The 55712-nt window shown below is 63.5% G+C and carries 55 protein-coding genes (1 of these 55 only partly in view); 41 read left to right on the top strand and 14 right to left on the bottom strand.

Annotated elements, in window-relative coordinates:
* The first annotated feature begins 2 nt into the window (after positions 1–2).
* The 23 genes from rpsB to ispD all read left to right on the top strand — a co-directional run bounded on the left by rpsB (position 3) and on the right by ispD (position 25683).
* The gene (rpsB, locus tag ACIPK7_RS09085) at positions 3–743 is read left to right on the top strand and encodes a 30S ribosomal protein S2 (RefSeq protein WP_045210003.1); all 741 of its coding nucleotides are present in this window, start codon (positions 3–5) and stop codon (positions 741–743) included.
* A gap of 125 nt (positions 744–868) precedes the next feature.
* Positions 869–1738, top strand: a complete 870-nt coding sequence (gene tsf, locus ACIPK7_RS09080) for a translation elongation factor Ts (RefSeq protein ID WP_192431845.1) — start codon at positions 869–871, stop codon at positions 1736–1738.
* Between the two features lie 206 nt (positions 1739–1944).
* The gene (pyrH, locus tag ACIPK7_RS09075; protein ID WP_017521181.1) at positions 1945–2682 is read left to right on the top strand and encodes a UMP kinase; all 738 of its coding nucleotides are present in this window, start codon (positions 1945–1947) and stop codon (positions 2680–2682) included.
* 1 nt (position 2683) lies between these two features.
* Positions 2684–3241: a ribosome recycling factor gene (gene frr / locus ACIPK7_RS09070; protein ID WP_045210004.1), complete on the top strand. Its 558-nt coding sequence runs from the start codon at positions 2684–2686 to the stop codon at positions 3239–3241.
* A 16-nt stretch (positions 3242–3257) separates the two neighbouring features.
* Complete coding sequence (gene uppS, locus ACIPK7_RS09065) at positions 3258–4013, top strand: polyprenyl diphosphate synthase (RefSeq protein ID WP_192431846.1); 756 nt, start codon at positions 3258–3260, stop codon at positions 4011–4013.
* Entirely contained in the window at positions 4007–4822 is an 816-nt protein-coding gene (locus tag ACIPK7_RS09060) for a phosphatidate cytidylyltransferase (RefSeq protein WP_192431847.1), read from the top strand. The genes uppS and ACIPK7_RS09060 overlap by 7 nt, the downstream gene beginning before the upstream one ends.
* Positions 4819–6009 (top strand): 1-deoxy-D-xylulose-5-phosphate reductoisomerase, encoded by a 1191-nt coding sequence (gene ispC, locus ACIPK7_RS09055; protein WP_192431848.1) that lies wholly within the window; start codon positions 4819–4821, stop codon positions 6007–6009. Before ACIPK7_RS09060 ends, ispC begins: the two co-directional genes overlap by 4 nt.
* A 16-nt stretch (positions 6010–6025) precedes the next feature.
* The gene (gene rseP / locus ACIPK7_RS09050) at positions 6026–7378 is read left to right on the top strand and encodes a sigma E protease regulator RseP (protein ID WP_401087247.1); all 1353 of its coding nucleotides are present in this window, start codon (positions 6026–6028) and stop codon (positions 7376–7378) included.
* A 73-nt stretch (positions 7379–7451) separates the two neighbouring features.
* A complete protein-coding gene (gene bamA / locus ACIPK7_RS09045; protein ID WP_192431850.1) occupies positions 7452–9827 on the top strand; it encodes an outer membrane protein assembly factor BamA in 2376 nt (791 codons plus the stop codon).
* A 48-nt stretch (positions 9828–9875) separates the two neighbouring features.
* Entirely contained in the window at positions 9876–10379 is a 504-nt protein-coding gene (locus tag ACIPK7_RS09040; RefSeq protein WP_045210010.1) for an OmpH family outer membrane protein, read from the top strand.
* Positions 10379–11440, top strand: a complete 1062-nt coding sequence (lpxD, locus tag ACIPK7_RS09035) for a UDP-3-O-(3-hydroxymyristoyl)glucosamine N-acyltransferase (protein ID WP_401087244.1) — start codon at positions 10379–10381, stop codon at positions 11438–11440. The genes ACIPK7_RS09040 and lpxD overlap by 1 nt, the downstream gene beginning before the upstream one ends.
* A 48-nt stretch (positions 11441–11488) precedes the next feature.
* Positions 11489–11929 carry a 3-hydroxyacyl-ACP dehydratase FabZ gene (gene fabZ, locus ACIPK7_RS09030; RefSeq protein ID WP_081517895.1) on the top strand — a complete coding sequence of 147 codons (441 nt, stop codon included), beginning with the start codon at positions 11489–11491 and terminating at the stop codon, positions 11927–11929.
* Positions 11926–12702, top strand: coding sequence for an acyl-ACP--UDP-N-acetylglucosamine O-acyltransferase (lpxA, locus tag ACIPK7_RS09025; RefSeq protein ID WP_192431852.1), 777 nt, complete (start codon positions 11926–11928; stop codon positions 12700–12702). The genes fabZ and lpxA overlap by 4 nt, the downstream gene beginning before the upstream one ends.
* 2 nt (positions 12703–12704) lie before the next feature.
* Positions 12705–13847: a lipid-A-disaccharide synthase gene (gene lpxB / locus ACIPK7_RS09020; RefSeq protein ID WP_401087242.1), complete on the top strand. Its 1143-nt coding sequence runs from the start codon at positions 12705–12707 to the stop codon at positions 13845–13847.
* Positions 13847–14458, top strand: coding sequence for a ribonuclease HII (gene rnhB, locus ACIPK7_RS09015; RefSeq protein ID WP_192431854.1), 612 nt, complete (start codon positions 13847–13849; stop codon positions 14456–14458). Before lpxB ends, rnhB begins: the two co-directional genes overlap by 1 nt.
* A gap of 154 nt (positions 14459–14612) precedes the next feature.
* A complete protein-coding gene (gene dnaE / locus ACIPK7_RS09010; RefSeq protein WP_401087241.1) occupies positions 14613–18143 on the top strand; it encodes a DNA polymerase III subunit alpha in 3531 nt (1176 codons plus the stop codon).
* Between the two features lie 114 nt (positions 18144–18257).
* Positions 18258–19208, top strand: coding sequence for an acetyl-CoA carboxylase carboxyl transferase subunit alpha (gene accA / locus ACIPK7_RS09005; RefSeq protein WP_401087240.1), 951 nt, complete (start codon positions 18258–18260; stop codon positions 19206–19208).
* A 69-nt stretch (positions 19209–19277) separates the two neighbouring features.
* Positions 19278–20597: a tRNA lysidine(34) synthetase TilS gene (tilS, locus tag ACIPK7_RS09000; protein WP_401087238.1), complete on the top strand. Its 1320-nt coding sequence runs from the start codon at positions 19278–19280 to the stop codon at positions 20595–20597.
* Positions 20598–20768: 171 nt separating this feature from the next.
* Positions 20769–22397, top strand: coding sequence for a CTP synthase (locus ACIPK7_RS08995; protein WP_192431858.1), 1629 nt, complete (start codon positions 20769–20771; stop codon positions 22395–22397).
* Between the two features lie 2 nt (positions 22398–22399).
* A complete protein-coding gene (kdsA, locus tag ACIPK7_RS08990; RefSeq protein WP_401087236.1) occupies positions 22400–23245 on the top strand; it encodes a 3-deoxy-8-phosphooctulonate synthase in 846 nt (281 codons plus the stop codon).
* A 107-nt stretch (positions 23246–23352) separates the two neighbouring features.
* Positions 23353–24642 carry a phosphopyruvate hydratase gene (eno, locus tag ACIPK7_RS08985; RefSeq protein ID WP_151186278.1) on the top strand — a complete coding sequence of 430 codons (1290 nt, stop codon included), beginning with the start codon at positions 23353–23355 and terminating at the stop codon, positions 24640–24642.
* 61 nt (positions 24643–24703) lie between these two features.
* The gene (ftsB, locus tag ACIPK7_RS08980; RefSeq protein ID WP_041711814.1) at positions 24704–24988 is read left to right on the top strand and encodes a cell division protein FtsB; all 285 of its coding nucleotides are present in this window, start codon (positions 24704–24706) and stop codon (positions 24986–24988) included.
* Positions 24985–25683: a 2-C-methyl-D-erythritol 4-phosphate cytidylyltransferase gene (gene ispD / locus ACIPK7_RS08975; protein WP_401087233.1), complete on the top strand. Its 699-nt coding sequence runs from the start codon at positions 24985–24987 to the stop codon at positions 25681–25683. Before ftsB ends, ispD begins: the two co-directional genes overlap by 4 nt.
* Positions 25684–25878: 195 nt before the next feature.
* On the opposite strand, the gene yedF is transcribed toward ispD, so the two are convergent.
* The 3 genes from yedF to ACIPK7_RS08960 form a co-directional block, all read right to left on the bottom strand.
* Positions 25879–26127 carry a sulfurtransferase-like selenium metabolism protein YedF gene (gene yedF, locus ACIPK7_RS08970; protein ID WP_081517905.1) on the bottom strand — a complete coding sequence of 83 codons (249 nt, stop codon included), beginning with the start codon at positions 26125–26127 and terminating at the stop codon, positions 25879–25881.
* Positions 26093–27319, bottom strand: coding sequence for a selenium metabolism membrane protein YedE/FdhT (gene yedE / locus ACIPK7_RS08965; protein WP_401087231.1), 1227 nt, complete (start codon positions 27317–27319; stop codon positions 26093–26095). The genes yedF and yedE overlap by 35 nt, the downstream gene beginning before the upstream one ends.
* 68 nt (positions 27320–27387) lie before the next feature.
* Positions 27388–28281: a LysR substrate-binding domain-containing protein gene (locus ACIPK7_RS08960; RefSeq protein ID WP_401087229.1), complete on the bottom strand. Its 894-nt coding sequence runs from the start codon at positions 28279–28281 to the stop codon at positions 27388–27390.
* 216 nt (positions 28282–28497) lie between these two features.
* Here ACIPK7_RS08960 and ACIPK7_RS08955 point away from each other — a divergent pair, with 216 nt between their 5' ends.
* From ACIPK7_RS08955 to rpoS, 8 genes are all read left to right on the top strand, one after another.
* Positions 28498–29610, top strand: coding sequence for an S-(hydroxymethyl)glutathione dehydrogenase/class III alcohol dehydrogenase (locus ACIPK7_RS08955; protein ID WP_138522672.1), 1113 nt, complete (start codon positions 28498–28500; stop codon positions 29608–29610).
* Between the two features lie 45 nt (positions 29611–29655).
* The gene (gene fghA, locus ACIPK7_RS08950) at positions 29656–30507 is read left to right on the top strand and encodes an S-formylglutathione hydrolase (RefSeq protein ID WP_401087227.1); all 852 of its coding nucleotides are present in this window, start codon (positions 29656–29658) and stop codon (positions 30505–30507) included.
* A gap of 59 nt (positions 30508–30566) precedes the next feature.
* A complete protein-coding gene (gene ispF / locus ACIPK7_RS08945) occupies positions 30567–31040 on the top strand; it encodes a 2-C-methyl-D-erythritol 2,4-cyclodiphosphate synthase (RefSeq protein WP_401087225.1) in 474 nt (157 codons plus the stop codon).
* A complete protein-coding gene (truD, locus tag ACIPK7_RS08940; protein WP_192431867.1) occupies positions 31037–32095 on the top strand; it encodes a tRNA pseudouridine(13) synthase TruD in 1059 nt (352 codons plus the stop codon). The genes ispF and truD overlap by 4 nt, the downstream gene beginning before the upstream one ends.
* The gene (gene surE, locus ACIPK7_RS08935) at positions 32083–32841 is read left to right on the top strand and encodes a 5'/3'-nucleotidase SurE (protein WP_192431868.1); all 759 of its coding nucleotides are present in this window, start codon (positions 32083–32085) and stop codon (positions 32839–32841) included. The genes truD and surE overlap by 13 nt, the downstream gene beginning before the upstream one ends.
* A 25-nt stretch (positions 32842–32866) precedes the next feature.
* Positions 32867–33502 carry a protein-L-isoaspartate(D-aspartate) O-methyltransferase gene (locus tag ACIPK7_RS08930; RefSeq protein WP_139791561.1) on the top strand — a complete coding sequence of 212 codons (636 nt, stop codon included), beginning with the start codon at positions 32867–32869 and terminating at the stop codon, positions 33500–33502.
* Between the two features lie 73 nt (positions 33503–33575).
* The gene (locus tag ACIPK7_RS08925) at positions 33576–34424 is read left to right on the top strand and encodes a peptidoglycan DD-metalloendopeptidase family protein (protein WP_401087222.1); all 849 of its coding nucleotides are present in this window, start codon (positions 33576–33578) and stop codon (positions 34422–34424) included.
* A gap of 95 nt (positions 34425–34519) precedes the next feature.
* The gene (gene rpoS / locus ACIPK7_RS08920) at positions 34520–35524 is read left to right on the top strand and encodes an RNA polymerase sigma factor RpoS (protein WP_045210031.1); all 1005 of its coding nucleotides are present in this window, start codon (positions 34520–34522) and stop codon (positions 35522–35524) included.
* A gap of 434 nt (positions 35525–35958) precedes the next feature.
* On the opposite strand, the gene fdxA is transcribed toward rpoS, so the two are convergent.
* Together fdxA and mutS are read right to left on the bottom strand one after the other, a co-directional pair.
* Positions 35959–36282 carry a ferredoxin FdxA gene (gene fdxA / locus ACIPK7_RS08915; RefSeq protein WP_192431870.1) on the bottom strand — a complete coding sequence of 108 codons (324 nt, stop codon included), beginning with the start codon at positions 36280–36282 and terminating at the stop codon, positions 35959–35961.
* Positions 36283–36347: 65 nt separating this feature from the next.
* Positions 36348–38921, bottom strand: coding sequence for a DNA mismatch repair protein MutS (mutS, locus tag ACIPK7_RS08910; RefSeq protein ID WP_401087220.1), 2574 nt, complete (start codon positions 38919–38921; stop codon positions 36348–36350).
* Between the two features lie 82 nt (positions 38922–39003).
* Here mutS and ACIPK7_RS08905 point away from each other — a divergent pair, with 82 nt between their 5' ends.
* The 3 genes from ACIPK7_RS08905 (at position 39004) to recX (ending at position 41127) form a co-directional block, all read left to right on the top strand.
* Positions 39004–39516 (top strand): CinA family protein, encoded by a 513-nt coding sequence (locus ACIPK7_RS08905; RefSeq protein ID WP_192431872.1) that lies wholly within the window; start codon positions 39004–39006, stop codon positions 39514–39516.
* Positions 39517–39601: 85 nt separating this feature from the next.
* Positions 39602–40657 (top strand): recombinase RecA, encoded by a 1056-nt coding sequence (recA, locus tag ACIPK7_RS08900; protein ID WP_401087218.1) that lies wholly within the window; start codon positions 39602–39604, stop codon positions 40655–40657.
* Positions 40658–40662: 5 nt separating this feature from the next.
* A complete protein-coding gene (gene recX, locus ACIPK7_RS08895) occupies positions 40663–41127 on the top strand; it encodes a recombination regulator RecX (protein ID WP_401087216.1) in 465 nt (154 codons plus the stop codon).
* A 61-nt stretch (positions 41128–41188) separates the two neighbouring features.
* Here the strand turns inward: recX and ACIPK7_RS08890 are convergent, their stop codons facing one another.
* Both ACIPK7_RS08890 and ACIPK7_RS08885 read right to left on the bottom strand, forming a co-directional pair.
* Positions 41189–42262, bottom strand: coding sequence for an LOG family protein (locus ACIPK7_RS08890; protein ID WP_401087214.1), 1074 nt, complete (start codon positions 42260–42262; stop codon positions 41189–41191).
* Between the two features lie 166 nt (positions 42263–42428).
* Entirely contained in the window at positions 42429–43850 is a 1422-nt protein-coding gene (locus ACIPK7_RS08885; RefSeq protein WP_401087212.1) for an MBL fold metallo-hydrolase RNA specificity domain-containing protein, read from the bottom strand.
* A 125-nt stretch (positions 43851–43975) separates the two neighbouring features.
* Between ACIPK7_RS08885 and ACIPK7_RS08880 the strand changes: the two genes are divergently transcribed.
* A complete protein-coding gene (locus tag ACIPK7_RS08880) occupies positions 43976–46381 on the top strand; it encodes a xylulose 5-phosphate 3-epimerase (RefSeq protein ID WP_401087210.1) in 2406 nt (801 codons plus the stop codon).
* A gap of 40 nt (positions 46382–46421) precedes the next feature.
* Here ACIPK7_RS08880 and ACIPK7_RS08875 read toward each other — a convergent pair whose 3' ends face one another.
* Positions 46422–46637, bottom strand: a complete 216-nt coding sequence (locus tag ACIPK7_RS08875) for a DUF3820 family protein (RefSeq protein ID WP_017518005.1) — start codon at positions 46635–46637, stop codon at positions 46422–46424.
* A 9-nt stretch (positions 46638–46646) separates the two neighbouring features.
* The gene (locus tag ACIPK7_RS08870; RefSeq protein WP_017518004.1) at positions 46647–47054 is read right to left on the bottom strand and encodes a quorum-sensing-regulated virulence factor family protein; all 408 of its coding nucleotides are present in this window, start codon (positions 47052–47054) and stop codon (positions 46647–46649) included.
* A 364-nt stretch (positions 47055–47418) separates the two neighbouring features.
* On the opposite strand from ACIPK7_RS08870, the gene ACIPK7_RS08865 reads away from it, so the two are divergent.
* Complete coding sequence (locus tag ACIPK7_RS08865) at positions 47419–48135, top strand: tRNA-uridine aminocarboxypropyltransferase (protein ID WP_401087207.1); 717 nt, start codon at positions 47419–47421, stop codon at positions 48133–48135.
* A 65-nt stretch (positions 48136–48200) separates the two neighbouring features.
* Here the strand turns inward: ACIPK7_RS08865 and ACIPK7_RS08860 are convergent, their stop codons facing one another.
* The gene (locus ACIPK7_RS08860; protein WP_192431879.1) at positions 48201–49085 is read right to left on the bottom strand and encodes a DMT family transporter; all 885 of its coding nucleotides are present in this window, start codon (positions 49083–49085) and stop codon (positions 48201–48203) included.
* Between the two features lie 265 nt (positions 49086–49350).
* On the opposite strand from ACIPK7_RS08860, the gene erdR reads away from it, so the two are divergent.
* Positions 49351–50001 (top strand): response regulator transcription factor ErdR, encoded by a 651-nt coding sequence (gene erdR, locus ACIPK7_RS08855; protein WP_024765291.1) that lies wholly within the window; start codon positions 49351–49353, stop codon positions 49999–50001.
* 108 nt (positions 50002–50109) lie between these two features.
* Positions 50110–50481: a diacylglycerol kinase gene (locus tag ACIPK7_RS08850; protein ID WP_017518000.1), complete on the top strand. Its 372-nt coding sequence runs from the start codon at positions 50110–50112 to the stop codon at positions 50479–50481.
* 111 nt (positions 50482–50592) lie between these two features.
* On the opposite strand, the gene ACIPK7_RS08845 is transcribed toward ACIPK7_RS08850, so the two are convergent.
* Positions 50593–51519 (bottom strand): LysR family transcriptional regulator, encoded by a 927-nt coding sequence (locus ACIPK7_RS08845; RefSeq protein WP_401087204.1) that lies wholly within the window; start codon positions 51517–51519, stop codon positions 50593–50595.
* 222 nt (positions 51520–51741) lie between these two features.
* On the opposite strand from ACIPK7_RS08845, the gene fpr reads away from it, so the two are divergent.
* Positions 51742–52518 carry a ferredoxin-NADP reductase gene (gene fpr / locus ACIPK7_RS08840; RefSeq protein WP_045210043.1) on the top strand — a complete coding sequence of 259 codons (777 nt, stop codon included), beginning with the start codon at positions 51742–51744 and terminating at the stop codon, positions 52516–52518.
* Positions 52519–52745: 227 nt separating this feature from the next.
* Here fpr and ACIPK7_RS08835 read toward each other — a convergent pair whose 3' ends face one another.
* Positions 52746–53159 carry a VOC family protein gene (locus ACIPK7_RS08835; protein WP_259756531.1) on the bottom strand — a complete coding sequence of 138 codons (414 nt, stop codon included), beginning with the start codon at positions 53157–53159 and terminating at the stop codon, positions 52746–52748.
* Between the two features lie 60 nt (positions 53160–53219).
* On the opposite strand from ACIPK7_RS08835, the gene ACIPK7_RS08830 reads away from it, so the two are divergent.
* Entirely contained in the window at positions 53220–53522 is a 303-nt protein-coding gene (locus tag ACIPK7_RS08830; protein ID WP_081517928.1) for a putative quinol monooxygenase, read from the top strand.
* A gap of 8 nt (positions 53523–53530) precedes the next feature.
* On the opposite strand, the gene tsaA is transcribed toward ACIPK7_RS08830, so the two are convergent.
* Positions 53531–54229: a tRNA (N6-threonylcarbamoyladenosine(37)-N6)-methyltransferase TrmO gene (tsaA, locus tag ACIPK7_RS08825; protein ID WP_401087397.1), complete on the bottom strand. Its 699-nt coding sequence runs from the start codon at positions 54227–54229 to the stop codon at positions 53531–53533.
* Between the two features lie 57 nt (positions 54230–54286).
* Positions 54287–55060: an SDR family oxidoreductase gene (locus tag ACIPK7_RS08820; protein WP_401087201.1), complete on the bottom strand. Its 774-nt coding sequence runs from the start codon at positions 55058–55060 to the stop codon at positions 54287–54289.
* 173 nt (positions 55061–55233) lie between these two features.
* Between ACIPK7_RS08820 and ACIPK7_RS08815 the strand changes: the two genes are divergently transcribed.
* On the top strand, positions 55234–55712 hold the 5' end (the start) of the coding sequence (locus tag ACIPK7_RS08815; protein WP_401087199.1) for an ArnT family glycosyltransferase. The gene runs 1105 nt beyond the window's last position; only the first 479 of its 1584 coding nucleotides appear in the window; the start codon lies at positions 55234–55236; its stop codon lies beyond the right edge, outside the window.

Below are 55712 nucleotides of genomic sequence, written 5' to 3'. Positions count from 1 at the left end.
TCATGTCCCAAGTCAATATGCGCGATATGCTGAAGGCCGGTGTGCACTTCGGCCACCAGACCCGTTACTGGAACCCGAAAATGGGCAAGTTCATTTTCGGCGCGCGTAACAAGATCCACATCATCAACCTCGAAAAAACCCTGCCGATGTTCAACGAGGCCCTGACCTTCGTTGAGCGCCTGGCCCAGGGCAAGAACAAGATCCTGTTCGTCGGCACCAAGCGTTCTGCCGGCAAGATCGTTCGCGAAGAAGCTGCCCGTTGCGGCATGCCGTACGTCGACCACCGTTGGCTGGGCGGCATGCTCACCAACTACAAGACCATCCGTCAGTCGATCAAGCGTCTGCGCGAGCTGGAAGTGCAGTCCCAGGACGGCACCTTCGCCAAACTGACCAAGAAAGAAGCTCTGATGCGCTCCCGCGATCTGGAAAAACTGGATCGCAGCCTGGGTGGCATCAAGGACATGGGCGGCCTGCCGGACGCTCTGTTCGTGATCGACGTTGACCACGAGCGCATTGCTATTACCGAAGCCAACAAGCTGGGCATCCCGGTTATCGGCATCGTCGATACCAACAGCAGCCCGGAAGGCGTTGACTATGTTATCCCGGGTAACGACGACGCCATCCGCGCCGTGCAGCTGTACCTGGGCTCGATGGCTGAAGCCGTCCTGCGCGGCAAGAATGCCGGCGGCGTGACTGCTGACGAGTTCGTCGAAGAAGCACCGGCCGAATCCGCCGAAGGCTGATTCCAGGACGTCCAGACGTCCTACGGTGAGCAGGAAGGGGGCTAGGCCCCCTTTTTGCCACCCTGAGAATTCCGCCCGGGTATCCGGGCGATCTGGTTTTGAGAACAACTCAAGAGGATTTCGAAATGGCAGAAATTACTGCAGCATTGGTCAAGGAACTGCGTGAGCGTACCGGCCAGGGCATGATGGAGTGCAAGAAGGCACTGGTAGCCGCCGAAGGCGATATCGAGAAGGCCATCGACGACATGCGCGCGTCGGGCGCCATCAAGGCTGCCAAGAAGGCTGGCAACATCGCCGCCGAAGGCGCCATCGCCGCCAAAGTGGCTGACGACGGCAAATCGGCCACCATCATCGAAGTCAACTCGCAGACCGACTTCCTGGCTCTGCAGGACGACTTCAAGAACTTCGTCGCTGCCAGCCTGGACAAGGCTGTTACCCAGAAGCTGACCGATGCTGCTCCGCTGATCGCGGAACAAGAGCCGGCCCGTGAAGCCCTGGTTGCCAAGTGCGGCGAGAACGTCAACATCCGTCGCCTGGCTCGCACCGAAGGCGAAGTGGTTGGCGCCTACCTGCACGGCCACCGCATCGGCGTTCTGGTCACCCTGAAGGGCGGCAACGCTGAGCTGGCTCGCGACATCGCCATGCACGTTGCTGCCAGCAACCCGCAGTTCCTCGATCCGTCGCAGGTTTCCGAAGAAGCCGTCGCCAAAGAGAAGGAAATCTTCCTCGCTCTGAACGCCGACAAAATCGCTGGCAAGCCGGAAAACATCGTCGAGAATATGGTCAAAGGCCGTATCTCGAAGTTCCTGGCCGAAGCCAGCCTGGTCGAGCAAGCGTTCGTCAAGGATCCGGAAGTCAAGGTCGGTGACCTGGCCAAGAAAGCCGGCGCTGAAATCGTTTCCTTCGTTCGCTTCGAAGTAGGCGAAGGCATCGAGAAAGTCGAAGCTGACTTTGCTGCTGAGGTTGCTGCTCAAGTAGCCGCTTCCAAGCAGTAATAGACAGTCTCACGACTGTCGCCCCGCAAGAGGCTGCCCGCTAACGCGCGCGGCCTCTTTGCCAAACTGGGGAAACCAAAAGGGGCGGTTTCCACGGCGCGGGCCCGCAAGGCGGGTTTAAGAGCGCCGTAAGGCTGGCTGGTCCAAGCTTTCCGCCAAGCGCCCGCAAGGCGCACAGCATTCAATCGCCGCAGGAGAAAAAGGTCATGGCTCAGCAGCTGAGCGCTCGTCAACCTCGCTATAAACGCATTCTTCTAAAACTGAGCGGCGAAGCCCTGATGGGCTCCGAGGAGTTCGGCATCGATCCAAAGGTGCTGGACCGCATGGCGCTGGAAATCGGCCAGCTCGTCGGTATCGGCGTGCAGGTCGGCCTGGTGATCGGTGGTGGCAACCTGTTCCGTGGTGCGGCGCTGTCCGCGGCCGGCATGGATCGCGTCACCGGCGACCACATGGGCATGCTCGCCACCGTGATGAACGGCCTGGCCATGCGTGACGCCCTGGAGCGCTCCAACATCACCGCCATCGTCATGTCGGCCATTTCCATGGTCGGCGTGACCGATCACTACGACCGCCGCAAGGCCATGCGCCACCTGAAGAGTGGCGAAGTGGTGATCTTCTCTGCCGGTACCGGCAATCCGTTCTTCACCACCGATTCCGCCGCCTGCCTGCGCGCCATCGAAATAGATGCTGACGTAGTACTCAAGGCGACCAAGGTGGACGGCGTGTACACTGCCGACCCGTTCAAGGACCCGAATGCCGAGAAATTCGAACGTCTGACGTACGATGAAGTGCTCGATCGCAAGCTGGGTGTGATGGACCTCACCGCCATCTGCCTGTGCCGGGACCAGAAAATGCCGCTGCGCGTGTTCAACATGAACAAGCCCGGCGCGCTGCTGAATATTGTTGTAGGTGGTGCTGAAGGCACCCTGATCGAGGAGGATTGAGATGATCAACGAGATCAAGAAGGAAGCGCAGGATCGTATGGGCAAAACCCTGGAAGCCCTGGGCCATGCCTTCGCCAAGATTCGTACCGGCCGTGCGCACCCGAGCATCCTGGATAGCGTAATGGTGTCCTACTACGGTTCCGACACTCCGCTGCGCCAAGTGGCCAACGTCACCGTGGAAGACTCCCGCACTCTGGCCCTCAGCGTGTTCGACAAGAGCATGATCCAGGCGGTCGAGAAGGCCATCATGACCTCCGACCTGGGCCTGAACCCGGCGACTGCCGGTACCACCATTCGTGTACCGATGCCGGCCCTGACCGAGGAAACCCGCAAGGGCTTTACCAAGCAGGCTCGCGCCGAGGCCGAGCAAGCCCGCGTTTCCGTGCGTAATATCCGTCGCGACGCCCTGGCTCAGCTGAAGGACCTGCAGAAAGAGAAAGAAATCAGCGAAGACGAAGAGCGTCGCGCTGGTGACGATGTGCAGAAGATCACCGACAAGTTCGTCGCCGAGATCGAAAAGGCCCTCGAGGCCAAGGAAGCGGACCTGATGGCCGTCTGACGGCCGGGCTCTCGTCATGGAAAAGACCAAGCAGGTGACGCCCGTGCCCCGGCACGTGGCGATCATCATGGACGGCAACAATCGCTGGGCGAAAAAGCGTCTGATGCCCGGTGTGGCCGGGCACAAGGCTGGCGTGGATGCCGTTCGTGCGGTGATCAAGACCTGCGCCGAGGCAGGCGTCGAAGTGCTGACGCTGTTCGCATTCTCCAGTGAGAACTGGCAGCGCCCGGCAGATGAGGTTGGTGCGCTGATGGAGCTGTTCCTCATGGCCTTGCGCCGTGAGGTGCGCAAGCTCAGTGCCAACGGCATCCGCTTGCGCATCATTGGTGACCGCAGCCGCTTCGCTCCCGAATTGCAGGCGGCGATGCGCGAGGCAGAGGCACTGACCGCCAAAGGCGGCAGCATGCTGTTGCAGGTGGCAGCGAACTACGGCGGCCAGTGGGATATCACCCAGGCTGCCCAGCGTCTCGCCCGTGAAGTACAGGCCGGCCATCTGGCGGCAGAGGAAATCACCCCGGAGCTGATCCAGGGCTGCCTCTCCACCGGTGACCAGCCGCTGCCCGACCTGTGCATCCGCACCGGTGGCGAGCACCGCATCAGCAACTTCCTTCTCTGGCAGCTGGCCTATGCCGAGCTGTATTTCTCCGATCTCTACTGGCCCGACTTCAAGCACGAAGCCATGCAGGCTGCGTTGCAGGACTATGCCTCTCGTCAGCGCCGCTTCGGCAAGACCAGCGAGCAGGTCGAGGCCGAGGCACCCCCGTCATGTTGAAACAACGAATCATCACGGCGCTGATCCTGTTGCCGATCGCGCTGGGTGGTTTCTTCCTGCTCGATGGTGCGGCGTTCTCGCTGTTCATCGGTCTGGTAGTCAGCCTCGGTGCCTGGGAATGGGCACGTCTGGCCGGTTACAACGAACAGTCCGCCCGCGTTGGTTACGCCGCCGTCGTCGCTGCGCTGATGCTGGTACTGGCCTGGCTGCCGCAACTGGCAGGTGCGGTGCTCGTGCTGGCTCTGCTCTGGTGGGTCCTTGCCATCGTCATGGTGCTGACCTATCCGGATAGCGCGTCGAGCTGGGGTGGGCGCTGGCGCCGCCTGCTGATCGGCCTGTTGATCCTGCTGCCGGCCTGGCAGGGGCTGGTCCTGCTCAAGCAGTGGCCGCTGTCCAACTGGCTGATCGTTGCCGTGATGGTGCTGGTCTGGGCTGCCGACATCGGCGCCTACTTCTCCGGCAAGGCCTTCGGCAAGCGCAAGCTCGCCCCGCGCGTCAGCCCGGGCAAGAGCTGGGAAGGCTTCTTCGGCGGCATGGCGCTGTGCCTGGCGATCACCGTCGCCGTCTCCATCTACCGCGATTGGACTGTCCGTGAGCTGCTCCTGGCGTTGCCATGCGCGGCCATCGTGGTGGCCCTGTCGGTCATTGGTGACCTGACCGAAAGCATGTTCAAGCGCCAGTCCGGCCTCAAGGACAGCAGCAACCTGCTGCCGGGGCATGGTGGCGTGCTGGACCGCATCGACAGCCTGACTGCAGCCATCCCGGTGTTCACCGCGTTGCTTTGGGCCGTGGGTTGGGGGACGCCGTGAGTCATCCGCAGTGGATCACCGTGCTGGGGGCGACCGGTTCGATCGGCCTCAGCACCCTCGACGTCATCGCGCGTCACCCTGATCGATATCGCGCCTTTGCGCTCAGCGGCTTTTCCCGGCTGGCTGAGCTTGAGTCGCTTTGCCTGCGTCATCGACCGCGGTTTGTCGTAGTGCCGGAGACAGAGCAGGCGCGTGCGCTGCAGGATCGCCTGAGTTCCGCGGGCCTCGAAGCCTGGGTGCTGGTCGGCGAGGCTGGCCTTTGCGAGATTTCCGCCCATCCCGAAGTGGACGCGGTGATGGCGGCCATTGTCGGTGCTGCTGGTCTGAAGCCTACTCTGGCAGCCGTAGAGACTGGCAAACGAGTCTTGCTTGCCAATAAAGAGGCGCTGGTGATGTCCGGCGCACTGTTCATGAATGCCGTGCGAGCCAGCGGCGCCGTGCTGCTGCCCATCGACAGTGAGCACAATGCGATCTTCCAGTGCATGCCGGCGGACTACGCCCGGGGCCTGGGGGAGGTCGGCGTTCGGCGCATCCTCCTGACCGCCTCGGGCGGCCCGTTCCGTGAAACCCCGCTGGAGCAACTGGCCCAGGTTTCGCCGGAGCAGGCCTGCGCACACCCTAATTGGTCGATGGGGCGAAAGATTTCCGTCGATTCGGCCAGCATGATGAATAAAGGTCTGGAGCTGATCGAGGCCTGCTGGCTGTTCGACGCGGCGCCGTCAAAGGTCGAGGTGGTGATTCACCCGCAAAGCGTTATCCACTCCCTGGTGGACTACGTCGACGGCTCGGTACTGGCGCAGTTGGGAAATCCGGATATGCGGACCCCTATTGCCCATGCCCTTGCCTGGCCGCAGCGGATCGATTCCGGCGTTTCGCCGCTTGACCTGTTCTCCATCGCCCGGCTGGACTTCAGTGCGCCCGATGAGCGGCGTTTCCCCTGCTTGCGCCTGGCGCGCCAGGCAGCCGAAGCGGGCGGCAGCGTGCCAGCGATGCTCAATGCAGCGAACGAGGTGGCCGTCGCGGCGTTCCTCGAGCAGCGCATCCGCTTCACGGATATCCCGGTTATCATCGACGAAGTGCTGAACCGCGAGGCACGCACGCCGGTCGAATCGCTCGATGCGGTGCTGGCGGCCGATCAGCGCGCACGCGGCGCTGCACAGGCGTGGTTGCAGGAACGCGGGCATTGAGCCCGAGGAGGTAGCGATGAGTGCCCTTTATATGGTGGTGGGACTGATTGTCGCCCTGGGCGTACTGGTCACCTTCCACGAGTTCGGACACTTCTGGGTTGCCCGCCGCTGCGGGGTCAAGGTCCTGCGTTTCTCCGTTGGCTTCGGCACGCCTCTGGTGCGCTGGCACGACCGCCACGGCACCGAGTTTGTCGTCGCTGCCATTCCCCTGGGCGGCTACGTGAAGATGCTCGATGAGCGGGAAGGTGATGTTCCCGCCGAGCTGCTCGACCGCGCCTTCAATCGCAAAACCGTATTCCAGCGCATCGCCATCGTGGCGGCGGGGCCGATCGCCAACTTCCTGCTGGCCATCCTGTTCTTCTGGGTCCTGGCCATGTTGGGCAGCCAGCAGATCAAGCCGATCATCGGCTCCGTGGTAGCGAACAGTCCCGCGGCGACCGCCGGCCTGGCGTCCGGTCAGGAGGTCGTGGCGGTGGATGGGGAGGCCGTTGACGGCTGGAGCGGCGTCAACCTGCAGTTGGTGCGCCGTCTCGGTGAAACCGGCGAGGTGAGCGTTTCGGTGCTGGAGCAAGGTTCGAGCGCTCCGGCCGTGCACCAGGTGCACATCAGCTCCTGGCTGAAGAGCGAAGATAATCCCGATCCCATCGGTGGTCTGGGCATTCAGCCATGGCGACCCGCTGTCGCACCGGTAATCGCCGAACTGGACGAAAAAGGACCTGCCAAGGCTGCCGGTCTGCAGATTGGTGACCGGCTCGTCAGTCTGGATGGCCAGTCGGTCACGGATTGGCAGGAAGTGGTCTCGCGTGTCCGCGCCATGCCTGAAGGTAAGGTGACGCTGGGCATCGAGCGCGCAGGCCAGCGCGAGGAGCTTGCCCTGACCTTGGCGGCCAAAGGCGAGGGTAAGGCCCGTACCGGCTACTTGGGCGCGGGTGTTGCGGGTGGCCAGTGGCCTCCGGAAATGCTCCGCGAAGTGAGCTATGGGCCGGTGGCAGCGGTGGGGCAGGCGCTCTCCCGAACCTGGTCCATGAGCCTGCTAACTCTGGATTCTCTAAAGAAAATGGTGCTCGGGCAGCTCTCGGTAAAAAACTTGAGCGGGCCGATAACCATTGCTAAAGTGGCGGGCGCTTCAGCCCAGTCCGGCGTAGGGGATTTTCTGCATTTCCTCGCCTATCTGAGCATCAGCTTGGGGGTTCTCAACCTGTTGCCGATTCCCGTCCTCGATGGCGGGCATCTGCTGTTCTACATGGTCGAGTGGGTGCGAGGTCGCCCACTGTCGGAGCGGGTCCAGGCTTGGGGGATGCAGATTGGCATCAGCCTGGTAGTCGGGGTCATGTTGTTGGCCCTGGTCAACGATCTGAGTCGACTGTAACCGCCCGTTGGTTTTCGGATCTGCCGCCCTTTGCGGCAGATTCTCTATTTGTCAGTTGGAATAAAAGGACTCCATGAAACGCTTTCTGCTTCCCGCGGCCCTTTCCGCGCTGATGATCGCCCAGGTTCACGCCGAGTCCTTCACTGTTTCCGATATCCGGGTCAACGGCCTGCAGCGCGTGTCTGCCGGCAGCGTGTTCGCGGCGTTGCCGCTGAACGTGGGCGAGCAGATCGACGATCGCCGCCTGGTCGAAGCGACCCGCTCGCTGTTCAAGACCGGCTTCTTCCAGGATATCCAGCTCAGCCGTGATGGCAATGTGCTGATCGTCAACGTGGTCGAGCGTCCGTCCATCTCCAGCATCGAGATCGAGGGCAACAAGGCCATCACCACCGAAGATCTGATGAAAGGTCTGAAGCAGTCCGGCCTCTCTGAGGGCGAAATCTTCCAGCGTGCGACCCTCGAAGGCGTTCGCAACGAGTTGCAGCGCCAGTACGTGGCGCAGGGCCGCTACTCCGCCGAGATCGAGACCGAAGTGGTGCCGCAGCCGCGCAACCGCGTCGCGCTGAAGATCAACATCAACGAAGGCACCGTGGCGGCCATTGCCCATGTCAACGTGGTGGGCAACACCGTCTTCTCCGAAGAAGACCTGACTGACCTGTTCGAGCTGAAGACCACCAATTGGCTGTCCTTCTTCAAGAACGACGACAAGTACTCCCGCGAGAAGCTCTCCGGCGACTTGGAACGTCTGCGTTCCTACTACCTGGACCGCGGCTACATCCACATGGATATCGCCTCCACCCAGGTGTCCATCACTCCGGACAAGAAGCACGTCTACATCACCGTCAACGTCAACGAAGGCGAAAAGTACACCGTCAGCGACGTGAAACTCTCCGGCGACCTGAAGGTGCCGGAAGATGAAGTGAAGAAACTGCTGCTGGTGAAGAAAGGCCAGGTGTTCTCCCGCAAGGTGATGACAACCACTTCGGACCTTATCACTCGTCGCCTGGGTAACGAGGGTTATACCTTCGCCAACGTCAACGGTGTTCCCGAGCCGAACGACGAGAACAAGACCGTATCGATCACCTACGTGGTCGATCCGGGCAAGCGTGCCTACGTCAACCGCATCAACTTCCGTGGTAACACCAAGACTGAGGACGAAGTACTCCGTCGCGAGATGCGCCAGATGGAAGGCGGCTGGGCTTCGACCTACCTTATCGACCAATCCAAGCAGCGCCTCGAGCGCCTGGGTTACTTCAAGGAAGTCAACGTTGAGACCCCGGCAGTTCCGGGCACCGACGACCAGGTCGACGTCAACTACAGCGTGGAAGAGCAGCCGTCCGGGTCGATCACCGCGAGTGTGGGCTTCGCTCAGAGCGCCGGTCTGATCCTTGGCGGCTCGATCAGCCAGAACAACTTCCTGGGTACCGGTAACAAGGTCAGCATCGGCCTGACCAAGTCCGACTACCAGACCCGCTATAACTTCGGCTTCGTCGACCCCTACTGGACCGTCGACGGCGTGAGCCTGGGCTACAACGCCTTCTACCGCAAGACTGACTACGACAAGCTCGATGTCGACGTATCCAGCTACTCGGTGAACAGCCTGGGGGCTGGGGTCAGCATCGGCTACCCGATCAGCGAGACATCGCGCCTGACATACGGCCTGACCGTACAACGCGACGAAATCGACACCGGTGCATATACCGTCGACGAGATCTTCGACTTCATCGAGAAGGAAGGCGACAGCTTCACCAACTTCAAGGCGTCCATCGGCTGGTCCGAGTCGACCCTGAACAAGGGCGTGCTGGCGAACCGTGGTCACTCCCAGAGCCTGGTGCTGGAATCCACCATTCCGGGCAGCGACCTGTCGTTCTACAAGCTCGACTACCGTGGCCAGATCTTCGCCCCGCTCACCGAGACCTACACCATGCGCTTCCATACCGAGCTCGGTTACGGCGGCGCCTACGGCGACACTGATCGTCTGCCGTTCTACGAGAACTACTACGCGGGTGGCTTCAACTCGGTGCGCGGCTTCAAGGACAGTACCCTGGGGCCGCGCAGTACGCCGAGCAAGGCGCGCAGCAACGGCGACGGTCCTGATGCGGACGGCCGCTACACCGACCCGGATCAGGATCCGCAGGCCTTCGGTGGTAACATTCTGATCACCGGCGGCGCCGAACTTCTGTTCCCGCTGCCCTTCGTGAAGGACCAGCGTCAACTGCGTACCGTGCTGTTCTACGACATCGGTAACGTGTTCGACACTGATTGCCCGATCTCCACTACCCAAGGTTGTGACGGCGTCAAGTTCCAGGACATGGCCATGTCCGCGGGTGTAGGTCTGACCTGGATCACCGCACTGGGCCCGCTGAGTTTCAGCCTGGCTACTCCGATCAAGAAACCGGATAACGCCGAAACCCAGATCTTCCAGTTCTCCCTGGGACAGACCTTCTAATTGGCCGTATCGTTGTAATGACAACCATGCTTTGTGCAGGAGTGCATTGTGCGTAAGTTGACCCAGTTCGTCCTGATCACCGCCGCCCTGGCAGCGAGCCCCGCGTTCGCCGACATGAAGATCGCGGTGCTCAACTATCAGATGGCACTCCTCGAGTCCGATTCGGCCAAGCAGTACGCCGTCGACGCCGAGAAGAAGTTCGGTCCCCAACTGACCAAGCTCAAGGCCCTTGAAACCGACGCCAAGGCCCTACAGGACAAGCTGGTCAACGGTGGTAGCAAGATGTCCAACGCCGAGCGTGAAAAGGCCGAGGGCGACTTCAAGCAGAAGGCTCGTGACTTCCAGTTCCAGTCCAAGGAGCTGAACGAAGCCAAGGCCGTTGCTGACCGCGATATGCTGAAGAAGCTGAAGCCGAAGCTGGACCAGGCTGTCGAGGAAACCATCAAGAAAGGTGGTTATGACCTCGTGGTCGAGCGTGGTGCCGTGGTCGACGTCAAGCCGCAGTACGACATCACCCGCCAAGTCATCGAGCGCATGAACCAACTGCGCTGATGATGACTGAGCTGTCCTTTACCCTCGCCGAACTGGCTGCGCAACTCGATGCCGAGTTGCGCGGCGATCCCGCTCAGGTGATCAGCGGGCTGGCTACCCTGCAGGATGCAGGCGCCGGTCAGTTGAGCTTCCTGGCCAATCCGCAGTACCGCAAGTTCCTCGAAGGCAGCAAAGCCAGCGCAATCCTGCTGACTGCCGCTGATGCCGAAGGCTTTACCGGCAATGCGCTGATCGTCCCCAATCCCTACCTGGCCTACGCCGGACTGTCCCACCAGTTCGACCGCAAGCCCAAGGCGCCGGTCGGCATTCATCCCACCGCGGTGGTCGATGAAGGCGCGCAGGTCGACGCGAGCGCCAGTGTCGGGCCTTATGCCGTGATCGAGGCCGGTGCGCAGATCGGTGCCAACGTCACCATCGGTGCCCACTGCTTCGTCGGTGCGCGCAGCGTGGTTGGCGACGGTGGTTGGCTTGCGCCGCGCGTGACGCTCTACCACGACGTGCGCATTGGCAAGCGCGTGGTGATCCAGTCCGGCGCCGTGCTGGGTGGTGAGGGCTTCGGCTTCGCCAACCACAAGGGCATCTGGCAGAAGATTGCCCAGATTGGCGGCGTGACCCTGGGTGACGACGTCGAGATCGGCGCCAACACCACCATCGACCGTGGTGCGCTGTCCGATACCCTGGTGGGCAATGGCGTGAAGCTGGACAACCAGATCATGATCGCCCACAACGTGCAGATCGGTGATCACACTGCCATGGCCGGTTGCTGCGGGATTTCCGGCAGCGCCAAGATCGGCAAGCACTGCATGCTTGCCGGCGGTGTTGGCCTGGTTGGCCATATCGAGATTTGTGACAACGTCTTCGTCACCGGGATGACCATGGTGACCCGTTCGATCACCGAACCGGGCTCCTACTCGTCCGGTACCGCCATGCAGCCTGCGGCTGAATGGAAGAAGAGTGCCGCGCGCATTCGTCAGCTGGATGACATGGCCCGTCGTCTGCAGCAGCTGGAAAAGCGCGTGGCCGCCGTGACCCCAAGTGGAGACGCTCCATCAGATGCGTGATCCACGCATTTTATGGCGTTTCCCTTTTCTGAACAGGCTCCCCTGAACATGATGGACATCAACGAGATTCGCGAATACCTGCCTCATCGCTACCCCTTCCTGCTGGTGGATCGGGTGGTCGAGCTGGACATCGAAGGCAAGCGCATTCGCGCCTACAAGAATGTCAGCATCAACGAGCCGTTCTTCAATGGCCACTTTCCCCAGCATCCGATCATGCCGGGCGTGCTGATCATCGAGGCCATGGCCCAGGCTGCCGGCATCCTCGGTTTCAAGATGCTCGACGTGAAGCCGGCTGACGGTACCCTGTATTACTTCGTTGGCTCCGACAAGCTGCGCTTCCGCCAGCCGGTGCTGCCGGGCGACCAGCTGCAGCTCAACGCCCAGTTCCTGAGCGTCAAGCGCGGCATCTGGAAGTTCGATTGCCATGCCACCGTCGATGACAAGCCGGTATGCTCGGCCGAAATCATCTGTGCGGAACGCAAACTATGAGTTTGATCGATCCTCGCGCCATCATCGACCCGCGCGCAAAGCTGGCTGACGACGTAGAAGTGGGCCCCTGGTCCATGGTCGGGCCAGATGTGGAGATCGGCGAAGGTACGGTGATCGGTCCGCACGTGGTGGTCAAAGGCCCCACGAAGATCGGTAAGAACAATCGGATTTTCCAGTTCTCCAGCGTGGGTGAAGATACCCCCGACTTGAAGTACAAGGGCGAACCGACTCGCCTGGTGATCGGCGACAACAATGTGATCCGCGAGGGTGTAACCATTCATCGCGGCACCATCCAGGATCGCTCGGAAACCACCATTGGTGACCACAACCTGCTCATGGCCTATGTGCACATCGGCCATGACAGTGTGATCGGCAACCATTGCATCCTCGTGAACAACACCGCGTTGGCGGGGCATGTTCACGTGGACGACTGGGCGATCCTTTCCGGCTACACCCTGGTGCATCAGTTCTGCCGCATCGGCGCCCACGCCTTCTCCGGCATGGGTACCACTATCGGCAAGGACGTCCCGGCCTATGTCACGGTCTTCGGCAACCCCGCCGAGGCCCGCAGCATGAACTTCGAGGGCCTGCGCCGTCGTGGTTTCAGCGCTGAGTCGATTCAGGCTCTGCGCCGGGCCTACAAGGTGGTCTACCGCCAGGGCCTGACGGTGGACGAGGCGCTGGCCGAGCTGGCTGAAGTCTCCGCGCAGTTCCCGGAAGTCGCGGTGTTCCGTGACTCCATCCAGAGCTCCACCCGCGGCATCACCCGCTGACCATGCAACCGACCGCACGCAAGCTGCGCGTCGCCCTGGTCGCGGGCGAGGCGTCCGGCGATATCCTCGGCTCCGGCCTCATGCAGGCGCTCAAGCAGCGTCACCCCGACATCGAGTTCATCGGTGTCGGCGGTCCGCGCACGCAGGCCGAAGGGCTGCAATCGCATTTCCCAATGGAACGCCTGGCTGTCATGGGCTTGGTCGAGGTACTTGGCCGCCTGCGCGAGCTGCTGCGTCGACGCAAGGACTTGGTGAAGATGCTGATCGCTGCCAAGCCGGACGTCTTCATTGGCATCGATGCGCCGGATTTCAATCTGACGCTCGAGTTGAAGCTGCGCCGCGCAGGCATTCGCACGGTGCACTACGTCAGCCCCTCCGTCTGGGCTTGGCGGCAGAAGCGTGTGCTGAAGATCAAGCAAGCCTGCGACCTGATGCTCGCGCTTTTTCCCTTCGAGGCGCGTTTCTACGAAGAGCATGCGGTGCCGGTGCGTTTCGTCGGCCACCCGCTGGCCAACACCATTCCGCTGGAAGCCGACCGCGCCGGTGCGCGCGAGCGCCTCGGTCTGCCGCATGACGCCAGCGTCGTCGCGCTCCTGCCTGGCAGCCGGGGAGGGGAGGTTGGCAAGCTCGGCGCGCTGTTCCTCGATACCGCCCAGCGCCTGCTTCAGGATCGCCCCGGCCTGCGCTTCGTGTTGCCTTGCGCGAGCCCCGAACGCCGCGTGCAGCTCGAAACGATGCTCGCGGGTCGCGATCTGCCGGTGCAATTGCTCGACGGTGCCTCCCACGAGGCGCTCGCCGCCTGCGACGCCGTACTCATTGCCTCCGGTACCGCCACGCTGGAAGCGCTGCTGTACAAGCGGCCAATGGTCGTCGCCTACAAGGTGGCGCCCATGACCTACCGCATCCTCAAGCGGCTGGTGAAGAGTCCGTACATTTCCTTGCCGAACCTGCTGGCCGGACGCCTGCTGGTGCCGGAACTGATCCAGGACGCGGCGACTCCCGAGGCGCTGGCCACTACCTTGTTGCCCCTGCTCGACGACGGCAGCGTGCAGACTGAACCCTTCGATGCCATCCATCGCGCGCTGCGCCAGGATGCATCCGCGCAGGCCGCCGAGGCGGTGCTCGCCTTGGTGGAGAAACGCTGATGCAGATGGGTCTGGACTTCACCCTGGTGGAAGAGCTGGTTGCCGGCGTCGACGAAGTCGGTCGTGGTCCGCTCTGCGGTCCCGTGGTAACCGCGGCGGTCATCCTCGATCCGGCTCGGCCGATCAAGGGTCTCAACGACTCGAAGAAACTCAGCGAGGCCCGCCGCGAGGCGCTGTTCGACGAGATTCGCGAGAAGGCCCTGGCTTGGTGCATCGCCCGTGCCGAGGTGCATGAGATCGACCAGCTGAACATCCTTCACGCCACCATGCTGGCCATGCAGCGTGCGGTGGAAGGTCTCAGCGTCACGCCGAGACTGGCTCTGATCGACGGCAACCGCTGCCCGAAGCTGAAGGTACCTTCTGCGCCGGTCGTGCAGGGCGACGCCAAGGTGCCAGCTATCGCCGCTGCTTCGATCCTGGCCAAGGTCAGCCGCGACCGCGAGATGCAGGAAATTGAAGCGCAGTACCCCGGCTACGGCATCGGGGGCCATAAGGGCTACCCGACGCCTGTGCACCTGGAGGCGCTCAAGCGTCTGGGCCCGACGCCCATCCACCGTCGTTCCTTCGGGCCGGTGCGCGCGTTGCTGGAAAACCCCGCCGGTATCCTGTAACACCCTGTTATTACTCTGGAATTCCTCGCGGCCAGGGTCTCGACGGTGACTTCAATCACCCGGCGCGACGGCTGGCCCATTGATCCCTGTAGCTTTGCGGACAGCCCCGGTACAATCCGGGGCTTGCCGTTTTTCGCGTTTGCCAAGGACCACCATGACCGCCACCTTCGTTCACCTGCGTCTGCACACCGAATTCTCCCTGGTCGACGGCCTGGTACGGGTCAAGCCGCTGATCAAGGCGGTCGGCGGGGCGGGTATGCCGGCGGTGGCGGTGACCGACCTGAGCAACATGTGCTCGCTGGTGAAGTTCTACAAGACGGCCATGGGCGGCGGCATCAAGCCGATCTGCGGCGCTGACATCTGGCTGGCCAACCGTGACGAGGACGGCCCGCTCACTCGCCTGACCCTGCTGGCGATGAACGCCAAGGGCTACCGCAACCTGACCGAGCTGATTTCCCGCGGCTGGCAGGAAGGTCAGCGCAATGGCGAGATCATCATCGAGCGGCAGTGGGTGAAGGAGGCCGCCGAGGGCCTGATCGCGCTGTCCGGTTCCAAGGAAGGCGAGATCGGCATGGCGCTGCTGGAGGGCGACGACGCCCTTGCGGATTCCCTGTTGGCCGAGTGGCTGGAGGTCTTCCCGGATCGCTTCTACCTGGACATCCAGCGCACCGGTCGTGTGAACGACGAAGAGCACGTGCATGCCGCCGTGGCCCTGTCCGAGCGCAGCGGTGCACCGCTGGTGGCGACCAACGACGTGCGCTTCGTCAAGCAGGAAGACTTCGAAGCCCATGAAACTCGGGTGTGCATCGGCGAAGGTCGCGCCTTGGATGACCCGCGCCGGTCGCGCAGCTATTCCGACCAGCAGTATCTGAAAAGTCCGGAGGAAATGGCTGAGCTGTTCAGCGATATCCCCGAGGCTCTGGAAAACACTGTCGAGATCGCCAAGCGCTGCAACATCGACGTGCAACTGGGCAAGTACTTCCTGCCCAACTTCCCGATCCCCTACGACGACATGGACATCAACCAGTACCTGCGCCATGTTTCGTATGAGGGCCTGGAAGAGCGCCTGGCGGTGCTCTGGCCGAAGGAAACCACGCCCAATTACGAAGAGAAGCGGCAGATCTACGTCGATCGTCTGGAGTTCGAGCTGGGCACCATCATCCAGATGGGCTTCCCCGGCTACTTCCTGATCGTGATGGACTTCATCAAGTGGGCCAAGAACAACGGCGTGCCGGTCGGTCCGGGCCGGGGCTCGGGTGCCGGCTCGCTGGTCGCCTACGTGCTGAAGATCACCGACCTCGACCCGCTGGCCTATGACCTGCTGTTCGAACGTTTCTTGAACCCCGAACGTATTTCCATGCCCGACTTCGACGTCGACTTCTGCATGGAGGGCCGCGACCGGGTGATCGACTACGTGGCCGGTGCCTATGGCCGCAACGCGGTCAGCCAGATCATCACCTTCGGCTCGATGGCGGCGAAGGCGGTGGTGCGCGACGTCGCGCGGGTGCAGGGCAAGTCCTACGGCCTGGCCGACAAGCTGTCGAAGATGATCCCCTTCGAAGTGGGCATGACCCTGGAAAAGGCCTTCGAGCAGGAGGAGATGCTTCGCGATTTCCTCAAGTCAGACGATGAAGCCCAGGAGATCTGGGACATGGCGCTCAAGCTCGAAGGCGTCACCCGTGGTACCGGCAAGCACGCCGGTGGCGTGGTGATCGCGCCGACCAAGCTGACCGACTTCGCCCCCATCGCCTGTGACGAAGAGGGCGCCGGCCTGGTGACCCAGTTCGACAAGGACGACGTGGAAGCCGCCGGCCTGGTGAAGTTCGACTTCCTCGGCCTGCGTACCCTGACCATCATCAAGTGGGCGATGGAGATCATCCACCGCATCCAGAAAAAGGCTGGCGAGACCGATCTGGTCGATATCGACCGCATCCCGCTGGACGACAAGAAGACCTACGACCTGCTGCAGAAGGCAGAAACCACTGCGGTCTTCCAGCTTGAATCGCGCGGCATGAAGGAGCTGATCAAGAAGCTCAAGCCGGACTGCCTGGAAGACCTCATCGCACTGGTGGCGCTGTTCCGTCCCGGTCCGCTGCAGTCGGGCATGGTGGACGACTTCATCAACCGTAAGCACGGTCGGGAAGAAATCTCCTATCCGCACCCGGATTACCAGTACGCCGGCCTCGAGCCCGTGCTCAAGCCCACCTACGGCATCATCCTGTACCAGGAGCAGGTGATGCAGATTGCCCAGGTGATGGCGGGCTACAGCCTCGGCGGCGCGGACATGCTGCGTCGCGCCATGGGCAAGAAGAAGCCCGAGGAAATGGCCAAGCAACGCGGTGGCTTCATCGAAGGTTGTGCCAGCAACGGCATCGACGCCAACCTGGCGGGCAACATTTTCGACCTGGTGGAAAAGTTCGCCGGCTACGGCTTCAACAAGTCGCACTCGGCCGCCTACGGCCTGGTGTCGTACCAGACCGCCTGGTTGAAGACCCACTGGAAAGCCCCGTTCATGGCCGCGGTTCTTACCGCGGATATGCAAAACACCGACAAGGTGGTGACGCTCATCGAAGAGTGCCGCCACATGAAGCTGCGCATCCTGGCGCCGGATGTGAACAACTCCGAGTTCCGCTTCACCGTCGACGAGGACAACCAGATCGTCTACGGCCTGGGCGCGATCAAGGGCGTCGGCGAAGGTCCGGTGGAAGCCATCACCGAGTGCCGCAACGAAGGCGGGCCGTTCAAGAACCTGTTCGACTTCTGCGACCGTATCGACCTCAAGCGCGTCAACAAGCGCACCCTCGAAGCGCTGATCCGCGCCGGTGCCCTGGATCGTCTTGGCCCGCACTTCCATGAAGAGCAGAAGGCCTACCACGCCCACGTCGACATCAACCGCGCCGTATTGCTGGCGTCCATGGAAGAAGCCGTGAAAGCCGCCGAGCAGACCTCGCGCAGCAATGACAGCGGCCACATGGACCTGTTCGGCGGTGTGTTCGCCGAGCCCGAGGCCGATGTCTACGCCAACCACCGCAAGGTCAAGGAGCTCAACCTCAAGGAGCGCCTGAAGGGCGAGAAGGACACCCTCGGCCTTTACCTGACCGGTCACCCGATCGACGAGTACGAAGGCGAGGTGCGACGTTTTGCCCGCCAGCGCATCGTCGAACTGAAGCCCGCGCGCGACACCCAGACTGTTGCCGGCCTGATCGTCAACCTGCGGGTGATGAAGAACAAGCGCGGCGACAAGATGGGCTTCGTAACCCTGGACGACCGCTCCGGCCGCATCGAAGCCTCGCTGTTCGCCGAAGCCTTCGCCGCCAACCAGGCGCTGCTGCAGACCGATGCGCTGGTGGTGATCGAGGGCGAAGTCAGCCAGGACGATTTCTCCGGCGGCCTGCGCCTGCGCGCCAAGCGCGTGATGGGCCTGGAAGAGGCGCGCACCTCGCTGGCGGAAAGCCTGCGCGTGCGCGTGCATGCCGATGCGCTGAAGGGCGACCGTCTGCGCTGGTTGGCTGACCTGTGCACCCGTCATCGTGGCAGTTGCCCGGTCACTGTCGACTACAGTGGCGAGCAGGCGCGCGCCCTGTTGCAATTCGGCGAGCAGTGGCGGATCGACCCCGCAGACAACCTGATTCAAGCGTTGCGTGACCAGTTCGGCCGCGACAACGTCTTCCTGAACTACCGCTAGCGTGAGCGGTGGCCGAAGGCCGCCCGCCCGCCAGTCTCGACCCTCGGCGCCCGATACCGTAAGGTAGGGCGCCTACGGACCAGGCCCAGCCGCCAACAGAACGACGGATAGCCCATGAACCCGAATTTTCTCGATTTCGAACAGCCCATTGCCGACCTGCACGCCAAGATCGAAGAGCTGCGGTTGGTCGGTAACGACAACGCCCTGAACATCACCGACGAAATCTCCCGTCTGCAGGAGAAGAGCAAGGCGCTGACCGAGAACATCTTCGGCAACCTGTCCAGCTGGCAGATCGCCCAGCTCGCGCGCCATCCGCGTCGCCCCTACACCCTGGATTACATCGAGCACATCTTTACCGAGTTCGAAGAGCTGCACGGGGACCGTCACTTCTCCGATGACGCTGCGATTGTCGGCGGCGTCGCCCGCTTGGAAGACCAGCCGGTGATGATCATCGGCCACCAGAAGGGTCGTGAAGTGCGCGAGAAGGTTCGCCGCAACTTCGGCATGCCGCGGCCGGAAGGCTATCGCAAGGCCTGCCGCCTGATGGAAATGGCCGAACGCTTCAAGATGCCGATCCTGACGTTCATCGACACTCCCGGCGCCTACCCGGGCATCGACGCCGAAGAGCGCGGCCAGAGTGAGGCCATCGCCTGGAACCTGCGCGTCATGGCACGTCTGAAAACCCCGATCATCGCCACCGTGATCGGCGAAGGCGGCTCCGGCGGCGCCCTGGCCATCGGTGTGTGCGATCAGCTGAACATGCTGCAGTACTCCACCTACGCGGTGATCTCGCCCGAAGGTTGCGCCTCGATCCTCTGGCGTACTGCCGAGAAGGCGCCGGAAGCGGCCGAAGCCATGGGTATTACCGCCAACCGTCTGAAGGACCTGGGTATCGTCGACAACGTCATCCCCGAGCCGCTGGGCAGCGCCCACCGCGACCCGGCTGCCATGGCCGAGACCATCCGCACGTCCCTGCTCGGCCAGCTCGATACGCTGAACCAACTGAGCACCGAAGAGCTCCTCGCGCGTCGCTACGAGCGCCTGATGAGCTACGGCGTCGCCTGATCGACACCTTCGGCGCAGCGCGGGTGACGAGGTATCCTTGCCTCGTCCCCGACCCTGCCGATCTGCGCCATGTCTGCTGATTTTCCATCCCGACTGCTGACTTTTCTCGCGCCCTGGCGCAACGCACCGACGTGGCGTGTCGCCTTGTCCGGCGGGCTGGATTCCACCGTTCTCCTGCATCTTCTGGCGCAACTCGCTGCCCGCGAGGCCTTGCCGCCCATCTCTGTCATTCATGTACACCACGGCCTGCAGGCTGCCGCTGATGCGTGGCCGGAACATTGCCAGCGTTTCTGCGACTCCCTTGGTGTGCCGATGCAGGTGGCGCGGGTTCAAGTCGATATCGGCGCCAGCCGCGAGCGCGCGGCGCGCGAGGCGCGGTACGCGGCTTTCGCTGCGGCGCTGGGGGAGGGCGAATGCCTGCTGACCGGCCAGCACCGTGACGATCAGGCGGAAACCGTTCTGTTCCGGCTGTTTCGTGGTGCCGGTGTGCGCGGTTTGTCCGGTATGGCGGCCAGTCGTCCGCTCGGCGCTGGAATGCTGCTGCGTCCGCTGCTGGGGTTCAATCGCGCGGAGCTGGAGCGGTACGCCCGCAGCCATGGGCTGAGTTGGGTAGAGGACCCGTCCAATGTCAGCGACGAATACGATCGCAATTACCTGCGCAACAGGGTGTTGCCGGGCATTGTCCAGCGCTGGCCCTCGGCCGTCGAAACCATTGCCCGCAGCGCGGATCACCTGGCGGAAGCCGACGGGCTGCTGGGGGAGTTGGCGCAGAACGACCTGGTTTCCGCCGGGGCGCGCAACGAATACATCGGTATGCAATTGCCCTCGCTGGCCATCGCCGCATTGGTGGAGCTGAGCGAACCTCGCCAGCGCAATGCGTTGCGCCATTGGCTTTCACCTCTGGCACGCTTGCCTGACAGCGTTCACTGGGCCGGCTGGCGAGATCTGCGCGACGCCCGCGAGGACGCTGAGCCGATCTGGCGCCTCGCCGATGGCGAACTGCGCCGTGCTCATGGGCGGCTCTGGTGGTTGGCCAATCCCTGGCTCGGTTTCGTGCCAGCGAATAAGGCTTGGCGCGATCCGTCGCAACCGCTTTCGCTACCGGAGAATGGCTCGCTGCGTTTCGAGGGCGAACCGCCGGACGGGCCCCTGGAGGTTCGCTACCGGCAGGGCGGGGAGGTCATGCTGCTGGCCGGTCGAGGCTCCCGCGATCTCAAGCGCTTGCTCAACGAAGCGGCCATTCCGGTCTTCCTGCGCGCTCGTTTGCCGCTGCTCTGGCGAGCCGACGAACTGCTTGGCGTGGCCCTGCTGCCGGACCTGCGGGGAGAGGCAGGGCAGGGCTGGACTCTGCGCTGGACACCTCCGACGAATGACTCGGGTTTGAGCTGATAGCGGCTTTCCGGTAGACTACGCTCCCGTCTTGTACAGCTCCTGTTGATTCGCCCGCGAATCAGTGGGAGTTCGCTATTTTCACGACGAAGTCGTGAGCCGGGTCTTGTACCCGACACCTTCGCTTCCCCGGCGGCCGAGCCGCCTAAACGCTGACATTCAGGGCTTTTCATGACGCGCTACATCTTCGTCACGGGTGGTGTTGTTTCTTCATTGGGGAAAGGCATCGCCTCGGCTTCCTTGGCTGCCATTCTGGAAGCGCGTGGCCTGAAGATCACGATGCTCAAGCTGGACCCCTACATCAACGTCGATCCGGGCACCATGAGCCCGTTCCAGCACGGTGAGGTGTTCGTCACCCACGACGGTGCCGAGACCGACCTCGATCTGGGCCACTACGAGCGTTTCGTTCGTACCACGATGACCCAGAACAACAACTTCACCACCGGTCGCGTCTACATGGACGTGCTGCGCAAGGAGCGCCGTGGTGACTATCTGGGCGCCACCGTACAGGTGATCCCGCACATCACCGACGAGATCAAGCGTCGCATCATCAAGGGCGCCGGCGATGCCGACGTTGCCCTGGTTGAAGTCGGCGGCACCGTCGGTGATATCGAGTCGCAACCCTTCCTCGAGGCCATCCGCCAGCTGCGCGTGGAGATCGGTTCGCGCCGCGCCATGCTGATGCACCTGACGCTGGTCCCGTACATCGCCACCGCTGGCGAGACCAAGACAAAGCCGACCCAGCACTCGGTCAAGGAACTTCGCTCCATCGGCCTGCAGCCGGACATCCTGGTCTGCCGCTCCGATCACCCGGTGGATATTTCCTCCCGACGCAAGATCGCCCTCTTCACCAACGTGGAAGAGCGCGCGGTCATTTCGCTGGAAGACGTCGATACCATCTATCGCATTCCGTCCGTGCTGCATGCCCAGGGCGTTGACGATTTCGTCGTCGAGCGCTTCGGCCTGGAGTGCGGCCCGGCCGATCTGTCCGAGTGGGACCGCGTGGTCGACGCCAAGCTCAACCCCGAGCGTGAAGTCACCATCGCCATGGTCGGCAAGTACATGGAACTGCTCGATGCCTACAAGTCGCTGATCGAAGCCATGACCCATGCCGGCATCCAGAGCCGCACCAAGGTCAACCTGCGCTACATCGACTCCGAGGACATCGAGCAGCAGGGCACCAGCCTGCTCGAAGGCGCCGACGCCATCCTTGTTCCGGGCGGCTTCGGCCTGCGCGGCGTGGAAGGCAAGATCACCGCCGTCCAGTACGCCCGTGAGAACAAGATTCCGTACCTGGGCATCTGCCTGGGCATGCAGGTGGCCGTCATCGAATACGCCCGCAACGTGCTGGGCTGGACCGATGCCAACTCCACCGAGTTCGACAAGTCCAGCGGCCACCCGGTCGTCGGCCTGATCACCGAATGGCAGGACGCTACCGGCGCCACCGAAGTGCGCACCGAAGCTTCCGACCTGGGCGGCACCATGCGCCTGGGCGCCCAGGAATGCCTGCTGTCCGCCGGCACCCTGGTGCACGACTGCTACGGCAAGGAAGTGATCGTCGAGCGTCACCGTCACCGCTACGAAGTGAACAACAACCTGCGTCCGCAACTGGAAGCCGCTGGCCTGAAGATTTCCGGCCGCTCCGGCGACGGTGCGCTGGTGGAAGTCGTGGAAGCGCCGGACCATCCGTGGTTCGTGGCCTGCCAGTTCCACCCGGAATTCACTTCCACCCCGCGTGATGGCCACCCGCTGTTCAGCGGCTTCGTCAACGCCGCCCTGAAACAAGCCGGGAAAGCCTGAACATGAGCCAGAAGATCATCCGCGTCGGTGATATCCAGATCGGCAATGACCTGCCGTTCGTGCTGTTTGGCGGCATGAACGTGCTGGAGTCGCGTGACCTGGCGATGCAGGTCTGCGAAGAGTACGTGAAGGTCACCGAGAAGCTCGGTATCCCTTACGTGTTCAAGGCCAGCTTCGACAAGGCCAACCGTTCCTCGATCACTTCGTTCCGTGGTCCGGGCATGGAAGAAGGGCTGAAGATATTCGAAGAGATCAAGAAGACCTTCAACGTGCCGGTCATCACCGACGTGCACGAGCCCTATCAGGCCGCTCCGGTGGCCGAGGTCTGCGACATCATCCAGCTGCCGGCTTTCCTGTCCCGGCAGACCGATCTGGTCGTGGCCATGGCCCAGACCCGCGCGGTGATCAACATCAAGAAAGCCCAGTTCCTCGCGCCGCAGGAGATGAAACACATTCTGCGCAAGTGCGAGGAGGCGGGTAACGACCAGCTGATCCTCTGCGAGCGCGGCTCCTCCTTCGGGTACAACAACCTGGTGGTGGACATGCTCGGCTTCGGCATCATGAAGCAGTTCGAGTACCCGGTGTTCTTCGACGTGACCCATGCCCTGCAGATGCCGGGCGGTCGCGCCGATTCCGCCGGCGGCCGCCGCGCCCAGGTCACCGACCTGGCCAAGGCCGGCATGAGCCAGGGCCTCGCCGGCCTGTTCCTGGAGGCCCATCCGGACCCCGAGAACGCCAAATGCGACGGTCCGTGCGCCCTGCGCCTGAACAAGCTCGAGCCTTTCCTGTCCCAGCTCAAGCAGCTGGATGACCTGGTCAAGAGTTTCCCCATTATCGAGACTGCCTGAGAATCCGCCCGATGTGCCCCGTAGCGTCAAGCTCGGCGGGGCATCGGGCAGGTTCTGATGTCTCACCAGCCGCCCCGTTTATCTCTATCTTCGGAGTGTTATCAAGAATGGCAAAGATCGTCGACATCAAGGGCCGTGAGGTCCTGGACTCCCGCGGCAACCCGACCGTTGAAGCGGACGTGATCCTGGACAACGGCATCGTCGGCAGCGCTTGCGCCCCGTCCGGTGCATCCACCGGTTCCCGCGAGGCTCTCGAACTGCGCGATGGCGACAAGAGCCGTTACCTGGGCAAGGGCGTGCTGAAAGCCGTGGCCAACATCAATGGCCCGATCCGCGACCTGCTGCTGGGCAAGGACGCGACTGACCAGAAAGGTCTGGATCACGCGATGATCGACCTCGACGGCACCGAGAACAAGGGCAAGCTGGGCGCCAACGCCATCCTGGCCGTCTCCCTGGCTGCTGCCAAGGCCGCCGCTCAGGCCAAGGGCGTACCGCTGTACGCGCACATCGCCGACCTGAACGGCACCCCGGGCCAGTACTCCATGCCGGTTCCGATGATGAACATCATCAACGGCGGCGAGCACGCCGATAACAACGTCGACATCCAGGAGTTCATGGTTCAGCCGGTTGGCGCCAAGAACTTCGCCGACGCGCTGCGCATGGGCGCCGAGATCTTCCACCACCTCAAGGCCGTGCTGAAGGCCCGTGGCCTGAACACCGCCGTGGGTGACGAAGGCGGCTTCGCGCCGAACCTGGCTTCCAACGAAGACGCCCTGGCTGCCATCGCCGAAGCCGTTGCCAACGCCGGCTACAAGCTGGGCGACGACGTTACCCTGGCCCTGGACTGCGCTTCCTCCGAGTTCTTCAAGGACGGCCAGTACGACCTGGAAGGCGAAGGCAAGGTGTTCAGCGCCGAAGGTTTCGCCGACTACCTGGCCGGCCTGACCCAGCGCTACCCGATCATCTCCATCGAAGACGGCATGGACGAGTCCGACTGGGCTGGCTGGAAAGTCCTGACCGACAAGATCGGCGAGAAGGTACAGCTGGTCGGTGACGACCTGTTCGTCACCAACACCAAGATCCTCAAGCGCGGCATCGACGAGAAGATCGGCAACTCGATCCTGATCAAGTTCAACCAGATCGGCTCGCTGACCGAGACCCTGGAGGCCATCCAGATGGCCAAGGCTGCCGGCTTCACCGCAGTCATCTCGCACCGTTCGGGTGAAACCGAGGACAGCACCATCGCTGACCTGGCCGTCGGCACTGCCGCTGGTCAGATCAAGACCGGTTCGCTCTGCCGCTCCGACCGCGTTTCCAAGTACAACCAGCTGCTGCGCATCGAAGAGCAGCTGGGCGCCAAGGCGCCGTACCGTGGTCGCGCGGAATTCCGCGGCTGATCCTAGTCTGGTACGGTGAAGGGGTGGCAGGAGCCACCCCTTTGCGTATGGAGCTGATGGTTTGAGGTTACGTAGCCCTTACTGGCTGTTCGTCGTGCTGATCCTGGCGCTGGCCGGCCTGCAGTATCGCCTGTGGATTGGCGATGGCAGTCTGGCGCAGGTACGCGACCTGCAGAAGCAGATCGCCGATCAGCAGGGCGAGAACGAGCGGCTGCTCGAGCGTAACCGCATCCTCGAGGCGGAAGTCGCCGAGCTCAAGAAAGGCACCGAGACCGTCGAGGAGCGTGCGCGCCACGAACTCGGCATGGTCAAGGACAAGGAAACCCTCTACCAGCTCGCGCAATGACCACACCCGCCTTCTGGGCCGTGATCCCGGCCGCCGGCATCGGTTCGCGGATGCGCGCCGACCGCCCCAAGCAATACCTCGACCTTGCCGGTCGCAGCATTCTCGAACGCACCCTCGACTGCTTCCTCGGCCATCCCCGGCTGAAGGGTCTGGTGGTGTGCCTGGCCGCCGACGATCCCTGGTGGCCGACCTTGCCGAGTGCTTCCAACGAACTGATCCAGCGTGCCGACGGTGGCCGCGAGCGCGCCGATTCCGTGCTCAATGGTCTGCTGCGCCTGACCGAGCTGGGCGCTGGCAGTGACGACTGGGTGCTGGTGCACGACGCCGCCCGGCCGAACCTGGCTCGCGCTGATCTGGATCGCCTGTTGGGCGAGCTGGAGTTTGACGCCGTGGGTGGCCTGCTCGGGGTCCCCGCGCGGGATACCTTGAAGCGTGTTGGCGCAGACGGGCGCGTGCTGGAAACCGTTGATCGCAGCGTGGTCTGGCAGGCTTATACCCCGCAGATGTTCCGCCTCGGCGCGCTGCATCGTGCGCTCGCCGATGCGCTGGTGGCCGACGCGGCCATTACCGACGAGGCTTCTGCCATGGAGTGGGCGGGCTATGCGCCGCGCATGGTGGAAGGGCGGGTAGACAACATCAAGGTCACCACCCCGGAAGACCTGCAGCGCCTGCAGCGTAACTTCTCCAAGCACTGAAGCCCGCCGGCGCCAATGCTCCAGCATATCCGGTCCCTGTAGGAGCGAGGGGGACGCCATCGTTATTGCTCGCGCCCCCCAGCACCGAACCTGTAGGGCGAATAATCTGGAGCAGATTATCCGCCGGCGTTGTGCGGCGGATAACGCTGGCGCGTTATGCGCCCTACGACTCTGGACCGAACCGTAGGAAGCCAATTACCCCAGCAGCGGCACTTCGATCAGGAAGCGGAACAGCGCACCGTGCTGTTCCACCGCCAAACAGTGGTAGCCATGGCGCTTGGTGTCTTCCGGAATGCCGTGCACCGACTGCGAACAGTCGGTGATCACCTCCAGGAGATCGCCTGGTTTGAGCGTCTCCAGGGTTTCCAGGGTGGCGATGGCGTTGTAGGGGCAGTGTTCGCCGCGCAGATCAAGCGACAGCGTCGGCGTCTTGGTGTCGGGCATCGGACGGTTTCCGTTTACGGGTGAAGCGTTGCGCGTTGAGTTGTACCAGCAGCATGCACAGGGCGAGGCCGGCGAAGGTGAACAGCAAGCCGCCGCCGGGGCCGAACTCCTGCAGCAGGTTGAGCTTGGGATAGGGCAGGGCGAGACTGGTGCCGAGCTGGTCCCAGTACACCGCGACCAGGGTGCCGCCGATCACGTTGCCGACGCCTACCACCCAGAAATGCACTTGACCTTCCATCGAGCGGTACATCCAGCCAGTCTCGCACCCGCCGGCGAGGACGATGCCGATCCCGAACAGTACCCCGCCGATCACCGCGTTCGGGCCCATCCAGAAGATCTTCGGCGGCAGGCCGTTGTGGATCGCCGCGAAAGTGCCGACGCAGGCGGCTGCCATGCCCAGCAGGATGCCCAGTGCAGCCTGGGTCCGACCGGTGGTCCAGAGGTCGCGGGCGGCGCTGGTGAAGCAGATCTGCGCGCGCTCGATCAGGCCGCCGAACAGCAGGCCGAACAGACAGGCCATGCCCAGCACCAGCGAGACTTCGAAGCGCCAGGCGGCGAAGATTGCGGCGATAGCCAGCACGCCCATGCCCAGGCGCCATTGCAGCTTGGCGCGGCGTGCCAGGGCCTCGGCACTCGGCAGGGCCGCGGCCTTGCCGCCGACTTTCAACGGGATGCGCAGGAAGGGCAGCAGGCTGATCTTCACGCCGAACCAGGCGCCGATCACGGTGGAGAACATGAAGGCCCAGGCGTGCACCGAAAACATCGGGATGCCGGTGAAGAACGCGGCAAGGTTGCAGCCCATCGCCAGACGCGCACCGAAGCCGGCGATGACCCCGCCGATCAGGCCTTGGAGCAGGCGGCGCTTGCTGGTTGGCCAGCGCAGGCTCACGTTGCCGGCCCAGAGTGCGCAGACCAGTGCACCGAGGAACATGCCGATGATCATCACGCCATCGACACGATCCAGCGGCGTGCCTTGCAGGCCGATGATCTTGAAGTAGCTCCATTCCTGGGGCTGCAGGCTGAACCAGGACAGCACGTGGCCGCCCCAGCGGGTGAACTCGCCGGTGACCGCCCAAAAGGTGCCGGTCATGGCGAAGTAATAGGCGGAGATGACTCCGAGGGCAACCAGGGTCGGCAGGGGCGACCAGAAGCGCAGCAGGTAGCGCTCCCGGAAGGAAGAAAGGGCTGACATCGTGTCGTCCTTGATCCGAAGGGTGGGAAGCCGCCCATTCTAGCCAACGCACCTTTCAGGCGCTTGTTTCAGGGCAACGGAGTGGGTTGAAGATGCTGCAGGCCTTCCTTCAGATGATCCACCAACTGCCGCACCTTGGGCGACAGGTGCCGTTGCTGTGGATAAAGCGCCCAGACTCCCGTGTTGGGCGGCTGGTGCGCATCCAGCAGGGACACCAGGCGGCCGCTGCGCAGGTGTTCCAGTACGTAGTAGTCCGGCAGCTGGCAAAGGCCGAAACCGCGCAGTGCCGCATCGAGCACCGCCTGGCCGCTGTTGCAGCGCCAGTTGCCCTGCACCCGGTGCTGGGTTTCGCGGCCGTCCTCAAGGAAGCTCCATTGGTCGCTGCTGCCCACCAGGCAGTTGTGGTGCGCAAGCTCCGCGACGCTCTGTGGTGCGCCGTGGCGAGCCAGATATTCCGGGGTAGCGCAGAGATACATTACGCGCGGCGCCAGACGCGTCGCCACAAGCCGCGAATCGCTCAGGCGGCCGAGGCGGATTGCGAGGTCGAAGCCTTCGTGGAGCAGATCAAGTTGACGGTTGGACAGCTCGATCTCCACCCGTAATTGCGGAAACTGCGCCATGAACTCGTTTACCAGCGGCACCACGAAGCGCTCGCCGTAAGCCACTGCGCAGGTCATACGCAGCAGTCCCTTGGGTTCGGCGGACAGATCGCTGACCGCACGCAGCGCTTCCTCGCGGGCATCCTGCAGGCGCCGGCAGTGCTGCAGGAAGGTCTGCCCGGCTTCGCTAAGCGTCACCTTGCGCGTGCTGCGGTAGAGCAGGCGCGTCTGCAGGCGCTCTTCCAGTCGCGCAACTTGCCGGCTGACGTGGGACGAAGAAACCCCGAGGCGCTCGGCAGCAGCGGTGAATTGGCCTGTTTCGGCGACGGCGACGAATTCGTCCAGTCCTTCCCAGCGGTGCATCTGGATTGTCCCTGTATGGCAATAATGTTTTGATTATTGCCTGATTATTCCCTGAAACGGGGTTTTCTACACTTCCAAGGCTTTGGGGCGTGCTTTTGCCGCGCTGCCCCGAACGCTCCCCGACGTGGCTCAGGCCCGTCCCGGTTTCTCGGCTGCCGCGCCGAACCCGTCCGCCCCAGGCGGGCGTTGTCGTTTCCTTCGTTCAGGAGTTTCCCGATGATCAAGTCCCGTGCCGCCGTCGCCTTCGCCCCCAACAAACCGTTGGAAATCGTCGAAGTGGATGTGGCTCCGCCGCAGAAGGGTGAAGTTCTGGTGCGCATCGTCGCCACCGGCGTCTGCCATACCGACGCGTACACCCTGTCCGGCCAGGATTCCGAGGGCGTGTTCCCGTGCATTCTGGGCCACGAGGGTGGCGGCATCGTCGAAGCGGTGGGCGAGGGCGTGACCTCGCTGAAAGTGGGCGACCACGTGATTCCGCTGTACACCGCCGAATGCCGCGAGTGCAAATTCTGCAAATCCGGCAAGACCAACCTCTGCCAGGCCGTGCGCGCCACCCAGGGCAAGGGCCTGATGCCCGACGGCACCAGCCGCTTCTCCTACAAGGGTGAGCCGATCTTCCACTACATGGGCTGCTCGACTTTTTCCGAGTACACCGTGCTGCCGGAAATCTCCCTGGCGAAGATCCCCGAGGAAGCGCCGCTGGAGAAGGTCTGCCTGCTCGGCTGCGGCGTGACCACCGGCATAGGCGCTGTACTGAACACCGCCAAGGTGGAAGAGGGCGCCACCGTCGCCATCTTCGGCCTGGGCGGCATCGGCTTGGCGGCGATCATCGGCGCGAAGATGGCCAAGGCCTCCCGCATCATTGCGGTGGACATCAACCCGGCGAAGTTCGACATCGCCAAGGAACTGGGTGCCACCGATTTCGTCAATCCGAAGGATCATCAGAAGCCGATTCAGGAAGTCATCGTCGAAATGACGGATGGCGGCGTGGACTATTCCTTCGAGTGTGTGGGCAACGTCCAGTTGATGCGTGCGGCGCTGGAGTGCTGCCACAAGGGCTGGGGCGAATCCACCATCATCGGCGTCGCCGGCGCCGGCCAGGAAATCAGCACCCGTCCGTTCCAGCTGGTCACCGGCCGCGTCTGGCGCGGTTCCGCTTTCGGCGGCGTGAAGGGCCGCACCGAACTGCCGAGCTACGTGGAAAAAGCGCAGAAGGGCGAAATCCCGCTGGATACCTTCATCACCCACACCATGGGCCTGGAAAAGATCAACGAGGCCTTCGACCTTATGCACGAAGGCAAGAGCATCCGCTCCGTCATCCATTACTGATCGAACCGCCGGGCGCGCCAAGCGCCCGGCCTCACAGGAGGCTCCATGACGGATTCCATCGAACTCATCAGCACCCAGAAGAGCTTCGGCGGCTGGCACCAGCGCTACCGCCACCGTTCCGCAACCCTGGGCTGCGACATGGTCTTCGCGGTCTATCTGCCGCCCCAGGCCGAGCCCGAGGCGGGCTTGCCGGTGCTGTACTGGCTGTCCGGCCTGACCTGCACCGACGAGAACTTCATGCAGAAGGCCGGCGCGCAGCGCATGGCTGCTGAGCTGGGGATTGTCATCGTCGCGCCGGACACCAGCCCGCGCGGGCCGGAAGTGCCGGGCGATCCAGATGGCGCCTGGGACTTCGGCCTTGGCGCCGGCTTCTACGTCAATGCCACCCAGGAACCCTGGGCGCGCCACTACCGGATGCACGATTACGTGGCGCAGGAGTTGCCTGCACTGATCGAGGCGAACTTCCCGGTGTCGCAGAAGCGCGGCATCAGCGGCCACTCCATGGGGGGCCATGGCGCGCTGGTCTGCGCCCTGCGCAACCCGGGCCGCTACCTGTCGCTGTCGGCCTTTGCGCCCATCACCCATCCCAGCGATTGCCCATGGGGGCAGAAGGCCCTGGGCCGCTTCCTCGGTGAAGATCCGGCGGCCTGGCGTGAGTGGGATGCCGTGGAACTGCTGGCGAATGCCAGTGAGCGCCTGCCGATCCTGGTGGACCAGGGCGAGCGCGACGACTTCCTCGCCGTGCAGCTCAAGCCCGACGCCCTGCGCGAAGCGGCCGCTGCGGTCGGCCATCCGCTGGAGCTGCGCCTGCAGCCCGGCTACGACCACAGCTACTACTTCATTGCGAGCTTCATCGATGATCACCTGCGCCACCACGCTGCGGCGCTCTGTGGCTGACACCCTCGGGGCAGTGATCCGGTAGAATCGACGCCCTGACATCTACAGGGCGTTTTTTCATGCGTATCGGACATGGCTACGACGTGCACCGCTTCGGCGAGGGCGACTTCATCACCCTCGGCGGCGTGCGTATTCCCCACAAGTTCGGGCTCATCGCCCACTCTGACGGGGACGTGCTGCTGCACGCGCTCGCCGATGCCCTGCTGGGCGCCTGCGCGTTGGGCGACATCGGCAAGCACTTCCCCGATACCGACCCTCAGTTCAAGGGCGCCGACAGCCGCGCGCTGCTCCGCCACGTGCTGAGCCTGGTGGAGGCCAAGGGGTGGAAGGTGGAGAACGTCGACACCACCATCATCGCCCAGGCGCCGAAGATGGCGCCGCACATCCAGAGCATGCGCGAGACCATCGCCGCCGACCTGAAGGTCGAGCTGGACCAAGTTAACGTCAAGGCCACCACCACCGAGAAACTTGGTTTCACCGGCCGGGAAGAGGGCATTGCGGTTCACGCTGTCGCCCTGCTGGTTCGCACATGACGGAGCTGGAACTGCTGGGCCCGCGCGCCCATGGCGAAGCCTGCGGAAGAGCCGTGCTCAAGGCCGTGGCGGAAGATTTCCAGGTCGACGAAGTGCTGGATATCCCGCTCTCTGGCGACGGCGAACACCTCTGGCTGTGGGTGGAGAAGCGCGGCCTGAACACCGAGGAGGCCGCCCGCCGCCTGGCTCGTGCCGCCGGCGTGCCGGTGAAGATGATCAGCTATGCCGGCCTCAAGGATCGCCAAGCATTGACCCGCCAGTGGTTCAGCCTGCACCTGCCGGGCAAGTCCGATCCGGACCTGGCTGCCGCCGAGGACGATAGCCTGCGCATCCTCGAACGCAATCGCCATCGGCGCAAACTGCAACGCGGCGCGCATTCGGCCAACGGCTTCACCCTGCGCCTGACCGAGCTGCAGGCGGATCGCGAGCAGCTAGAAGCACGTCTGAAGGCCATCCTCGCCCAGGGTGTGCCGAACTACTTCGGTACCCAGCGTTTCGGCCATGGCGGCGGAAACGTCTTCGACGCCCGCGGCTTCGCCGAGCGCGGCAAGCTGCCGGAGCATCGCAACATGCGCTCGCGGATGCTTTCGGCGGCGCGCAGTTACGTCTTCAATCAGGTGCTGGCCCGCCGTGTGGCGGGGGGCACCTGGAACCAGGCGCTGGTCGGCGACCTGTTGGCGTTCACCGACAGCCGCAGCTTCTTCCCCGCTGGCGAAGCGGAATGCTCCGACCCGCGCCTCGCCGTACTCGACCTGCACCCCACCGGCCCGATGTGGGGTGAGGGCGATTCACCGGCGACGAACCAGCCCGGAGAGATCGAGCGCAGCGTGCAGCAAGCCGAGATGGCGCTTTGCCAGTGGCTTGCCGGTGCGGACATGGCGCACGAACGGCGCATTCTGCGCCTCCCCATCCCGGGGCTTACATGGCATTATCCCGCCCCTGACATTCTGCAACTGGAATTCGTCCTGCCGGCAGGCTGCTTCGCCACCGTGGTAGTGCGCGAGCTGATCGACCTCGTGCCGGCAGGGCAGACGGAAAGCCCATGCGCATATTGATTGCCAACGACGACGGGGTCACTGCACCCGGTATCGCCGCGCTTCACGACGCGCTGTCCGATTATGCGGACTGCATCGTGATCGCCCCGGAAGCCGATCGTAGCGGAGCGAGTAGTTCGCTGACGCTGGATCGGCCGCTGCATCCCCATCGCCTGGGCAATGGTTTCATCAGCCTCAACGGCACCCCGACCGACTGCGTGCACCTGGGCCTCAACGGCCTGCTCGAAGAAGTGCCGGAGATGGTCGTCTCGGGCATCAACCTCGGCGCCAACCTGGGCGACGACGTGCTCTATTCGGGTACCGTGGCAGCGGCCTTGGAAGGGCGCTTCCTTTCCCGCCCGGCCTTCGCCTTCTCGCTGTGCTCGCGCCTGACGGACAACCTGCCGGCCGCCATGCACTTCGCCCGCCTGCTGGTGGAGTCCCACGAGAAGCTCGAGCTGCCGCCGCGCACCGTGCTCAACGTGAATATTCCCAATCTGCCGCTGGAGCGCATCAAGGGCGTCCAGCTGACTCGCCTGGGCCATCGCGCCCGCGCCAAGCCGCCGGTCAAGGTGGTCAATCCGCGCGGCAAGGAAGGCTATTGGATCGCCGCTGCCGGAGATGCCGAGGATGGTGGCGAGGGCACCGATTTCCACGCCGTCATGCAGGGTTACGTATCGATCACGCCGCTGCAGATGGACCGGACCTACCGGGAGGCGTTCAATGTCCTTGGCGACTGGCTCGGAGGGCTCGACCATGGCCAATGAATTGTCGCGTCGCGGCGGGATCGGCATGACCTCCCAGCGCACCCGCGAGCGTCTGATCCAGCGTCTGTACGAAGAGGGCCTGTCCAACGCCCGCGTGCTGGAAGTGATCCGTCGTACGCCGCGCCACCTGTTCGTCGACGAGGCGCTGTCGCACCGCGCCTACGAAGACACCGCTCTGCCCATCGGACACAACCAGACCATCTCGCAGCCCTTCATGGTGGCGCGGATGACCGAACTGCTGCTGGCGGCGGGCCCGCTGGACAAGGTGCTGGAGATCGGCACCGGCTCTGGCTACCAGACCGCCGTGCTGTCGCAGCTGGTGGAGCGGGTGTTCTCCGTCGAGCGCATCCAGGCCCTGCAGGATCGAGCCAAGGAGCGACTTGCGGAGCTAAACCTGAGAAATGTTGTCTTTCGTTGGGGCGATGGCTGGGAAGGCTGGCCCGCCCTTGCGCCTTACAACGGCATCATCGTTACCGCCGCTGCGGCCGAAGTTCCGCAGGCATTGCTGGACCAACTGGCGCCCGGGGGGCGGCTGGTGATTCCGGTCGGCGGCGGTGAGGTGCAGCAACTGATGCTGATCGTCCGCACCGAGGACGGCTTCCAGCGCCAGGTGCTGGATTCCGTACGCTTCGTCCCGCTGCTCAACGGTCCGCTAGGCTGAGAGCAAGCCGGTCAAGGCTGCGGTAACTGCCGGCCAGTGAGGCTGGACGTCAATTCATGGATAAGGGGGATGGGTGAGCTTGACAGCGACCCTGTATCAACGGAACTGGATCAAGGGCCTGGGCCACTCTGTGGTGGCCATTGCCGTCTGCTCTCTGCTGGCGGCCTGTTCTTCAACCTCGCGCAGCACCGCGACCGTGGTGGATCGCAACGCCCAGCAGAAGCCGGCTGTCACCAGCGGGCAGTACCTGGTGCGTCGCGGTGACACGCTCTATTCCATCGCCTTCCGCTACGGTTGGGACTGGAAAGCCCTGGCCGCGCGCAACAACATCTCAGCGCCGTACACCATTCGCCCTGGCCAAACCATCCGATTCGATGGTGGCTCTTCAGCAGCGCCGTCTGTCGCGAAAAATACGACGCCTGTCGCGCCGGTAGTTGTCAACAAACCGACATCTACTCCAGCGACCGCCAGCAAACCGACCACTCCTGCCGTCACCACTCCCGCGCAGCCGCCCGCCAGCGGCGGAACTCCGGCGGTCGCAGGGGGCGCTCCGGGGGGCTGGATATGGCCAACCAATGGCACTCTTATTGGGCGTTTTGCATCAAACGGCAGTTTGAATAAAGGGATTGATATAGGCGGGCAATTGGGCCAGCCTGTCCTGGCTGCGTCTAATGGCACGGTTGTGTATGCCGGTAGTGGTTTGCGGGGCTACGGCGAACTCGTGATCATCAAGCACAGCGATACCTACGTAAGCGCCTACGGTCACAACCGCAGGTTGCTGGTGCGGGAAGGGCAACAGGTCAAAGTCGGGCAGAACATTGCCGAGATGGGCTCCACAGGGACCGACCGGGTGAAGCTGCACTTCGAGATTCGCCGCCAGGGTAAACCTGTAGATCCGCTGCAATACCTGCCAAGTCGTTGACGGTAGCTGTTCCCCTGCGTGGGTGAGCGGGCCTAGGTGTCCTAAGGATAAGGAAACACATGGGCTTGTTGTCGAACTCAGCAAGGGATAACGACATGGCACTTAAAAAAGAAGGGCCGGAGTTTGACGTCGATGATGAAGTGCTCCTGCTGGAGCCTGGCATCATCCTCGAAGAGTCATTTGCCGAAGAGCAGGTATCGCTTCGAGTCACTCCTAAAGCCACCTCACTCTCGTCTCTCAAACAACACAAGCACATCGACTACAGCCGCGCGCTCGACGCGACCCAGCTGTATCTGAATGAAATCGGTTTCTCGCCGCTCCTGACTCCAGAAGAGGAAGTCCATTTTGCGCGTCTCGCGCAGAAGGGCGACCCGGCCGGTCGGCGGCGAATGATCGAAAGCAACCTGCGCCTGGTGGTGAAGATCGCGCGACGTTACGTCAACCGCGGCCTTTCCCTGCTCGACCTGATCGAAGAGGGCAACCTCGGGCTGATCCGCGCGGTGGAGAAATTCGACCCCGAACGTGGCTTCCGCTTCTCCACCTATGCAACCTGGTGGATTCGTCAGACCATCGAACGGGCCATCATGAATCAGACCCGCACCATTCGTTTACCGATCCATGTGGTGAAGGAGCTCAATGTCTACCTGCGGGCAGCTCGCGAGCTGACCCACAAGTTGGACCACGAGCCGTCGCCCGAGGAAATCGCCAACCTGCTCGAGAAGCCGGTGGAAGAGGTCAAGCGGATGCTTGGTCTGAACGAGCGAGTCACTTCGGTGGATGTTTCCCTCGGCCCGGATTCGGACAAGACCCTGCTCGATACCCTGACCGACGACCGTCCCACTGATCCCTGCGAACTGCTGCAGGACGACGACCTCAGCGAGAGCATCGATCTTTGGCTGTCGGAGTTGACCGACAAGCAGCGTGAGGTGGTGATTCGCCGCTTCGGCTTGCGCGGCCATGAAAGCAGCACCCTGGAGGAAGTCGGCCAGGAAATCGGCCTGACCCGCGAGCGGGTTCGGCAAATCCAGGTCGAGGCCCTCAAGCGTCTGCGCGAGATTCTCGAGAAGAACGGCCTGTCGAGCGACGCACTGTTCCAGTAGCGTTCAGGCCGACAACGAAGAAGCCCGGATGATTCCGGGCTTTTTTATGCGTCGGGATGTAAGCATTCACTTACATAGTGTGTGAGCGTTCAGCTTGAAGTGCCGCGAGCTTTGACGTCGACTATTCGTATCTTATTGTTTTATAGGTATTTTATTTAAAGTCCGGAGTGCCAGAAGTGGCGACTGTGCGGAAGTGTCCCAGTTGCCGCGTTCAGGCAGGCGGGTAATATCACTCCTGCGTACACGGAAAGGCGCAGGCCGGTAAGGATGTCGGTCAGGACCCACCGCAGGATGCGGTTCATCAGGATGATGAAGAAGGGAAGAAAGAGTGGGCGGGTTATCCCGCCCCTTTTTTTGCCCGCAGAAAAGTGAAGCTCCAGATGCAGAAAGGCCCGCACTCGGCGGGCCTTTTCTGTTTTTGGTGGAGCCCCGGATCAGCGCTCCAGGTACTGCAGCTTGTTCGGCTTGCCGTCCCACTCTTCAGCGTCCGGCAGGGAATCCTTCTTCTCGGTGATATTCGGCCAGACATCGGCCAGATCCTTGTTCAGCTCGATGAACTCCTGCATGCCATCCGGGACTTCGTCCTCGGAGAAGATCGCCTGTGCCGGGCACTCCGGTTCGCACAGGGCGCAGTCGATGCACTCATCTGGGTGGATGACCAGGAAGTTCGGGCCTTCGTAGAAGCAGTCCACCGGGCATACTTCCACGCAGTCGGTGTATTTGCACTTGATGCAGTTGTCGATGACGACGAAGGTCATTTCTAATTTTCTCCTCAGGCGGGCGGCTAAGCGCGCGCGATTCTAGCAGCTTGTCCAGTAGTCCGTCAGACCCGCATCTTCCATGCATATAACAATTCGAGAGCTTGACGCGGAGTCAGGTCATCGGGGCTGAGACGCATCAGCTCTTCGACGATCGGGTGCGGCAGGCTGGCGAACAGGTCGCTTTGCAGTGGCGCTGGGCTTTTCGGGTCGGTAGAACGTGGTGCTTCATGCGGCAGGCTGGTGGTTTCCAGGCGCGATAAATGCTCGCGGGCGCGCTGAATGACCGCACCCGGCACGCCAGCCAATTGCGCAACCGCAAGGCCGTAACTCTGGCTGGCCGGACCGGGCAGTACGTGGTGCAGGAACACGATGCGTTCGTTGTGCTCGGTGGCATTCAAGTGAACGTTGGCTACCGCCGGTTCGCTTTCGGGCAGCACGGTCAGCTCGAAATAGTGCGTTGCGAACAGGGTAAAGGCGCGCAGTTTGGCGAGGTGTTCGGCTGCAGACCAGGCCAGCGACAGCCCGTCGAAGGTGCTGGTGCCGCGGCCCACTTCGTCCATCAGTACCAGGCTGCGGTCGCTGGCGTTGTGCAGGATGTTGGCGGTTTCGCTCATCTCCACCATGAAGGTGGAGCGGCCTCCGGCGAGGTCGTCGGAAGAGCCGATTCGGGTAAATATGCGGTCCACCAGGGACAGCTCACAGCGCGCGGCCGGTACGAAACTGCCGATATGTGCTAGCAGCACGATCAGCGCTGTTTGCCGCATATAGGTAGATTTACCGCCCATGTTCGGGCCGGTAATCACTAGCATGCGGGTGTCTTCGTCGAGGTTCAGGTCGTTGGCGACGAAGGGCGTATCCAGCACTTGCTCGACCACCGGGTGACGGCCTTGCTCGATGAGGATGCCGGACTCTTCGACGAAACGCGGGCGGTTCAGGTCGAGGTTCAGTGCACGCTCGGCGAGGTTGGACAGCACGTCCAGTTCGGCCAGGGCGGCAGCGGTGTCCTGCAGTGGCGCCAGTTGGCCGATCAGCAATTCCAGCAGTTCTTCGTAGAGCTGCTTCTCGCGGGCCAGGGCACGGCTCTGGGCCGACAGCGCCTTGTCTTCGAAAGCCTTCAGTTCCGGCGTGATGAAGCGCTCGGCGCCTTTCAGGGTCTGGCGGCGGATGTAGTCGGCCGGGGCTTGTTCGGCCTGCACGCGAGGTAGTTCGATGTAGTAGCCGTGGATGCGGTTGTAGCCGACCTTCAGGTTTGGCAGACCTGTGCGGGCCTTCTCGCGAGTTTCCAAGTCCATCAGGTACTGCCCGGCGTTCTCGCTGAGCATCTGCAGCTCGTCCAACTCGGCGTCGTAGCCCCGGGCAATGACACCGCCGTCGCGGATCACGGCTGGCGGGTTCTCGATCACCGCGCGGGCCAGCAGGTCGGCCAGTTCCGGGTAAGTGCGGATGCTGACGGCCAGTTCGCCCAGGTGTGGGGCCTCCAGCTCGGTCATGCCTTTCTGTAGTTCCGGAAGGGCCGCGAGGGCGTCGCGCAGGCGAGCGAGATCGCGCGGGCGGGCATTGCGTAGGCCGATTCGGGCAAGAATTCGTTCGACGTCACCGATTTCCTTCAGCTGCGGCTGGAGGATTTCGAAACGATAGCGATCCAGCACGCAGGCAATGGATTCCTGGCGGGCTTCGAGGACGGCGCGGTCACGCAGCGGGCGGTTCAGCCAGCGGGTCAACAGGCGACTGCCCATCGCGGTCTGGCAGCGGTCGACGACCGACTGCAGCGTGTTGTCACGGCCGCCGGCGAGGTTGGTGTCCAGCTCCAGGTTGCGACGGCTGGCGCCATCGAGGATCACCGTGTCGTCGATGCGTTCGTGACGCAGGCTGCGCAGGTGCGGCAAGGCAGTGCGCTGGGTTTCCTTGGCGTAAGTCAGCAGGCAGCCCGCGGCGCCGATGGCCAGGGTCAGTTCCTGGCAGCCGAAGCCTTTGAGGTCCTGCACGCCGAACTGCTGGCACAGGCCCTTCTTTGCCGAGTCACGATCGAAGTCCCAGGGTGCTCGGCGGTGCGCGCCACGGCGCTTCTCTGCCGGCAGGCCCTGGGGCCAGTCGTCGGGGATCAGTAGCTCAGCGGGGTTCAGGCGCTCCAGTTCGGCCAGAAGGGTTTCCCAGCCTTTTATTTCCTGGACGTTGAAGCGGCCACTGGTGATGTCCAGCACGGCCAGGCCGAACAGTCGCTCGTCGCCCAGCACGGCGGCGATCAGGTTGTCGCGGCGCTCGTCGAGCAGTGCTTCGTCGCTGACGGTACCGGGGGTCAGGATGCGTACGACCTGACGTTCAACCGGTCCCTTGCTGGTGGCTGGATCGCCGATCTGTTCGCAAATCACCACCGATTCGCCGAGCTTCACCAGCTTGGCCAGGTAGCCTTCGGCGGAGTGGAAGGGAATGCCGGCCATGGGAATGGAGTTGCCGGCGGACTGGCCACGTGCGGTCAGTGTGATGTCCAGCAGTTTGGCGGCCTTTTTGGCGTCCTCGTAGAACAGCTCGTAGAAGTCGCCCATGCGATAGAACATCAGCTGATCTGGGTGCTGGTTCTTCAGTCGCCAGTACTGTTGCATCATCGGTGTGTGGGCGGAGAGGTCGCTCTGACTCATGGCTTCTGGCTGTCCGGCTTCAACATGCAAAAGCGCCTAGTGTACGGTATCCGCTTGGTCTTCTTTAACCCCGGAGCGCACTGTGCCCGTCACCGATTCCTTCATTACCGATCTTTCTGCCCAACTGGGGGTACGGCTCGCCGCCAAGAGGCTGCGCGTCACTACCGCGGAATCCTGCACCGGGGGCGGCATCGCCGAGGCGATCACGCGTATCTCCGGAAGCTCCGCCTGGTTCGAGGCGGGCTACGTCACCTATTCCAACAGTCAGAAGACCCGTCAGTTGGATGTGCCTGCCGAACTGTTCCCGCAAGTCGGCGCGGTGAGTCGTGAAGTGGTAGAAGCGATGGTCGCGGGGGCCTTGCCGCGTAGCGGGGCAGATATTGCCGTAGCGGTCAGCGGTATTGCCGGGCCGGATGGCGGTTCTGCCGAGAAGCCGGTGGGCACCGTCTGGCTGGCTTGGAGGAAAGGCGAACAGGTGTTCAGCGAACGCCGTCTGTATGCCGGTGATCGGGAAGCTGTGCGCCGGCAGACCGTGGCGACCGCTCTGGAAGGGCTGTTGCGACTGGCGGACGGCGAAAATCCGATTCAGGGGTAGGCGAGCGGCTTGCCCTGTGGAATAATACTGGCTACTTATACAGTTGTTCGTGGCCGCCCGGCCGCCTGACTTCGCGAGGACTTCAATGGACGACAACAAGAAGCGCGCCCTGGCCGCGGCCCTGGGACAGATCGAACGCCAATTCGGCAAAGGCGCGGTCATGCGCATGGGCGACCATGAGCGCCAGGCAATCCCCGCCATCTCCACCGGCTCGCTGGGCCTGGACATCGCGCTGGGCATTGGTGGTCTGCCCCGCGGCCGTATCGTCGAGATCTACGGCCCGGAATCCTCGGGCAAGACTACGCTGACTCTCTCGGTCATCGCCCAGGCGCAGAAAATCGGCGCCACCTGCGCCTTCGTCGACGCCGAACACGCTCTGGACCCGGACTACGCCGGCAAGCTGGGCGTCAATGTCGACGACCTGTTGGTTTCCCAGCCGGACACCGGCGAGCAGGCCCTGGAAATCACCGACATGCTGGTGCGTTCCAACGCCGTTGACGTGATCATCGTCGACTCCGTGGCCGCCCTGGTACCGAAAGCCGAAATCGAAGGTGAGATGGGCGATCAGCACGTCGGCCTGCAGGCCCGCCTTATGTCCCAGGCGCTGCGTAAGATCACAGGCAACATCAAGAACGCCAACTGCCTGGTCATCTTCATCAACCAGATCCGCATGAAGATCGGCGTGATGTTCGGCAACCCGGAAACCACCACCGGTGGTAACGCGCTGAAGTTCTACTCTTCCGTCCGTCTCGACATCCGCCGTACCGGTGCGGTGAAGGAAGGCGACGAGGTGGTCGGCAGCGAAACCCGCGTCAAGGTCGTGAAGAACAAGGTTGCTCCGCCGTTCCGTCAGGCCGAGTTCCAGATCATGTATGGCCGCGGCATCTACCGCACCGGCGAGATCATCGACCTGGGCGTACAGTTGGGCCTGATCGAGAAGTCCGGCGCCTGGTACAGCTATCAGGGCAGCAAGATCGGCCAGGGCAAGGCGAACGCTGCCAAGTTCCTGGAAGAAAACGCCGAGGTCTGCACCACCCTGGACAAAGCTATCCGTGATCAGTTGCTGTCCAAGCAGACTCCGCCGACCAAGGCCGAGCTCGCTGCGGCCGAAGCCGAAGCGGAAGCTGAAGCCGACTACTGATAGCGATGGCCGTCGAGCTCGATAACCCCGTCGCGGTGCGGCGGGTCGCCATGGACCTGCTGGCCAGACGCGAGCACGGCCGGGCGGAGCTCTCGCGTAAGCTGCGGCAACGCGGCGCAGCGCAGGACCTGATCGACCCCGCCCTCGAACGTCTGGCCGAGGAGGGGTTGCTCAATGAAAGCCGCTACCTGGAAAGCTACATCGCCAGCCGTGCGCGGGCCGGATACGGTCCGGTGAGGATTCGCGAGGAGCTGTCGCAGCGAGGTTTGCCCCGTGGCGAGATCGACGGTGCGTTGAGCGAGTCGGATGTCGACTGGAACGAGAACCTGCGTGAGGTCTGGCGCCGCAAGTTCACCCGGCTGCCGCAGGACGCCCGCGAGCGAGCCCAGCAGGGCAGGTTCCTGAGCTATCGGGGCTACTCGATGGAGGCCATCAGCCGGCTTCTGAGCGGTCGACGATCAGATGATTGAACGAAAAAGGCACCCACCGGGTGCCTTTTTTGTTTTCTTGCTCTGGAAGTTGCCCAGGAAATCAGCGCTCCCAGTTCTCCGGCTGGTTGATGAAGTTCAGCAGTTCCCTCAGGCGCCCCTGATCACGGCCGTTGAAGGCGAAGGCCAGGCGGGTCAGGTGGGAGAACTCCGGCTCGTCCAGTTCCGATTCGCTGTAGGGCTGTTGGTGGAAACCGTCGGTGACGCACAGGTTGCCGAACTCGCGCTCCAGCAACTGCAATGCGCGCACGCTCAGCGGGTGGTTCAGGCGGATCACGAAGCGATCCTTGAGCCAGCGGCTGGAGTGGAAGTTGCTGTAGAACTGGGCGATTTCCTCGGCAGCTTCCTCGGCGGTGTGTACCAGTTTCATCAGGTTCATGTCGCTGGGAAGGATGTAGCCGTTGTCTTCAAGCTGTTCCTTGATGAATTCCAGGGCGTGATCCCAGTAGTGCCCGCCAGGTTGGTCGAGCAGGACCACCGGTACCAGCGGGCTCTTGCCGGTCTGGATCAGGGTCAGCACCTCCAGCGCTTCATCCAGGGTGCCGAAGCCACCGGGGCAGAGCACCAGGGCGTCGGCTTCCTTGACGAAGAACAGCTTGCGCAGGAAGAAGAAGTGGAACGACAGCAGGTTGCTGGTGCCGTCCACGGTGCGGTTGGCGTGCTGCTCGAAGGGCAGGGTGATATTGAAGCCAAGGCTGTTTTCCAGCCCGGCGCCTTCGTGGGCTGCGGCCATGATTCCGCCGCCAGCCCCGGTGATGACCATCAGGTCGTAGCGAGCCAGGGTTTCGCCCAGTTCGCGGGCCAGGGCGTAGACGGGGTGGTCGGCCGGTGTACGGGCCGAACCGAACACCGTGACTTTGCGGCGACGCTTGAACTGCTCCAGGGTGCTGAAGGCGTGCTCCATCTCGCGCAGGGTCTGCAGCATGATCTTGGCGTCCCAGCGGTTACGGTCGGCCTGGGCCATGCGGGCTACGGTGGTGAGCATCTCGCGATACAGCGGCAGGTTCTGGCTGTTCCCGGGGGCGGCCAGTTCTGCCAGTTCCTCGATCTTTTGTGCGAGGTCGGTGCCGCTGGTCTGGAAGTGTCTGGAGAGATAGTCGTCGGGCTCATAGGGCATGTTGATACTCCTTGTTCATCAACCCCTGATCGCCTGTCCATGGGCGGCGCCGGCCACGTAGGGTGGCTCTGGCAGTCGCGCATTGGCGCTTCGCCGCACGCACAGGGTTCAGCAGGAGGCCTGCCCAGTCTGGCACGCGGGTGTGACAGTCGGTGAGGCCCCGATTTCAGATGGCGATCCGGTCTCCGGGCTCCGGAATGTTGGCCGTCCAGTTCAGGCGATCCTGGAGTGCACCCTTGAGTACATCCATCTTTTCCCGCTCGCCATGTATCAGGTATAGCTCGGGTTTGTTCTCGAAGTGGCCAACCCACTGAATTAATTGTGATTGTCCCGCGTGAGCGGAGAACCCGCCGAGGGTATGGATCTGTGCTTTCACGCTGATGCGCTGGCGCAGGATGCGTACCGTCTCTGCGCCATCGACGATGGCGCGGCCCAAGGTGCCCTTGGCCTGGAAGCCGGGGAAGACGATGTGGCACTCCTCGCGCCAGAGGTTGTGCTTGAGGTGATGGACGATGCGCCCGCCGGTACACATACCGCTGCCGGCGATGATGATGGTGCCGCTCTTGATGCGGTTCAGCGCCATGGATTCGTCGGCGCTCTGGGTCGTCTTGAGGATCGGCAGCCACTCGCCGACCTTGGCCGTGCCGGTGCCGCGCATGTACTCGCGGTCGACGTCGGCAATTTCGCCGATGTGCTGCAGGTAGATGCTGTTGGCGCGGGCGGCCATGGGACTGTCGAGGTAGACGACCTGCTGCGGCAGGCGGCCTTCCTGGTAGAAGCGGCCAAGGTAGTAGATCAGGTCTTGGGTGCGGCCTACGGCGAAGGAGGGGATCAGCACGTTGCCGCCTTCGTTCTGCGCGCGCTGCAGGATGCCGGCCAGCTCCAGCAGGGTTTCGTTGGCGTCTCGGTGGTCACGGTCACCGTAGGTGGATTCCAGCAGCACCACGTCGGCACGATTCAGCGGCGTCGGTGTGCGCATCAGTGGTGAGCAGGTGCTGCCCAGGTCGCCGGAGAAGACCAGTCGGCGGGTGGAACCGAATTCGTGGATTTCAAGTTCGACGATGGCCGAGCCAAGGATATGCCCGGCGTTGTGGAAGGTCACGCGAATGCCTCGCGCCACGTCCACGGTGCTGCCATAGCTGACGCGGCGACGCTGGTTCAGGGCGCGGGAGGCGTCCTCGATGGTGTACAGCGGTTTGACCGGAGGCTTACCCAGGCGCGCGCGCCACTTGTTCTCCCACTCGGCGTCCTTCTCCTGAAGGTGCGCCGAGTCCATCAGCATCAGCTCCAGCAGGTCGCAGCAGGATTCGGTGGCGTAGATCGGTCCCTTGTAGCCTTCCTTCGCCAGGCGCGGCAGCAGGCCGCTGTGATCCAGGTGGGCGTGGGACAGGACCACAGCATCGAGTTCTTTCGGGTCAAAGGGGAAGGGCGTGCGGTTGGTCGCCTCGTTTTCGCGGGTGCCCTTGTTGCCGCCGCGCCCTTGGCGCATCCCGCATTCGAGCAGCACGCGGACGCCGTCGCGGGTTTCCAGGAGGTAGCAGGAACCGGTGACTTCCTGGATCGCGCCGATGAAAGTGAGAAGCGCCATGTCGTCTCCTTGTGGGAATTCTCTTTCAGACTTGCTCGAATGGTCGGGGCGCTCGTTGATACATGTCAGCGCCCGTCCGATCTGTGACGACCTAGACTTTCCGCCATAGCCAAGGGAGAGCCGACATGTCACAGATCCTGCCAAGCCCCGAGGAGCTTGCCGCCCATGCGGCAGCCGAGCCGGAATATGCCCGCTGGCTGCAAGGCCGTGGTCCGCTTCAGCATAGCGTGCAGACTCAGGCGGCAGTCTTTCGTGTCGCTCATCAATTGGTCCAGTACGGCCTGCAGCCTGATCTTGCCTGCGTCTACCGCTTATTCGGGGCGCTGGATCGCGTCACTTGCGCCGGCCTTTGGCTGGTGGCGCACATGACCTACGCCAGACGCGTTCGCCGTGACGGCGCGCCCTTGCAGGCAGAGGATTTCAAGGTGCAGCCCGAAGGGCACACGGGTGGCGCGCTTAACATGGTGCCGGCCTACGCCGGTTACCTCGCCCTGAACGCCCTGAGCGGCAAGACCCGCGGCTGGCTGATGGGACAGGGTCACTGCGTGGCGGCAATCGATGCACTCAATGTGCTCACCGGCAACCTGCATCCGGAGCAGGCCGATGCCTATGGAAGCTTTGAGTCGGGGCTGGACCGCCTGGTGCAGGACTTCTACAGCTACTTGCAGAAGCCGGACGGCAAGGTCGCCGCGCCTTTGGGCAGCCACGTCAATCCGCACACGGCCGGCGGCATCGCCGAGGGCGGCTACCTCGGTTTTGCTGAGCTGATGTATGCACACATGCCATTGCCGGGCGAGACCCTGGTGGCGTTTCTCTCTGACGGTGCCGCTGAGGAGCAGCGGGGCAGCGACTGGATTCCCCGCTGGTGGCGCGCCGAGGACTGCGGTACGGCGCTGCCGGTGATGATTGCCAATGGCCGGCGTATCGAGCAGCGCACCGACCTGGGCACTCACGAAGGACTGGAAGGCTTCAAGCTGCACCTGCGGCGCTGTGGCTTCGACCCGATCAGCTTCGACGGGCGTGACCCCGCGGCATTCGTCTGCGCCCTGTGGGAAATGGAAGAGCGCCTACAACACCGCATCGACGAGAAGGAGCGTGGCATCCTGCGCTATCCGCTGCCGATTCCCTATGGTATCGCCGAGACGACCAAGGGCTATGGCTTCTACGGCGCAGGCAGCAATGCCGCGCACAATCTGCCGTTGCCGGGTAACCCCCGCGTTGATGTCGAGGCGCGCGACCTGTTCAACCAGCATGCAGCGCCACTGTGGGTCTCGCCGGAGGAGTTGGCCGAAGCATGCCGGATGTTTGCCGATTCACGCAGTGGCCGCGTAATGGAACGGGACAACCCGTTGGCCGTGCGGCGGCCCATCGAACCCTCGATTCCGCTGCTGCATTACCGCAACGACGAATGCTCGCCCATGGCTGCGCTGGATCGCTTTTATGTCGACCTGTGCTGCGCGAACCCGGACCTGCGCGCTCGCGTCGGCAATCCGGACGAGCTCGCAAGCAACCGCCTGGGCGGCGTGCTCAAGACGCTGCGGCACCGGGTGAGCGAGCCGGAAAGCGATCTGGAGGCCGTGGATGGCCGAATCATCACCGCGCTCAACGAGGAGGCGGTGGTTTCCGCCTGCCTGGCCAACCAGGGCGGGCTGAACCTGGTGGCCAGCTACGAAGCCTTTTGCGTGAAGATGCTCGGGGCCGTGCGTCAGACGCTGATCTTCGCCCGTCAGCAGAAGGAAGCCGGACGTCCGGCGGGTTGGCTCGGCTGGCCGCTGGTCGCGACTTCGCATACCTGGGAGAACGGCAAGAACCAGCAGTCGCACCAGGACACCACCTTCTGCGAGGCGTTGCTGGGCGAGATGAGCGACATGGTGCGGGTGGTCTTCCCGGCTGACCACAACAGTCACCTGGCCCTGCTGCCGGATATCTACCGCAGTCGCGGGCAACTGGCCTGCATCGTGGCGCCTAAGCGTGAGCGGCCGGCCGTGTTCAACCAGGCCCAGGCGGAACAGCTGGCCCGCGATGGCGCGATCCTGATGGACGAGCATCCCGGCGCCGAGCCGCTGCTGCTGATTGCCAATGGCAGTTACCAACTGGCCGAGATGCGTCGCGCCGCGTTGCGGCTGGAGGAGGCCGGTTATCCCTATCGGCTGGTCTATCTGCAGGAGCCGGGGCGCTTCCGTGCGCCGCGTGACAACTGGGAGTTGCAGGCGTTGACGGATGAATCCATCGCCATGCGGCTGTTCCCCGATCACTACGAGCGCCGCGTGCTGCTTACCCACATGCGTCCGGAAGTGGCGCGCGGGCACCTCTGGCCGATCCTGCCGGATGCCTTGAAGACAGCGGTGCTGGGTTATCGCAACCAGGGCGGGACGCTGGACGAGGCGGGCATGCTGTTTGCCAACCGTTGCAGTTGGGCTCACGTGCTGGCGGCCTGTGCGCGTTTGCTGGACGTGCCGCGAAGCGCCTTGCTGGCGCCGGATGAAGCGGCGGCGGTGGCAGGCAAGGAAAACCCGATCGTGCTGCGTTGAAGAGGGCTGGCGCAACCACCGCAGGGCGGTTGCGCGGGCCTTAGCGCTTGAGTGGCTTGATCAGGCCGTCGAGGCCATCGATCTTCAGTTCCAGGGTCAGCTGCATCAGTCGGCCCAGTTCACCGGGCGGGAACTGGCCCTTCTTGTAGAACCACAGCAGATACTCGTCAGGCAGGTCCACCAGCATCCGGCCCTGGTACTTGCCGAAGGGCATCGGCGTACGCGCGATCTTCAGCAATTGTTCCTTGTCGAGCATTGGCGCGGCTTACTTCTTCAGTTTGATCTTGCAGCTGCCGGCGTCGAAGCGCTCGGTGGCGACCGGGGCGTTGGTTTTGTACTCGGTGAAGCTGTAAGTGAGGATCGCGCCCTCGGCCAGCAGTTGGCGGTAGGCGGTGTTGCTGCAGACGCTGTCGCCCAGCTGGCTGCGCACGCTGTCGGGGTTCTCGCGCATGCGCTCGGCATGGCTGGCGCGCACGCTCAGGTGGTTGATCAGTTGCGGACCGTCGACGGTGTAGCCCTGGTCGAGGATGTCCTCGTTGATCGCGCGCGGAGTGCCTTCGCTGCTTTCCTTGGCGACCTTTTCCAGGGTCTGGGTCAGTTCGAAGTCTTTCTTCGACGCGGCGTGCGCGACGGGAATGACGAGGCAGAGGGCGAGGGCGGTGAGGCGCAGCATGGGCATCTCCTGACAATGGTGCCGATTCGACCGTGGCGAACCTTCCGGGTTCGACGGTCATTCAAGCCGCCTATTGTCCCTTAAAACGGCGCGCGTGCCGAGGAACTGTTACCTCAGGCCCCAGACTGCGCCGCCGGGCGTCCAACCCCGTCAAAGGATGGCGGTGGTTCGCGCTTGATCGGAAGGCCTGGCGTCACGGGAGTTGGTGCCCAATCTGTCGGCTAATCAAGCATCGCTGCTGCTGGACATTAGGCCGCCCGCGGGGAGGCGGGCGGCGGCTCTGGTACAATCGGCGGTCCGCAACCGTCGTTCCGTTCGAGCCTTCGATGACCCGTCCACTTTCCCTCATCCCGGTGGCTGCAGCATGAGCCACGCCGTCGCCCGCCTGCGCGATGAACGCCTGGCCCGCTGCATCAAGCCGTTCTTCGCCCGTGGCTCGCGTTCGCCCCGCTGCCCCGGTTGCCGCCTGCGGCCGAACTACTGCATGTGCAGCCTGCGTCCGCAGGTCGAGTCCAACTCGGCGATGTGCCTGGTGATGTTCGACACCGAACCGCTCAAGCCAAGCAACACCGGCTGGCTTATCGCCGAGACAGTGCCCGCGACCTGGGCTTTCGGCTGGTCGCGCATTGAGGTCGACCCTGCGCTGCTGGCGTTGCTCGATGATCCCCAGTGGCAGCCGTACGTGGTATTCCCCGGCGAGTTCGTCCAGTCCGAACGCGTGGTCACCACGGTAGCGCCGCAAGACGGCAAGCGCCCGTTGTTCATCCTGCTCGACGCCACCTGGAATGAGGCGCGCAAGATGTTCCGCAAGAGCCCCTACCTGGATCGCTTTCCGGTGCTGAGCATCACCCCCGACGCCCTGTCGCGGTATCGCCTGCGGCGCTCCAAGTTCGATGAGCACCTGTGCACCGCCGAGGTTGCCGCGCTGTGCCTGGGCCTTGCCGGCGACCGCCGCGCCGGCGATGCGCTGGATGCCTACCTGGACGTGTTCAGCGAACGCTACCTGGGCTCCAAGCGCCAGCAGCCGCTGGACGAGCAGAGCCCGGCGCATCAGGCATTGAGACCGTTTACCCAGCGGTAACCTGACTCGCCAATGCAACCTATACAGGCGCCGGTCGTGCGCGCGCCTGCAGGGGATTCGGTGTTTCAAGCCGCCCTGGCGTCAGCCTTCTTCGGCCACAGTTGCGCCACCAGCATGCCGGCGAGCATCAGCGCGCAGCCGAAGTAGCCGCGCACATGCAGGGTTTCGTTGAGGAACAGTGCGCCGGCGATGGCGGCGAAGACGGCTTCCAGCGAAAGGATGATCGCCGCGTGGGAGGCGATAGCGTGCTTCTGCGCGATGACCTGCAAGGTGAAGCCTGTGGCGACGCCGAACAGGCCGCCGTAGATCAGAGCTGGGCCGGCCTGGATGATGGCATCCAGATGAATCTCCTCGAACAGCAGCGCCAGGATCATGCTCACCACCGCGCAGGTGGCGAACTGCAGGAAGGCCAGACGGATCGGATCGTAGCGACTGGCGAACAGGCCAACCAGCAGCACGTGGCCGCCCCAGACAAAAGCGCCGGTCAGTTGCAGCCAGTCACCGGAGGCAACGTGGAAGCCCGGGCCGATGCTCAGCATGGCCATGCCAGTCACGGCCAGTGCGCAGCCCAGCCAGGTACCCATGCCGGCGCGATGACCGATCAGCAGGCCGAGCAGCGGCACGATGATGACGTACAGGCCGGTAATGAAGCCGGAGTTGGTCACGCTGGTGAACATCAGGCCGACCTGTTGCAGGTTGATCCCCACGGTCAGCGCGGTGCCGATGGCCAGGCCGGCCAGGATCAGGCCGCGGTTGAACGGCTGGGCGCCGCGCTTGCTCGACCAGGCCAGCAGCGGCAGCAGTGCCGCCGCGCCGAGGGTGAAGCGCAGGCCGGTATAGAGGAAGGGACCGATGGCATCCATCCCGAGGCGCTGCGCGACGAAGGAGACCCCCCAGATCATCGCGGTGAACAGCATCAGGAAATCGGCGCGCAGCGCATGGCTTTTCATCTTGTTCTCGTAACGGGCAGGAAAAAAAGCGGAACTCTGCCGTAACGCCGGGCCTTTGGAAAGGGGAGCGGGTTCCCGGCGGGCACAGTGGCAGGGGCTTTCAGGCCACGGTGTAAGTACCGTCTGGCGATGTATTCGCGGCGGACAGCGAAGCCGCTCTTTGCGTACAATGTGACAAGCAGTGCTCTATCCGTGCTCCGACCTTTCCTGCGCAAGTCTGGCTGTTATCCACGGCGGACTTCGACGCGGCCTTCAAGGAAAATTCATGGCTTCCTACGAGATCCTGATCGCTGACGATCACCCGCTGTTCCGCAGTGCCCTGCACCAGGCCCTGACCATCGGTCTCGGCCCCGAGGCGCGACTGTCGGAGGCGGCGAGTATCGCGGAGCTGGAGACGCGCCTGAACGAGAAGGCCGACTGGGACCTGGTGCTGCTGGACCTCAACATGCCCGGCGCCTATGGCTTCTCTGGCCTGGTGCTGCTGCGCGGGCAGTACCCGCAGATTCCGGTGGTGATGGTCTCGGCCCAGGAAGACGCCGCCGTGGTGCAGCGCTCCCGCGAGTTCGGCGCCAGTGGTTTCATCCCCAAGTCCAGCGAGCTGAGCGTGTTGCAACAGGCTGTGCGCGCGGTGCTTGACGGCGATGTCTGGTGGCCGCCGCAGGTGGACGCCGTGACTGAGATGAGCGACGACGTGCGCGCTGCGAGCGCTGGTCTTGCCAGCCTGACTCCGCAGCAATTCCGCGTGCTGACCATGGTCTGCGAAGGCCTGCTGAACAAGCAGATCGCCTTCGAATTGAGTGTCTCCGAAGCTACGGTGAAGGCGCACGTGACGGCGATCTTCCGCAAGCTGAATGTGCGCACCCGTACCCAGGCGGCGCTGTTGCTGGCGCAGATGGAGTCGGTTCCGGGCGCCTGAGCGCTGTCACACTCAGCCCCTGAGGCCGTCACATTCTGTAATGGCCTTGACCCCTTTTTGACGATCGCTGGTATAGAGTGCCGCGACCTTTGCCTGTGAGAACCACACGTGTCCGCTTCCCCTTTCAAGGGCCAGACCGGCCTGAAACGCATCTTCAACGCCGCCGGCTACTCCCTGGCCGGCTTCGCCGCCGCCTTCAAGGGTGAAGCAGCTTTCCGCCAGCTGGTGCTGATCAACGTCATCCTGATCCCGCTGTCGTTCTTCTTCGACGTGACCCGCGGCGAGCGCGCGCTGTTGATTGCGGTGTGCCTGCTGGCGCTGATCGTCGAGCTGCTCAATTCCGCCATTGAGGCGGTGGTGGACCGGGTTTCCCTGGAGCGCCACCCGCTGTCGAAGAACGCCAAGGACATGGGCAGCGCCGCCCAGTTCGTGGCGCTGACCATCATCACCGTGACCTGGGCGGGCATTCTGCTGGGTTGATCGTTCCTCTTCGCCTTTGTAGGGCGGATAACGCGTCAGCGTTATCCGCCGCGAAGAGCCGGCGGATAACCTGTTCCAGGTTATTCGCCCTACGCACCGTTCGGTTTCCCGTCAGGGAATCATCGGCAGGACGATATCGTCGCTGCGGGTTACTCCCGCCGTTTCACTGCGGCAAAGCTCCAGGAACTCGCGCATGGTCGCAGTCTGATACTTCTGCCGGTGCCAGATGAAATAGAACTGCCGGCGCAGGTCCAGGTCCGGTGTTTCCACCGGCACCAGGCTGCCACGGCGGAAGGCGTCGCGCAGGGCCAGGCGCGAGATGCAGCCGATCCCCAGCCCCGACTCCACCGCGCGTTTGATCGCCTCGGTGTGTTCCAGCTCCAGCCGCACGTTCAGCGGTTCCACGTGGTGACGCATGGCCTGGTCGAAGGTCAGCCGCGTGCCCGAGCCTTGTTCCCGCAGAATCCACGCTTCCTCCGTCAGCCGCTCCAGGCTCGCGCGGCCTTCGCGGGCGAGCGGGTGCTGCGGCGCGCAGAAGACCACCAGTTCATCTTCCATCCAGGGCTGCACCTCGATATCCGGGTGCTGGCAGTCGCCCTCGATCAGGCCCAAATCCAATTCGTAGTGCGCCACGCGCTGCACCACGTGGGCGGTGTTGTGCACATGCAGGCGCACCCGGCAGTCGGGCTGGCGCTGCATGAAGGTGCCGATCAGCAGGGTCGCCAGGTAGTTGCCGATGGTCAGCGTGGCACCCAGGTCCAGCGAGCCGAAGGCGCTCTTGCCGTTGAGCATGTTCTCGATCTCGCTGCCGCGGTCGAGCAGGGCTACCGCCTGGGGCAGCAGCTGGCGGCCGAGGGCGTTGAGGGTGAGGCGCTTGCCGGAGCGGTCGAACAGTTTGCAGTCGAACTGCCGCTCCAGTTCGCCCAGCGAGGTACTGGTAGCCGACTGCGACATGGACAGGACTTCGGCCGCGCGGGAGACGCTTTCCTGCTGGGCGACGGCGACGAAGACTTCGAGCTGGCGCAGGGTGAACTTCATTCTGTGGGGCTCCGGAGAAGGCTGCGCGACATTTCGTCACCCCGGTGTAGGAAGTACCTGACGGTATCCTTTTGCGGCGACTGGGCGGCCTTATCTGCGTTTTGGATTAGCAATATCCAGATAATTTATTTTGCGGATATTGTCGCCGCCTATAAAATGTCGCGCAATTGCGCTACGTCCGGGATCTGCTGGGGTGCGCCACGTTTCTCCTAGGAGTCCTTGATGAGCAACCTGTACACCGAGCGCGTTCTCAGCGTGCACCACTGGAACGACACCCTCTTCAGCTTCAAGACCACCCGTAACCCGGGGCTGCGCTTCAAGACCGGTCAGTTCGTGATGATCGGCCTGGAAGTCAACGGTCGTCCGCTGATGCGCGCGTACAGCATCGCCAGCCCGAACTACGAAGAGCACCTGGAGTTCTTCAGCATCAAGGTCCCGGACGGTCCGCTGACTTCGCGTCTGCAGCACCTGAAGGAAGGCGACGAACTGATGGTCAGCCGCAAGCCCACCGGCACCCTGGTGCTGGACGACCTCAAGCCCGGCAAGCACCTGTATCTGCTGAGCACCGGCACCGGCATGGCGCCGTTCCTGTCGGTGATCCAGGACCCGGAAGTCTACGAGCGCTTCGAGAAGGTCATCCTGGTCCACGGCGTGCGCTGGGTCAGCGAGCTGGCCTACGCGGACTTCATTACCAAGGTCCTGCCGGAGCACGAGTACTTCGGCGACATGGTGAAAGAGAAGCTGATCTACTGCCCGCTGGTTACCCGTGAAGAGTTCCACAGCATGGGCCGCCAGACCGACCTGATGCGCAGCGGCAAGCTGTTCGCCGACATCGGCCTGCCGCCGATGAACCCGCAGGACGACCGCGCGATGATCTGCGGCAGCCCGAGCATGCTCGACGAGACCAGCGAAGTGCTGAATGGCTTCGGTCTGCAGATCTCTCCGCGCATGGGCGAGCCGGGCGATTACCTGATCGAGCGTGCTTTCGTAGAAAAGTAAGCTGAGAAGCAAGCCGCACCGTTCGCTCAAAAGAACGCCGCGATTCCTTAGGGATCGCGGCGTTTTTTATTGCGAACGGAATTCTCGTGACGGGCGACTTTTCGTAGGACCGAGGGGGGCGCCTAGCCCTTGCTCGCGAATCGGGGCGCACCGTACCGCGCAGGTTCGCGAGCAAGCTCGCTCCCACAGGAACCTCACCCCCGCCCTACGCGAGCGCGAGGCACGGCTCACGCCAGGCGCTGGCCGGACACCGCCGGGTGATACAGCGGCTGCACCTTGTTCCCCGCCGGGTCGAGCAGGTGGAAGCTGCGCGCGCCGTCGCCATGGTCGAACGGGCGGTCCAGCAAGGTCACGCCGCGCGCCTTGAAGTATTGGTACCAGGCTTCCAGCTCTTCCACGCTGTCGACGATGAAACCGTAATGGTCCATCGTCTGCAGGCCGTTGGCCGCGCCAGCACCGCGCCCCAGGGAGAGGTTGTCGTTGCCGCAGGTGAGGTAGACCAGGTCTTCGTTGGCGCGGTTGAGCACCTGCATGCCGAGTACGTCGACGTAGAAACGCTCGCACTCCTCGAGGTTCGGTACCAGCAGGGCGAGGTGGCGCAGGCCGTTGAGGCGGCCGGGGCGGGCAGGGAGGTCGGACATGGACGCGGTTCCTTTTTTGTATACAATTTGATTTCAAATTTAAAACAAAAGGAACGTCCTGTGTACAGTCTGTTCATCAAGACCCGCGTGAAGCCCGGCAGCGCCGAGGATTTCCTCCACGCCATCAAGGCCAATGCGGCCGCTTCCGTGTCCAGCGAGCCCGGCTGCCTGGTCTTCGATGTGTCCCAGGATCGCCTCGATCCGGACGTGATCTACCTCTACGAGATCTACCGCGACGACGCGGCCTACGAGGCGCACACGCAAACCGCGCACTTCCGCGACAGCCGCCCGCTGGTGGAACCGCTGATCCTCGAGCAGGAGTGCTTCGAGAGCGACGTGATCGCCCTCAATCCGGTGGACTGACGCAGGCTTCAGTCGGTGGCGGGTTGCAGGTCCAGCACGCGGATTTCGCCGTCGCTGGGGTAGTGCCAGTGCACGTCGAGGTCCCACAGGCGCACGCCATAGCGGCGCTCGGGCGGCGGCTTCTGGTAGGCCGGGCGTGGGTCCTGGGCGAGGCACTGCTCGACCAGTTCGCGCACCGGCTGACCGAGGCGCAGGCCGTGCTCATGGGCCTGGCGCAGGGCTTTGTCGCTCCAGTGCACGGCGATGGGTGCGGGCGGCGCGTCGGCGATGGCGTTGTGTGCGTCCGGCACGATATCGGCGTAGGGCACGTAGGGCTTGATGTCGATGACCGGGGTGCCGTCGATCAGGTCGATGCCGGATAGCCAGAGACGGCCGGGTTCGACCTTCTCCAGCTTCACCACCGACTGGCCAAGACCATTGGGGCGGTGGGTGGCGCGGGTGGCGAACACGCCCATCGACTGGTTGCCGCCCAGGCGTGGCGGGCGCACCTTCAGCCGCGGCTTGTCTTCCAGCGCCTGGTGGAAGAGGAAGATCAGCCAGATGTGGCTGACCTGCTCCAGGCCTTCCACCGCATCCCCTGTGTCGAACGGCGGTAGCAGTTCCAGCACGCCGGTCGCGGCCGGGGCCAGTTGCGGCTGGCGCGGGATGGCGAACTTCTCCTTGAAGCAGGAGCGGACGTGGCCGATCGGCGAGATGCTGTGGGACATGGCGGCACGGGCTGTTGCAGGGGCCGCCATGGTACCCGATTCCCTTCGTAGCGGGGCTCAGCCGAGGTGGAAGCCGCCATCGATGGGAATGATGTTGCCGGTCATGTAGGCGCCAGCGGCGCTCGCCAGGCTGATAGCCAGTGCGGACATCTCTTCCTTGCGGCCCCAGCGGCGCATGGGGATGACGGCGGTGTCCTCGGCCATGGCCTGTTCGTCGTTGGCGATGTGGCGGGTCATCTTGCTGGGGAAGCGGCCGGGGGCGATGACGTTGACGTTGATGTGGTCCTTCACCAGTTCGCGGGCGAGCATGCGCGACAGCTGGTGCAGCGCGGCCTTGCTCGGGCCATAGGCGTAGGCGCTTTCGCCGTGGGAGGTGAGGCCGGCCACCGAGCCGATGTTGATCACCCGGGCCGGGTTCTGCGCGCTGCCGCCTTTCTTCAGCAGCGGCAGCAGTTGCTGGATGCAGCTGAACACGGCGGTGACGTTGAGCTGCATGACCTTCTCCCAGCCCGAGGCCGGATAGCTTTCCAGCGTTGCGCCCCAGGTGGTGCCGGCGTTGTTCACCAGGATGTCGAGGTGGTCCAGGCGCTCGTTCAGCTCGGCGGCCAGGGCGCGCGCACCTTCCTCGGTGGCGAGGTTGGCCGGCAGGCCGATGCACTCGCCGTACTGCGACAGCTCAGTGGCGGTGTCGGCGCAGGCGGCGCCATCACGGGCGCAGATGATTACCTTGGCGCCGGCTTCGAGCAGGCCCTGGGCGATCATCCGGCCGATGCCACGGGTGCCGCCGGTGACCAGAGCGGTCCGTCCGGCGAGGGAAAAGTACGGGTGCATGAGCCTCTCCTGGCTGGGTTTTCGCCTCACCCTAGCGGTATCGCCGGGGCGCTCCGAGCACTATCCAATCGGTAAATGCCGACGCATTACGCGATGGCTGCATTTTCTTAACCTGCGCATAACCATCGCTGCCCTAGTGTCCGGCGCACGTTCGAGAGGCCGGGGGCCGGGTGATGCAGGGTTGGAGTAACGATCGCAAGGCGCTGGCGCTATTGCTGGGCGCCACGCTGGTGCTGCTGGTGTTCGGGCTGGGCTGGCGCGAGGTCTGGGGGCCGGAAGTGCGCTGGGCGGACATTTCATTGCAGATGCTGCAGTCGGGCGACTACTTCGACCCCTACCTGCGTGGCGCGCCTTACTACGACAAGCCACTGCTGTCCTACTGGCTGATCACCGTGCCCGCCAGCCTGTTCGGCCTCAACCACTGGACACTGCGATTGAGCTGTGTGCTGGCCGGGCTGGGCAGTGTCTGGCTGACCTGGTGGCTGGGTGAGCGCCTGCTGCGCAAAGGCACCGGGGTGCTGGCCGGCTGGTTGCTGGCGACTACCTTCTACTTCCTGTTCTGGGCGCGGGTGGCAACGGCGGACGTGCTCACGGTGTTCGGCGTGCTGGCGGCGCTGGCCTGGTACTGGCGTGATCCGGAAGACACGCGGTT

The organism is Pseudomonas sp. NPDC086581, from assembly GCF_044746165.1.
GTDB lineage: Bacteria > Pseudomonadota > Gammaproteobacteria > Pseudomonadales > Pseudomonadaceae > Pseudomonas.
Note: the sequence above shows the minus strand (reverse complement) of the source record. Positions and strands in the feature narration are given on the sequence as shown.

Bases quoted from the DNA above. Each gene is read 5' to 3' on its own strand.
- rpsB (WP_045210003.1), top strand. From the start codon at position 3: ATGTCCCAAGTCAATATGCGCGATATGCTGAAGGCCGGTGTGCACTTC.
- tsf (WP_192431845.1), top strand. From the start codon at position 869: ATGGCAGAAATTACTGCAGCATTGGTCAAGGAACTGCGTGAGCGTACC.
- pyrH (WP_017521181.1), top strand. From the start codon at position 1,945: ATGGCTCAGCAGCTGAGCGCTCGTCAACCTCGCTATAAACGCATTCTT.
- frr (WP_045210004.1), top strand. From the start codon at position 2,684: ATGATCAACGAGATCAAGAAGGAAGCGCAGGATCGTATGGGCAAAACC.
- uppS (WP_192431846.1), top strand. From the start codon at position 3,258: ATGGAAAAGACCAAGCAGGTGACGCCCGTGCCCCGGCACGTGGCGATC.
- ACIPK7_RS09060 (WP_192431847.1), top strand. From the start codon at position 4,007: ATGTTGAAACAACGAATCATCACGGCGCTGATCCTGTTGCCGATCGCG.
- rseP (WP_401087247.1), top strand. From the start codon at position 6,026: ATGAGTGCCCTTTATATGGTGGTGGGACTGATTGTCGCCCTGGGCGTA.
- bamA (WP_192431850.1), top strand. From the start codon at position 7,452: ATGAAACGCTTTCTGCTTCCCGCGGCCCTTTCCGCGCTGATGATCGCC.
- lpxD (WP_401087244.1), top strand. From the start codon at position 10,379: ATGATGACTGAGCTGTCCTTTACCCTCGCCGAACTGGCTGCGCAACTC.
- fabZ (WP_081517895.1), top strand. From the start codon at position 11,489: ATGATGGACATCAACGAGATTCGCGAATACCTGCCTCATCGCTACCCC.
- lpxA (WP_192431852.1), top strand. From the start codon at position 11,926: ATGAGTTTGATCGATCCTCGCGCCATCATCGACCCGCGCGCAAAGCTG.
- lpxB (WP_401087242.1), top strand. From the start codon at position 12,705: ATGCAACCGACCGCACGCAAGCTGCGCGTCGCCCTGGTCGCGGGCGAG.
- rnhB (WP_192431854.1), top strand. From the start codon at position 13,847: ATGCAGATGGGTCTGGACTTCACCCTGGTGGAAGAGCTGGTTGCCGGC.
- dnaE (WP_401087241.1), top strand. From the start codon at position 14,613: ATGACCGCCACCTTCGTTCACCTGCGTCTGCACACCGAATTCTCCCTG.
- accA (WP_401087240.1), top strand. From the start codon at position 18,258: ATGAACCCGAATTTTCTCGATTTCGAACAGCCCATTGCCGACCTGCAC.
- tilS (WP_401087238.1), top strand. From the start codon at position 19,278: ATGTCTGCTGATTTTCCATCCCGACTGCTGACTTTTCTCGCGCCCTGG.
- ACIPK7_RS08995 (WP_192431858.1), top strand. From the start codon at position 20,769: ATGACGCGCTACATCTTCGTCACGGGTGGTGTTGTTTCTTCATTGGGG.
- kdsA (WP_401087236.1), top strand. From the start codon at position 22,400: ATGAGCCAGAAGATCATCCGCGTCGGTGATATCCAGATCGGCAATGAC.
- eno (WP_151186278.1), top strand. From the start codon at position 23,353: ATGGCAAAGATCGTCGACATCAAGGGCCGTGAGGTCCTGGACTCCCGC.
- ispD (WP_401087233.1), top strand. From the start codon at position 24,985: ATGACCACACCCGCCTTCTGGGCCGTGATCCCGGCCGCCGGCATCGGT.
- yedF (WP_081517905.1), bottom strand. From the start codon at position 26,127: ATGCCCGACACCAAGACGCCGACGCTGTCGCTTGATCTGCGCGGCGAA.
- yedE (WP_401087231.1), bottom strand. From the start codon at position 27,319: ATGTCAGCCCTTTCTTCCTTCCGGGAGCGCTACCTGCTGCGCTTCTGG.
- ACIPK7_RS08960 (WP_401087229.1), bottom strand. From the start codon at position 28,281: ATGCACCGCTGGGAAGGACTGGACGAATTCGTCGCCGTCGCCGAAACA.
- ACIPK7_RS08955 (WP_138522672.1), top strand. From the start codon at position 28,498: ATGATCAAGTCCCGTGCCGCCGTCGCCTTCGCCCCCAACAAACCGTTG.
- fghA (WP_401087227.1), top strand. From the start codon at position 29,656: ATGACGGATTCCATCGAACTCATCAGCACCCAGAAGAGCTTCGGCGGC.
- ispF (WP_401087225.1), top strand. From the start codon at position 30,567: ATGCGTATCGGACATGGCTACGACGTGCACCGCTTCGGCGAGGGCGAC.
- truD (WP_192431867.1), top strand. From the start codon at position 31,037: ATGACGGAGCTGGAACTGCTGGGCCCGCGCGCCCATGGCGAAGCCTGC.
- surE (WP_192431868.1), top strand. From the start codon at position 32,083: ATGCGCATATTGATTGCCAACGACGACGGGGTCACTGCACCCGGTATC.
- ACIPK7_RS08930 (WP_139791561.1), top strand. From the start codon at position 32,867: ATGACCTCCCAGCGCACCCGCGAGCGTCTGATCCAGCGTCTGTACGAA.
- rpoS (WP_045210031.1), top strand. From the start codon at position 34,520: ATGGCACTTAAAAAAGAAGGGCCGGAGTTTGACGTCGATGATGAAGTG.
- fdxA (WP_192431870.1), bottom strand. From the start codon at position 36,282: ATGACCTTCGTCGTCATCGACAACTGCATCAAGTGCAAATACACCGAC.
- mutS (WP_401087220.1), bottom strand. From the start codon at position 38,921: ATGAGTCAGAGCGACCTCTCCGCCCACACACCGATGATGCAACAGTAC.
- recA (WP_401087218.1), top strand. From the start codon at position 39,602: ATGGACGACAACAAGAAGCGCGCCCTGGCCGCGGCCCTGGGACAGATC.
- recX (WP_401087216.1), top strand. From the start codon at position 40,663: ATGGCCGTCGAGCTCGATAACCCCGTCGCGGTGCGGCGGGTCGCCATG.
- ACIPK7_RS08890 (WP_401087214.1), bottom strand. From the start codon at position 42,262: ATGCCCTATGAGCCCGACGACTATCTCTCCAGACACTTCCAGACCAGC.
- ACIPK7_RS08885 (WP_401087212.1), bottom strand. From the start codon at position 43,850: ATGGCGCTTCTCACTTTCATCGGCGCGATCCAGGAAGTCACCGGTTCC.
- ACIPK7_RS08880 (WP_401087210.1), top strand. From the start codon at position 43,976: ATGTCACAGATCCTGCCAAGCCCCGAGGAGCTTGCCGCCCATGCGGCA.
- ACIPK7_RS08875 (WP_017518005.1), bottom strand. From the start codon at position 46,637: ATGCTCGACAAGGAACAATTGCTGAAGATCGCGCGTACGCCGATGCCC.
- ACIPK7_RS08870 (WP_017518004.1), bottom strand. From the start codon at position 47,054: ATGCTGCGCCTCACCGCCCTCGCCCTCTGCCTCGTCATTCCCGTCGCG.
- ACIPK7_RS08865 (WP_401087207.1), top strand. From the start codon at position 47,419: ATGAGCCACGCCGTCGCCCGCCTGCGCGATGAACGCCTGGCCCGCTGC.
- ACIPK7_RS08860 (WP_192431879.1), bottom strand. From the start codon at position 49,085: ATGAAAAGCCATGCGCTGCGCGCCGATTTCCTGATGCTGTTCACCGCG.
- erdR (WP_024765291.1), top strand. From the start codon at position 49,351: ATGGCTTCCTACGAGATCCTGATCGCTGACGATCACCCGCTGTTCCGC.
- ACIPK7_RS08845 (WP_401087204.1), bottom strand. From the start codon at position 51,519: ATGAAGTTCACCCTGCGCCAGCTCGAAGTCTTCGTCGCCGTCGCCCAG.
- fpr (WP_045210043.1), top strand. From the start codon at position 51,742: ATGAGCAACCTGTACACCGAGCGCGTTCTCAGCGTGCACCACTGGAAC.
- ACIPK7_RS08835 (WP_259756531.1), bottom strand. From the start codon at position 53,159: ATGTCCGACCTCCCTGCCCGCCCCGGCCGCCTCAACGGCCTGCGCCAC.
- tsaA (WP_401087397.1), bottom strand. From the start codon at position 54,229: ATGTCCCACAGCATCTCGCCGATCGGCCACGTCCGCTCCTGCTTCAAG.
- ACIPK7_RS08820 (WP_401087201.1), bottom strand. From the start codon at position 55,060: ATGCACCCGTACTTTTCCCTCGCCGGACGGACCGCTCTGGTCACCGGC.